This is a genomic window from Ensifer meliloti, assembly GCF_030064585.1.
Taxonomy (GTDB): Bacteria; Pseudomonadota; Alphaproteobacteria; order Rhizobiales; family Rhizobiaceae; genus Sinorhizobium; species Sinorhizobium meliloti.
The window spans coordinates 1,249,822-1,306,780 of the sequence record NZ_CP120364.1 but is presented as its reverse complement, the minus strand read 5'-3'; the positions used below and the strand labels follow the sequence as shown (position 1 = coordinate 1,306,780).

The following is a 56,959-nucleotide window of genomic DNA, read 5'->3' as shown; positions in this document are numbered from 1 at the left end:
GCACACGGCTGCGGTCGCGCGACCACAGCGGCTGGAAGAAACTCACGATGAGCTTGCCGGTTATCGCGTCGGTATAGGGCGCCGTCTGAGTGATGTCGCCATTCACCGGACGTGACTTCGGATCACGCGCCCATTGCTCCCAAGATTCGTAGAGTCCGGGAAAAAAGAAAGACCAGAATTCCGCCGAATTGTGTCCCGGGTAGAGCTTATCGAAGGTCTGCGCCTGGTCCGTATAGGGCGCCGTCCTGAATATCGGCCGCTCTTTCGGGCCGATATAATACATCTGCAGTTTCGACTGACCGTTTGCGAGCAGGCTCGGCGCGACAAGATCCAGAACCGCGCTGTTCTCGATGTCCGTTTGCACGTCGGGAAGCGGAAGGTGGTTCTGGTCAAGAAGATAGCCCCAGACGCTGACGACCGATGGAGGGCCCGGCAGGTTCTGAGCCCATCCCCCTTTCTGATCGTAGGCGACCGTCACGGTTCCCGGCGCGCCGCGCGCCATCGCCTCCCCAATTTGCGATTTTCTCACGGGCCGATCGATCTGCTCCTGGAGAACGCCCGCCAATGTGCCCACATCGGAGTGGACCTGGTTGAGCAGCAGGTTGACCCGGGCAGCCGTGGTTGCCGCATAGGAGCGGATATAGTCCTGGTTGGCCTCCTCCAGGCCGCGGCCGACTTCCGCCGCCGCGTCGCGGGAAAGTCTCTGCACGTTCCAGAGCGCAAGACCGCCGGTAACGAGCAGATCAAAGAGCACCGCGCTTCCGACGACCAGCACGAACTTGGCGCGGAAGGAGCGCAGGCCCAAACGACCGGTGTTTTCCCCGGGCAGGCTCATAGCGGCTTGCGCCCTGAGGCCGCCCAGATCGGCCAGCCGGCATAACCCTTGGGATGGAGGGCGGCAAAAATGTGGTCCCGGAAACCCTGCCGGAAACGTTCGATGAACTCGGGCGGGTCGCCGCGCTTTACGGCCATTTCACCGGCATAGACGTTCTCCCATGCCGCGATGATATCGGCGAAGTCCTGAGGGTCTCCGTCGAGATTGGTGACCATGAACGATTCGACGTTGATATCGTCAAAGCCGGCGTCGACAAGATAGCGCTTGCTCTTCGGTCCGAACTCCACATCCATTTCGAAATGGCTGAACAGCCTCGCGACCTCGTTGTAGGTCCATTGAATGCTCTGTGCGCGCGGTTCGCCGAGACAGTGCGAATTTTTCTCGTTGGTTATATAGACCCGCCCGCCGGGCTTGCAGATCCGGAAGAGTTCCTTCAGAAGCACATCCGGCTGGTTGAAGATCTGCAGCGAATGGCGGCAGGTGACGAAATCGAACTGATTGTCCTCGAGCAGCATCTCTGAGGCATCGCCATAGGTATATTCGATATCCGTTACGCCGAAGCCCGACGCCACGTCGCGCGCATAGGCGAGGCTCGCCTTGGAGTGGTCGAGCGCGACGATGCGTGCCGGCTGGAACTCCTTCCGCACCAGCATGGCGAAGTCGCCGATGCCACAACATATGTCTGCCATCGTCATACCCGGGCGCAGGCCGTGACGCGGGAGGATTGTGCGCTCGTGGCGCCAGGTCATTTTCGTTTGCGTGCGCAGGATCGGGATGAAGCTCGTGTTTTCCACGAAGCTCTGCCCGGGATAAAACTTCGAGTCGTAGACCTCGACGGACACTTGCGGCTCGATTTTGTTCAAATGGGCGAACATGCGCTCGGTCCAGCCCACGACGCTCGAGGTCACGACGACGAAGCGAATGTCCGACCGCGTGCGACAGGCATCGAGAAGAACGCGCGCGAAGGCGTGGTAGGCCGTGTTGTTCATCTGCACCAGGCGCTTGACGTTGATGTAGAGAACGCCCCGCACCTCTTCGATTGCGCCTTTGAGTATCGATATGCTTGCGGCGATCTCGTCGGCCGAGCGCGGCCGCACCACCCCGGAAAGAGCGAACTCCTGGCTGTTCGGGTCGAATTCCGCCTTGAAGGGAACTGCAAACGCTGTCGTACTCACCTCACCACTCCTTCAAGAGGCAGATCCACGACAAGCCTGATCGATGGCGGATCGCTTTCGTCGAGCCGCACGTCGGCATCGAAATTGATCGACAAGTCCAGAAGAACAGCCTCGCGACTCGGTGCGAGATCGGTGGAGATGGAATCAAGGTAGCGCGCATGGGCGTCGGCGTCGCGGGTCTTCGACACCGCCTCTCTATAAAACTGCCTCTGACCGGGCGGACACGGGAAAGTAAGCTCCACCCGTTCGGTCGGCCCCCATCGATAAACTGCGCAGCCGATCCGGCCGTCGGGCGAGCCGCTGCGGAACGAGACCTCGAGGAGCTCGTTCAATGCGGACGAGAAGAAATTCGAGTGGCGAACAGGATCAGTGCGATTGTGACTTATCATTCGCGCCATGAAGGTTGACAGCTGATCGCAATGATTCCAATCGGAAAGAAAGGCGCCCATCTCCATCTCGAAGTGGAGCAAGGGCTCGAAAGCGGCTTCCGTGGGCTGGTTCTCGGCTCCGTGCATGCGGCTTCCTCCCTTACGCAAAAACGCCACGAGATTCAAAGGCTATACGAAATGATTTCCCGGCATTGACCCACTTCATGTTCGCTGAAGACCTGCCGCAGGGATGGCCGGCGTTTTGCGGAGAAAGTCGGCTATCGCTTCTGCACGCATCGGCACCCCTAAAAAATATCCCTGCAGGCGGTCGCAGCCTTCTTTCTGAAGCCAGATCGCCTGCTCCGCGGTCTCCACTCCTTCGGCGGTAACATTCATGCCTAGGCCGTGAGCGAGCGCGATGATGGAGCGCACGATCGTCTGGCTTTTCTCGTCCCTTTCTAGATCCCTGATGAAATATTGGTCGATCTTGATCGTGTCGAAAGGGAAATTCTTCAGGTAACTCAGCGACGAATAGAAAGTACCGAAATCATCCAGCGAAATCTGCACACCCAACACATTCAAGGTATTGAGTGTATCGAGATTGTTGATCGTACGCTCCAGAAGCACCGACTCGGTGATTTCGAGCTCGAGGCGGTCTGCGCGCATGCCGACCAGGTCGAGCGTCTGGGCCACGCGGTCCGTAAGCCCCTCGTGGAGGAATTCGGCGGGAGACAAATTGACGGCGATCGTGAAATGGGACGGCCAGTCCATGGCTGCCCGGCACGCCCGCTCCAGCAGCCATCGCCCGATGTCGCTCATCAGACCGTCAGCTTCCGCCATCGGAATGAAGACATTCGGAGGGATGATGCCGACCAGCGGGTGACGCCATCGCAAAAGCGCTTCGAAGCCGACGACCGACGAGGAGGGCTTCACCAATGGCTGATATTCTAGGAAGAACTGCCCCTCCTGAAGGGCTGTGCGCAGGCTTCGGCGCAACATTTCCCTTTGTTCCAGCACGATGAGCATCGAGCGGGTGAACGTACTCGACCGGCCGCGACCGTCCTTCTTGGCAGCATACAGCGCGATATCGGCAGCTTTCATCAGTTGCTCGACCTCGTTGCCGTCCGCCGGCGCGACGGCAATTCCGACGCTTGCTCCGACGAAGACGTTGATGCCCTCGACCGTGAACGGTTCTTTGAAGGCGTTGATCAGTGCGTCGGCCAGACGTTCTGCCTCGCTCGGCTGATCGGCTCTCCACTGAATGACCGCGAACTCGTCCCCGGCTAGACGGTACGCGAATTCCCGATCCCTCAGCACGCTCCTGATCCGGTCCGCCGCCATCTTGAGCACGGCGTCGCCTGCCCCGTGCCCCAATGTGTCGTTGATCGGCTTGAAGTCGTCCAAATCGATCTGCATGAGCGCCAATCGGGCGCCGTTGGGCACAGGCAATGCGCCCCGTAACTGATCGCTGAACTGCCGGCGGTTGGGCAATCCGGTGAGGACGTCATGGGTCGCCTGATGCAGGAGAAGAGCACGATCGCTCTCGCCCTGACTGAACGTTTCGCGGTAGGTGGAACTGCTTTCAGCTTCGACGACACCGATGCCGGCCGGACTACGGAAAATGACCAGCGTGCGTCGGCTCCCGGTCGATGGGTGGGCGATCTCGACGGTTCGCGGCAATCCGCTTGCGACCACGAACTCGATGGCTGACTTCGGCCCCGGCGCCAGCAGTTCCGGATAGATGTGCCAAAGGGACGTCTCGACGAGAGAATCGACGGCATAGGTTTGTCTGTGCCGCGGCGTGCATTCGACGAGCTGAAAACTCTCGTCATAAAGCGAGACAAGTTCGTCGGAATGGGCGAAAAAGTCAGCCTCGATGGAAGATGAAGCAGGCAGTGTCGTATCGCCGTCCGGCATCCTCGCCTTTCCCTTCCGTTCCGTGTCGCCCGAGCAAGCCCCTGAGGCTACAATTCGTTATCTTCGATGCATGTCAATTGCCGTTTCCCAACCCTGCCATTGCCAGAAAAATTATCGCGGAACGTGTCGCGGTCAATGGCGCACGACTGCAGAGAGTTAATTTGCGTGATTCCGGCGGAAAGATGGCTACAGCACTTCCAGGAAAAGTGTGTAACGGTTTTCCGTCCGGAAGTGCGTTGATCAAATGGTTAGAGCATTTCAGTTCTCCATGAAACATTGCAATGCTCTAACGATTGAAGTCGGCTGAAGGCACGCGGCGGCGGCCGATCCATCTTGTCACGATGGATCGATTTCCGGTCCCTACGGGCGTCAGGATCAACGAGTCGCGGCAGACAGTCCATAGGTCGCGTGCGAGAGGGCCCGCTCAATGCCGCGCAATTCCGCAAGCCCCTTCAGGCGACCAATCGCCGGATAGCCGGGCTGAGCCCCACGGGAAAGGTCGTCGAGAATCTCCTGCCCGTGATCCGGCCGCATCGGAATCTGGTGGTCCACCCGTCCGGCTGCGCGCCGCCGCTGCTCTTCTTTGAGCAGTTCGGCAATGACGGCCACCATGTCCGTGTCGCCCTCCAGGTGCTCGTCCTCGTAGAAGGAACAGGGTGTCCGTACCTCCTCGCGAAGGACGTTGCGCAGGTGGACGAAATGAATGCGGGACGCGAACTGGCGGGCCATGGCCGGCAGGTCGTTGGCGGCAAGGGCGCCGAGAGAGCCCGTGCAGAGGGTGACGCCATTGGCCGGGCTGTCGACCTCCCGCAGCATGAAGGCGTAATCTTCTGCGTTCGAGAGAATGCGCGGCAGGCCGAGCAGCGCCCATGGCGGATCGTCGGGATGGGCACAGATGTTGATGCCCGCCCGTTCCGCTACCGGCGTTACCTCCGCGAGGAACTCCACCAGGTGACGCTGCAATTTTTCGCGACTGACGCCGTCATAGGTGCGCAGATGTTCTCGAAGCTGCGGCAGACTGTAGCCGTCGGCGGAGCCGGGGAGCCCCGCGCCGATATTGCGGGAGAGCGCGAGCCGCCGCTCCTCCGTCATTTCACGAAACCGCCGCTCGGCTGCCTCGCGCGTCGCCGGGTCGTAGTCCTCGTAGGCGCCCGGCCGCTCAAGGAGATGGATGTCGAAGGCTGCAAAGTCGATCCGGTCGAAGCGCATCGCCTTGGCGCCGTGACGTGCGGTCCAGCGCAGGTCAGTGCGGGTCCAGTCAAGGACCGGCATGAAATTGTAGCAAACAGTCCGAATGCCGACGGCTGAAAGACGGCGCAGCGTCTCCTGCCAATTTGCGACGTGTTCGCGCCAGGGACCGGTCTGCGTCTTGATGGACTCGGAAACGGGGACGCTTTCCACCACCTCCCACTCCAGGCCGCCTGCGCGGACCTCCTCCTGCCGCTTGCCGATCTCGTCCACGGGCCAGACGTCGCCGGTCGGAATGTGATGCAGCGCACTGACGATCCCGTTCGCACCGGCCTGCGCTGCGTCTTGAACGCTCACCCGGTCCACCGGCCCGAACCAACGCCATGTATGTCGCATGTGAACTCCTCAGGAAAGAAATGTCAGCTGCACTTTGCATGCAGCGGATCGATCGCCGGCCTGCTCGAAGGCCCGAACCGCCTCGTCGACCGGAAACTGATGGGAAATGATTGGCCGCACGTCGATCCGGCGATCCGAGATGAGCGCGACCGCAATGGCGAATTCCCCGTCGAACCGCTGCGATCCGACGAGCCGCAACTCCTTGCCGACCAGTGCATGGAGCGGCAGGCTGATTTCGCCTGTCACGCCGACCTGCACGATCGTGCCGCGCGGCCGAACCGCCGCGACCGCGCTGCGCAGTGCCGGCTCGGCGGCCGAGCATTCGAACGCCACGTGGAACTGGCCCTTGTCGGCCTCGTATGCGGCAAGCCGGGCCGGATCGCGCCGGACATTGACGGTGCGGGTCGCGCCCATGGCCTTCGCCCTGTCGAGTGCCGCATCGGCCAGATCCGTTACGACGACCTCATCGGCTCCCGCATGGCCCGCCGCCGCCACCACGAGCGCGCCGATCGGGCCCGCTCCGGTGACGAGTACCTTCTTTCCCCTGATTTCGCCGGCCTGGGCGACCGCGTGAAGACAGACCGCTAGCGGCTCGGCGCAGGCCGCCTCGCCGGGGCTGACCAACGAGCCCGCGGGATGACATTGGACGGCCGGAACCACCAGCCAGTCGCGGAACATGCCCTGCGTGTGGGGGAGACGCATTGCACTGCCCAGAAAGCGCATGTCGAGGCAGTGGACAGGGAGTCCTTCCCCGCAAAAGCGGCAGGTTCCGCAAGGCTGGCTCGGATTGACCGCCACCAGATCATCGATAGCAAGGCCGGAGACGCCGGCCCCGAGCACCGCGACGCGTCCCGAGGCCTCGTGGCCGGGTATGATCGGCTCACGAACCCGGACCGGGCCGAAACCCCCGTCCTGGTAATAGTGAAGATCCGAGCCGCAGATGCCGCCTGCGGCCATCTTCAACAGCACCTCGCCGTCCCCCGGTGCGGGAACGTCGGCGACCTCCAGCCGAAGATCGCGTGGGCCGTAAAGCCGGGCAAGGCGTGTGCGCATGGGTGCTCCCGACATCAGCGGATCAGTCCAACGGACTGCGGCAGCCACAATACGACAGCCGGAACGAAGGTGATCAGAATGAGAGCGATGAACAGCGGCACGAGCCACGGCAGGATCGCCATCGTCGTCCGTTCGACCGAGAGCTTCGCCACCCGCGACAGCACGAAGAGCACCATGCCGAGCGGAGGGTGAAGCAGGCCGATCATCAGGTTGAGCGTCATGATCAGGCCGAAATGCACGGGATCGATTCCGAACTGGGCGGTCAATGGCAGAAGGATGGGCACCAATATGGTGATCGCCGCGATCGTATCGAGAAAACAGCCGACGAAGAGCATCAGAAGGTTCACCAGGATGAGGAAAACCCATTTGTTGTCGGTGATCGTCAGGATCGCGCCGGAGAGCATCTGCGCGGCCTGACTGACTGTCAGGAGCCATGCGAAGATCGAGGCCGCCGTGACGATGAAGAGCACCGATGCCGTCGTCTCGATCGTGTCGAAAGTCGCCCGGGCGAGCGTCGACATCGTCATCGTCCGGTAGCGCACCAGGCCCAGGAACAGCGACCAGATCACGGCGGCGACGGCCGCTTCCGTCGGCGTAAACCACCCCATGGTCATGCCGCCGATCAGAATGATGGGGGTCATCAGCGCCATGACGGCGGAGAAGTCAAAATACCAGTCGAGGGCAAGCAGCACCACGAGCGCGATGCCGACCGCAAGGTTCATCGACAGTCCGGCCGACATCAGAAGATAGATGAAAAGCGGAACGGCAAGCACGACGACGACCTCGAGCGAGGCCGCAAGCAGCCGCTTCATTTCGAAAGGCGTATCCGAGCCCCAGCCGCGCTTGTAGGCGAAGATCGCCACCGTCAGCATCATCAGCACCGTCATCACCACGCCCGGCACGACACCGGCCATGAACAGCGCGCCGATGGAGACGTTCGCCATCATGCCGTAGATGACGAAGGGCAGCGACGGCGGGAAGATGGGTCCAAGCGTCGCCGAGGCGGCGGTAACGCCGACCGCCGCATCGACCGGATAGCCGTGGTCCTTCATCGCCTTGATCTCGATCGTGCCGATGCCGGCGGCGTCCGCAAGCGCGGTGCCCGACATGCCGGAGAAGATCACCGAGCCGACGATGTTGACCTGTGCCAGCCCGCCCTTCATCCAGCCGACGAGGGCGACCGCGAAGGAATAGATGCGGCCAGTGACGCCGGCGGAGTTCATGAGGTTGCCAGCGAGGATGAAAAAAGGCACCGCAAGCAGCGGAAAGCTTTCGACGCCGGCAATCATCCGCTGCGCCGCGATGATGTCGGGGGCGACATTGTAGGAGACCAGATAGAGCACCGACGCTGCGGCCATGGAGATGGCGACGGGGACGCCGACCAGCATGAGTACGAGAAAGGAACCGACGAGCAGGAGCATGGGGATCAGTCCTCGACCTTGTGGAATTCCTCGGGCTTTTCGAGAACCGAATAGCCGCGGCGCTGATTGGCCACGAAGACCTGGATGGAGCGGATCAGCATCAGCACGAAACCGGCCATCACGCTATAGAAGACGATGTTGCGCGGCAGGTCTACTGTGACCATGCGTTCGTGGGCGACGATAGCCACGTAGCGCCACATCAGCCAGCAGGCATAGGCGAAGAAGACGATGCGAACGAGATCCACGAAGATCGCCAGGGCTCGGGCGACGGGTAGCGGCAGATAATGATAGAGCACGTCGACCTGGATGTGGCGCGATAGGCGCACGCACATGACGGAGCCCAGAAACACGACGCCGATCAGGCAGTTCGTGGCGATTTCCTCCGTCCAGGCATAGGAATCGTTGAGCACGTAACGGGTGAAGAACTGCAGAAACACGCATCCGGCCATCAGCCAGAAGACGGCGAGCGTCACCCAATCCTCGAAGGCATAGTTGGAGAGATCCGCGGCCGGCGGGGCCTCGTCGAAGGCATGGGCGATTTCTTCTGGCGTCGTTTGCAAATGGACTTCCTGGGACATGGCATCATCCGGCGTCTGGAAAAACGAAACGCCGGCCCGCCATGGAAGGCGAGCCGGCGAGAGTGGTTCACTTGATCGCGCGGATAGCCTCCCAATCTTCCTTGTTGTAGCCGAAGTCTTCGAGCTTCACCTTTTCATTGACGGTCTTCTCGAAGTCGGCCCTGTCGACCTCGGTCACTTCGATGCCGCGCTCCTTGAAGGTGGCGACGAGCTCCTTCTCGCGCTCTTCGATGATCTTGGTGGCACGCACGGCCGCCTCCTGCATCACCTCGGTGAAGATCTGCTTGTCGGCATCGGAGAGCTGCGACCAGAGGTTCTTCGAAACGACCGTGTTCAGATGATCGACGATGTGGCCCGTCAGCACGATATGCTTCTGCACTTCGAAGAACTTTTTCGCCTCGATCGTCGTCAGCGGATTTTCCTGAGCTTCGACGGTGCCGTTCTGGAGCGCGAGATAGACCTCGGCAAAGGCGATCGGCGTGGTGTTGGCACCGCAGGCCCGCGGCATGGCGAGGTAGGCCGGAACATCCGGTACACGCATTTTCAGGCCCTGCATGTCGGCGCATTTGGCGATCGGCCTGTTCGATGTGGTGTGGCGCGTACCGTAATAGGTGACGGCCGTGATGTGGTTGCCCGAAGCCTCCTCATATCCCGCGGCCAGGCGCTTGAATACGTCGCTCTTGGTATAGGCGATCATATGGGCGGGGTCGCGGAAGATATAGGGAAAATAGGTGACGCCGATCGGCGCATGATCGCGGGCGGCGAAGCTCGAGCCCGAAATGATGATATCGACGGTGCCGAGCTTCAGGCCCTGATTGATATCCGCTTCCTTGCCGAGCTGCGACGCCGGGAACACGTCGATCTTGTAACGCCCTTCGGTGCGCTTGGCGATCTCTTCCGCCGCCCAGACGGACTCGGTATGGAACGGCTCCGACGTTTCGTAGACATGGGCCCATTTGAGCGCCGTCTGGGCATGAGCCGATAGGGCCGATGCCAGGATCGTCGCGGTGGCACCGAGTAGCGTCAACAGTCTGATCGTCATCTTTTCCTCCTCCCAAAGTGAAGTCGTCGCTGTGTGGATTACCGCCCGACGCGCCTCCACGCGGCGGGTATCGTGCTGTCAGATGGCTCCTCTCCGAAGCTCGCGGACAGGCGAAGCTGAGATTGATCGAGATGCGCGCGCATGGCTGCGCGCGCGGCAGCGGGATCCCCGAGTGCGATCGCGTCGCGAATGACGCGATGCTCCTCCATCGCGGCCCTCCAGGTCTCGGTGTTTTCGAAATAGCTCGCGAGCTTTTCGAAATAGGGCGTCATGCGCATGTCGTGGATGCTGCCGACGAAACGGTTCAGCGTCTGATTGGCGATGATGCTCGAAACGATAACGTGAAACTCGCGATCGATCGCAAGCGCCAGGCGGCGATCCTCGAGTGCGGCGGCCATCCGGGCCAGATTGTCGTCGAGAACGGAAATATGCTCCGGGCGTGCCAGCCGGGCCGCTTCCTCGGCGATGGCGCATTCGACCACTGCCCTGGCCCGCAACAATTCGAAGGGACCTTCGAAATCCTCGGGCGGCGCATCGGCCGCAGGCGCCGGACGCGCCGTCACATAGATGCCCGAACCCATGCGGATGTCGATGAAGCCTTCCACCTCGAGGACTATCAATGCTTCTCGGATGGTGGGTCGCGACACGCCGAACATCTGCGCCAGCTCGCGCTCCGCCGGAAGCCGCGAACCGTGCGCCAATTCGCCCCTTTCGATCAGGGCTCGCATCTGATCCGCCACCTGGCGATAGAGGCGACGCGATTCCACGGCAGAGAACATCATGATCCCCGTTGAGGCGACCTGCGGCCAGGTGGCCAAGTGGTCATACCAATTCCCCATACTTTACTCGTGCTTGCGGTCGAGTCAACGGTGACTGCTGCAGCGCCTCACGACAAGTTCCGCCCTCCAACAAAAAATGCCCGGCACTGAATGGCCGGGCAGTCGGCAGGGAATTGGCTATCCCTGCAGGGAAGTGGGTATCGCGACGCATCGATCTGCCGGCCAAGACGGCCGGCGGAGCGTCGATTCGAGCGGCTATCGCGCAAGCGCCCCGGCCGGGACACCTCGGTCGGCCTCGCGCTTGATCTGCCGGATCGAGACATTCATCCAGACCATGGAGACGGCTACGATGACAAAGAGCAGCATGAAGCAGCTGGACCAAAGGCCGGTCACATCCTTGAGGAAGCCGAAGGCGATCGGCAGGACGAAGCCGCCGAGCCCGCCCATCATGCCGACGATGCCGCCGACGGCGCCCACATGGGAGGGATAATAGACGGGTATGTGCTTGTAGACCGCTGCCTTGCCGAGGCTCATGACGAAGCCGAGCACGAAGGTCACGACGACGAAGACGATCGGGGTAACCAGGATCGGCATCGCACCGCCGGCAGCACCTGCAGGTATCGACAGAATGGCCGTTGCGACGGCAGACACGGCGAACATGGCATACATGATCCTGCGGGCGCCGAGCTTGTCCGACAAAGCGCCGCCATAGGCGCGGAAGATACTGCCGGGAATGGAATAGGCGGCGGCGATCATGCCGGCGGTCTCGATGTCGAAACCGTAGACGCCGACGAGATAGCGCGGCAGCCAGAGCGCGAGCGCCACGAAGCCGCCGAAGGCAAAGAAGTAGTAGAGCGAGAAGCGCCAGACCTGAATGTTCTTGAGTGGCTCGAATTCACTCAGGAAGCTCTTCCTTGGTGCACCGACATCGCGGCGGGCGCGGAATTGCGGATCGTCTTCCGTCGAGAACCAGAAGACGACCGCCGTGACGAGAAGCGCGGCCGCCCAGACCTCCGCGACGGCCTGCCAGCCGAAGGCGACGAGAACGAATGGCGCCAGAAATTTCGTGACCGCGGCGCCGACGTTGCCGGCACCGAAAATCCCGAGAGCGGTGCCCTGTTTTTCCGGCGGAAAGAAAGGCGAAACATAGGCGACCCCCACGGCAAAAGAGCCTCCCGCCAGACCGACACCCAGCCCTGCGAGGAGCATCTGCGGATAGGTCGTAGCATAAGCGAGCAGGAAGGTGGCGAGTGCTGCCGCCAGCATGGTGAGCGTGTAGACGAGGCGGCCGCCATAGCGGCTGGTCCAGATGCCCAGGACGATGCGGACGAGCGAGCCCGTCAGGATCGGCATGCCGATCAGGAGCCCGAACTCGGCTTCACTCAGGCCGAGTTCATCCTTTATGCGCACGCCGATGATCGAAAAAATGGTCCATATGGCGAAACAAACCGTAAATGCACCCGTTGAGACCCACAAAGCGCGTCCTGGTGCGCCCTTGTAGGTCGACTGCGTCTGGTGAAGAGCGGACATGATATCTCCCTGCGCGATATCCTCGCGCGATACGCGTCGTTGATCATGGGGAACAGCCGCGAGCAGGCATCGCGCTCACCCAAACGGGCGCATCGATCCTCTCCAGCAACCTTGCTCATGGCGCGCGACATTGGACGCCACCGGTGGTTTGCTCGGGCTCAAAAGAATGTATGCAAGCAGCGTGCCAAACCGAAAGCCCCGGAAAGCGGGAGAGAATTCAAAAGTTTATTCGGCGCGGCTTTCATGCACCTTGATGGCATGGTCAAAAATTGGGCCGCCCGCCACGCCATGCCCAATTATCGTGCAGGCCGCATTTGCGCTTCGCAGATAGGCAAAGACCCGCCGTACGGAGCAAGTCCGGCGGCGGGTCCCTTGCAAGAAGTCCGACGACTGCGGGTTAAATCTGCACCTCAACACCCAGGACCGCGCAGCAGTCGCCCGACTTGATCAGCCCGGGGTTATGTCGGGCCACCAGAACGCCATCCATCTTGGCTCGAACCTCGATCGGTTCCACGCCCGTGCGTCCGATCGGATAGATTAGCGCGATCGCTGCGCCGCGGTCGACCGCTCCGCCAAGGTCGATGAGGAACTCGACGAGACCGCCATCCTCCGCGAAAGCGAAACAATCGTCGCTCGGCATATCCAGCCATTTGGTGGGTTCCGCCTCGATCTCGCCCTTGAGTATCCCGGCATGCCTCAGCACGTTCGCGACACCGCGCTTTGCGACTGAAGCGGTCCTGGCAGTCGCCGAACCGCCACCGCCGAGCTCCGTCGTGATGAAGATCTTGCCCATCTCCTCGGCCGCGGTGTCGTACATTCCGACCGCGTCGATCTCCAGCATCGTCATGGAATAGGGCGCTCCGAACGCCCGGACGAAGTCGAAAGCTTTCGCTTCCTGGGCCTTGTCGGGCAGGATGTGCGCCGCGCAGAACGGCAGGAAGTCGAGCGTCTTTCCGCCCGAATGAAAATCGAGCACGATGTCGGCGAGCGGCAGCAGGACACGCTGGAAGTAATCCGCGATTTTCTCGGTGACTGTTCCATCCGGCCTCCCCGGGAAACTGCGGTTCATGTTGCCCTTGTCGATCGGTGATGTCCGTGTCTGCGCCTGGAAGGCAGGATAATTCATCGCCGGAACGATGATCACTCTTCCCTCGACGTCGGAAGCATCCAGCTTTCGCGCGAGATCGAAGAGAGCGATCGGCCCCTCGTATTCATCGCCGTGATTGCCGCCCGTGAGGAGGGCGGTCGGGCCCTCCCCGTTCTTGACCACGGTAATCGGAATCATCACCGAACCCCAGGCGGAATCATCGCGGCTATAGGGAAGGCGCAGGAAGCCATGCTGGACGCCATTGGCCTCGAAATCGACCGTCGCGCTGATCGGCGACGGCCGCAAGTGGTGCTCCCTCATCCTCTCAGTCCTTGACCATCAGCTTGCGCGGCACGGAGGCGAGGCACTCGACACCGCTCTCGGTGATGAGAATGCTCTCGGTGGTTTCGAAGCCCATGTCCTCGAGCCAGAGCCCCGTCATGAAGTGGAATGTCATCCCCGGCTTCAGTTCCGTCTTGTCGCCCGGACGCAGGCTCATCGTGCGCTCGCCCCAATCCGGCGGATAGGAAAGACCGATCGGGTAGCCCGTGCGGTTGTCCTTGACGATCCCGTATTTCTTCAGCACGGTGAAGAAGGCGTTCGCGATGTCCTCGCAGGTGTTGCCGGGTTTGGCGACGGCGAGGCCCGCCTCCATACCCTCGATTGTCGCCTTCTCGGCGTCGAGGAAGGCCTGGGTCGGCTTACCCAGGAACACCGTGCGCGACAGCGGCACGTGATAGCGGTTGTAGCAGCCGGCGATCTCGAAAAAGGTGCCCTCGCCCCGTTTCAACGGCCGGTCGTCCCAGGTGAGATGCGGCGCGGATGCCTCGACGCCGGAAGGAAGAAGCGGCACGATCGCCGGATAGTCGCCGCCGATGCCGTCGACGCCGCGCGTACCTGCATCGTAGATTTCCGCCACGAGGTCGCACTTGCGCATGCCCACTTCGATCTTGTCGAAGATGCGCTGATGCATCGCTTCGACGATCCGCGCCGCGTTGCGCATGTACTTGATCTCGGTCTCGCTCTTGACCGCGCGCTGCCAGTTCACCAGCGCCGTCGCGTCGCTGAAACGCGCATTGGGCAGGTGTTTCTGCAGCGAGGCGAAGGCGGCTGCCGAGAACCAGTAGTTGTCCATTTCGACACCGATGCTGAGCGAACCAAGGCCGCGATCGGCGAGAATGCCCGAGAGATAGTCCATCGGGTGGCGTTCGGTTGACTGCACGTAGTGGTCGGGATAGCCGACGATATTCTTGTGATCGAGATAGGCAGTCAGCTTCGCGCCATTCGCATCCTGGCCGCGGCCGAACCAGATCGGTTCGCCCGAAGGCGGCACGATGACCGCCTGATGCACGTAGAAGGACCAGCCGTCATAGCCGGTGAGCCAGGCCATGTTGGACGGATCGCTCACGATCAGGAGGTCGACGCCTTTCGCCTCCATCGCCTTTCGGGTCTTCGCAAGCCGCGCTTCATATTCCCCAAGGGAGAATTTGAGGTTGGGTTGGGTCATGTCTCTTCCCTCGTTCTTCTGGCCCCGTTCCGGGGAAGCCGGTCTCAACTTTCGAATGTCGTACCTGCGTCCGCCGCGTTGGCCCGCGCGAAGGCGAGCGTGGCGATGGCGGTGTCCTGGATGCCGGTGCCGGTCAGGTCGGCAATGGTGATTTCGTCGGCGCGCGTGCGTCCGGGTTTCAGCCCGGCGATCACCTGGCCGAGTTCGGGGAACTCGGCCTCCGCCGACATGAGATGAGCGGCAATCGCGTGATGCAGCTCTCCGAGCCGGCGCGTCTGTCTGAGGCTGTCGGCGACGTAAGTCGCACGGGCGATCGCGTGCGGATCGATCTCGTTCTTGTGTTCAGCGTCCGAACCCATGGCGGTGACGTGCTGCCCCGGCTCGAGCCATTCGGCTTTGAGGACCGGCGTCCCGGACGGCGTCGTGGTAACGATGATATCGGCGCCAGTGATGGCCGCTCTCGGATCGGTTTCGGCCTTGACCGCAAAGCCGAGCTTCCCGCCAAGCGCAATGGCTGCCGCTTCAGCCTTGGCCGCATCGCGGGCCCAGATCCGCGCTTCCCGGATCGGGCGCACGAGCGCGAGCGCTTCGAGCTGAAGCCTTGCCTGCATGCCGGCGCCGAAGACCGCGGCCACCGAGGAATCTTCCCGCGACAGACGTCTCGCCGCGACCGCCCCTGCCGCCGCCGTCCGCACGTCGGTCAGATAGCCGTTGTCGAGCAGCAGTGCCTGCACCAGCCCGGTTTTGCTGGACAGGAGCACCATCATGCCGTTGGTGCTCGGCAGGCCGATTTTCGGATTGTCGAAGAAGCCCGGGCTGATCTTGATCGCAAAGCCGTCCAGCCCCGGCACATAGGCCGTCTTGACGTCCACCTCGCCGCGATGCTCCGGAATATCGAGCCTCAGGATCGGCGGCATCGCCACCGCCTTGGTGGCGAGAGCGCGAAAGGCATCCTCGACGCAGGCAACCGCTTCGCGATCGAGCGGCACGATGCCGCGCAATTCCGCCTCGGTCAGAATCTTCATCCGTGTCATGCCGCCTCCTCGCGGAATGGGTCCGTTTCGCCGTTCATCACGCGCAGGTGCAGGTCCATGTCGACGTTGCGCCCCGAGATAATAACCGCGATGGGGCCGTCGATGTCCTTGATCTTGCCGGCGAGAAGCGCCGAAATGCCGACGGCGCCCGCCCCTTCGACGATCTCGCGCTCCTCGGCATAGGCGTGGCGCATGCCGGCGGCGATTTCGGCTTCCGTCAGGAGGATTATGTCGTCGAGGAGCTCCCGGCACATGCGGAATGTGACGCGATTGTCGAGGCCGATGCCGCCGCCGAGCGAGTCCGCAAGGCTCGGTTGTTCATCGACGAGCGCGGGTCCGCCGGCGGCGAAGCTCGCCTTCATCGCCGCACCGCGCTCCATCGTCAGGCCTATGACACGCGTCGCCGGTCTGCGCGCCTTGACCGCTGCCGCCACTCCGGCTGCCAGTCCACCACCCGACACCGGTACAAGCACCATGGCAACGTCTGGCATCTGCGCCACGACCTCGAGTCCGAGCGTCCCCTGCCCGGCGACGATCGCCGGATGGTCGAAGGGCGGCACCATCACGAGACCATTTTCCGCAACGAGTCTTTCGACTTCTTCCTGCGCCTCGTCCTGGGAATTGCCGACAATCCGCACATTGGCGCCGAGGCGTCTGATTTCGGAGACCTTGTTCACGGGCACCAGGTGCGACATGCAGATCGTAGCGACCGAGCCTTCCGCCTTTGCCGCATGGGCAAGTGCCCGGCCATGATTGCCGGTCGAGGCCGCGATTACGCCGAGCGCCCGGTCGCCGGCAGAAAGCGAAAGCACTGCATTGGTCGCGCCGCGCAGCTTGAAGCTACCGGTCGTCTGGTGGTGCTCGAGCTTTAAGCCGACCGGCACGCCGCAGAGCTCGCTCAACGAGCCCGACATTGCCAGCGGCGTCGTAAGTACACGGCCGGAAATGCGCCGTGCCGCCACCTCGATGTCGTCGATCGTCACGGGGAGAGAAACGCTCACGGCCTTTCCTCCTCGAGTGGCAGCTCCATCAGCCGTCCGAGTTGGGGGCGTGCTTCCCGATCGCCGCAAAGGCGCAGGCAAGCCCAGGCGGTGGCGTAATTGCTGCTGACGACCGGCTTGCCGATTGCCTGCTCGATTTCGGCGATGACGCCTGCCGCACGAACAGCAGTGCAGGAAATGAAAAGCGCGTCCGATGCCGGCGCTGCGGCTTCCTTCGCGAAGGCCACGATCTCCTTTGGGCTGATCCGCGCCATCTCGCGGTCGTCGGTGAGACCCAGGCAGGTAAACCCGTCGATTGCGAAGCCGCGCTCGGCGAAATAGTCGGCCATGGGCCGGCTGGTCTCGATCGTGTAAGGGGTGAGCACCGAAATCCTGTTTGCGCTAAGTGCACGCAAGCCTTGGACCGAGGCAGCAGTCGGCGTCACCACGGCCGCCTCCGGCTTTGCGGCCTTGATCGCCGCAGCCACTTCGCTGTCGCCGATAACCACGGAGGCCGAGGTGCAGGAATACATGACGACATCCAGGGTCTCGTCCGGCAGGATCAAGGCTGCCGCTTCGGTGAGCGACGGCTGCATCGCCCGCAGATTCTCCGGCGTCACCGGATTGGCATAGGGGATGCGCGTGACATAGACCCCGATCCGGTCCGACGCGACCATGCGCTGGAAATCGACTTCCGTCGTATGGTCCGTGGCGAGGATGACGAGGCCAATCCGCTTATCGAGCGGCCGATCGTCGAGACGCGGCCTGCGCGCCGCAAGCGAGAGGGCGACAGCGGTTCTCATCAGCGCTCCTCCACCCGGGAATAGCGCGCTTCAAGCCAGCGCAGGAAGAAGACCGAGATCAGGCTCATAATCAGGAAGAACACGCCGACCAGCGTCATCGGCTCGATATAGCGATAATTACTGTTGGCGATACTCTTCGCCTGGTTCATCAGTTCGAGCACCGTGATTGCCGAAAGCAGGGGTGTTTCCTTGAACATGGCGATCAGGTAATTGGCGAGTGCCGGTATCATCGGCGGAATCGCCTGAGGCAGGATCACGTGTATCCAGGTCTGGCGGGCCGTGAGGTTCGTCGCCTTGGCCGCTTCCCATTGGCCGCGCGGCACGTTCTCGATGCCGGCACGATAGACCTCGGCGGCATAGGTGCCGTACTGGATGCCGAGGCCGATGACGCCGGCGACAAGCGCGGGCAGGCGGATTCCGATGTCCGGAAGCACATAGAAGATGAAGTAGAGCTGCACGAGCAGCGGCGTGCCGCGGATGAACTCGACGGCAAAGCTCGTGACACGCGCGATCGGAGTCGGTGCGGTCATCCGCAGGATGGCGAAGACAAGGCCGATCACCGCTGCGACGACCGAGCCGAGCGCCGTCGCGAGGATCGTGATCTTCAGCCCCTCGATGAGGGTCGGCATGATCTGGCGGACGAATTCCCAATCCCATTCCATGGTCAGACCCTCACACCGTCGAGGCCACGCGAAACGCGCCTCTCGAGCCACCGCATGCCGAGCGAGATCAGCCAGGCCATGACGAAGTAAAGCAGCAGGATGGTCGCGAAGGGGATCAGCGTGCTGCCGGTCTGGGCGCGGACCACCTGGGCCTGAAACGTCATGTCGCTGAGCGAGATCAGCGAAACGACCGCCGTTCCCTTCAGGAGCTCGATGGCGTTGTTGCCGAAGGTGGGCAGCATCAGGGGCAGCGCCTGAGGCAGGACGATGTGGCGCATCGCCTGGAAGCGCGTGAGGTTGAGCGCGATGCAGGCCTCGCGCTGCTCGCGGCCGATCGCCTTTACCGCGCCCCGCACGACCTCCGCTCCATAGGCGCCGACATTGAGGCCGAGCGCGAGGACGCCCGCCTGAAGCGGCGTCAACGTTATGCCGGCGAACGGCAATACGAAATAGACCCAGAAGAGCTGCACAAAGATAGAGGTGCCGCGGAAGAACTCGATATAGGTCGTGGCGAGCGCGCGAACGGCCATGAACCGGCTGAGGCGCCCGAGGCCGGCAGCGAAGGCAACCACGACTGCGAGCGCCGAACCCATGAGGGTCAGCTGCACGGTCACCCAGGCGCCCTGCAGGATCAATCCGATATAGCCGGACCAGTCGATCATCGTTTCGTTGTTCCAGTCAGAGTTTCGACTTGGTTGCCGCCCCCCATACCGCCTTCCTCCGCGCGGTGCGAATGGAAGGCGGCGGGAAGCCCCATCCAGGGCTTATTTCGCGGCGCAGAGCTTTTCGCGGGTGGTCGACATCGCAGCCTTGGCCGAGAAACCATAGGGCTCGATGATCTTCGCGAATTCGCCCGACTCCTTCAGCTTGGCGAGCTCGACATCGAAGGCGTCGCGGAGCGCCTCGTCGCCCTTCCTGAAGGCGGCGCCGTCGCAATAGACCGGCGCACCCTCGACGGGGGCCAGCACCTCGACGTTCGGGTCGTTCGCCTTGGAGACGAGATCGTTGATGGAAAGGACCGGCAGCGAGTAGACGTCGATGCGGCCGTCCTGCAGCATCTTCAGGCCGCTCTGGCCATCCGGCACCACAATGACGCGGTCGCGCGGCACGCCGGCTTCGAGCGCCAGCTTCTCCTCGGTACCGCCGCCCGGTGCGCCGATCTTGGCGTCCGGATTATCGGCGATGTCCTTGTAGCTCTTGAGTCCGAGCGGGTTGCCTTTCTTCAGCGCGAAGGCCTCGGCGTCGCAGAGGATCGGCTGCGAATAGGCGACGGCGGCACATCGTTCCGGCTTCATGAAGAGACCGGCGGTGATCGCGTCGTGGCGCCCGGCCTGCAGGCCCGGGATCATCGCGCCGTATTCGGAAATGGAGGCGACGACGTCGGCAACGCCGAGCCGCTTGAAGATCTCGCGGGCGACATCTGGTGCAGCACCGGAGACCTTGCCATCGGCTCCGACGGCGGTAAAGGGCGGCTCGTTGGCGATGGCGATGCGCGCGAAGCCCTGCTCTTTCAGCTCCTCGAGCTTGTTCTCGTCCGCGGCGGCTGGCGTGGCCGCAGCAACTGCCATCAATGCGGTGGCGCCTGCCGCCATTGCCATAAAATCTCTCAGTTTCATCGTTCCCAACTCCTCTGTTCTCTCGATGTTTTCCTTGAGGCAATGTCGGCCGTGAGGCTTAGACGCGGTGCCCTGCCGCTATGATCTTGCGCAGGAAAGTTTGTGTGCGCTCCTGCTTGGGATGCCGGAAAATGTCCTCGGGTTTTCCTTCCTCCACGATCTTGCCGCGGTCGAAGAAAAGCACCCGGTCCGCGAAATCATGGGCAAAGCCCATCTCGTGGGTGACGAGCAGCATGGTCATGTCCGTCTCGGACGCGAGCTTGCGCATGACGTTCAGGACCTCCTCGACAAGCTCGGGATCGAGCGCGGAGGTGACCTCGTCGAAAAGCATGATCTTGGGTGAGAGCGCCAGCGCCCGGGCGATCGCAACGCGCTGCTTCTGCCCGCCGGAAAGCTGTGCCGGCATGCTCTTGGCCTTGTCGGCCAGGCCCACCATATCGAGCAGCTCCATCGCGCGCTTTTCCGCCTGAGCGCGCGCCATGCCCTTGGTCAGCATCGGCGCCAGCGTGACGTTGTCGAGAACGCATTTATGAGGAAACAGGTTGAAATGCTGGAAGACCATGCCGATCTTCTCGCGCATCTTGTGGAGATGCCGCTCGTCGGCAGGGACGAGGCTACCCGCCTTCTTCATGTGATAGAGCTGCTCGCCGTCGACCTGGATGAAGCCGTCGCTGATGGTCTCGAGCGTCATCAGAATGCGAAGGATGGTCGTCTTACCCGAGCCGGACGGCCCGATGAGAGCCAGCTTCTCGCCCGGCATCACCTCCATCGACAGGCCGTCGAGCACGGTCAGGGGACCGTATCGCTTGACGATGTTGTCGATGCGAATGATCGGCTGGGACATTCACGCCTCTCCCTTTGAGACTAAAGCGCATGGCCTCGCTCCAAACCGCTGCACACTTCTGGGCGCCATGCGTTAATGTCCTAACGATGATCCGGTTCCCAAATCATGTCAATGTGAATAATAATATCATGACAATTATTCGAAAGATGCTCAAAAGCTGAGCATTCGCCTCAAATGACGAGCAGCAGCGCCTCAGGCTCACCGAGCGCAAGAGAGGCTACGATGCCGAGCCCGGACTTTAGCTCCTGCTCGGTCGTCGAGCCGAGCGATATCCTGACCGCCGGACGCCACCCGCTGTCCGCCGTCCGGAAGGACGCACCCGGCGCAATCGCCACCCCGCGCAAGCGCGCCTGGGAAACGAAGGCATCTTCCTGGTGTCCCTCGGGCAGCGGCAGCCAGACATGCAAGCTCTGAGGATAGGTGTGGTGGGCAAGGCTTGCCAGAACCTCCTTGGCGATCGCGTGGCGAGCGGCGAGCGCCCGGCGCTGCCAGTTCACGAGCTCGATCGCCGTGCCGTCGCTCACCCATTGCGTTGCAATCTCTGCAATTGCGGGGGTCGCCATCCAGTTCGAAACCAGATGCCGGTTGGCGACGGCGGCCACGTAGCGGTCAGGCGCCACCAGATAGCCGATCCGGAGGCCCGGCACGGTGATCTTGGTGAAGCTCGTCACATAAAGCGTGCGCTCCGGCGCCAGTGCGGCGACCGGGGGCAAACGTTCCTCCACCAGGGGACCGAGAATGTCGTTTTCGATGATGGCGATGTCATGCCGGCGCGCCACCTCCGCCAGCGCTGCCCGCCGCCCGGCGCTCATCAGGGTCGCGGTCGGGTTGATTACCGAGGGCTGCAGGAAGACCGCTCGGATCACGCCCTTGCGGCAGGCTTCGTCCAGCGCATCCGGGATCATGCCGTCGCCGTCTATCGCGAGACCCTGAAGGTGGATGCCGAGATAGGTCGAAAGCGGCACGAGCGTATGATGGCTGATGGCCTCCGTCGCGACCGTCGAACCGGGCGGTGCGACACTCATCAGCGCCACGGTCATGGCCGAGGTGGCGCCGTTCGTCAGGTTGATGTTGAGCGGCGAAACATCGACCCCGCAGCGCAAGAGCCATTCGGCCGCGACATTGCGGTGACGCGGGAACACCATGTTCGGGCGGAAGGAAAGCGCCGAGCTCGGCGGCAGGTTCTCGGCAAGCCAAGCAAAACCCTGCCGCATCTTTTCCAGATGGTACTGCTCGCATACGGGTTTCAGGATCGAAAGATCGATCAATTCGCCAAGGCGCTCCGGCAGATAGGGCGGCTCCGGCTCGCGCGGCCGCGTCTGCACGAAGCTGCCGCGTCCGACCTCGCCGGAGATTAAGCCGCGCCGGATGAGCTCGTCATAGGCGCGGCTGACCGTCTGCACCGAAAGTTTCAGATCGTCGGCGAGCTTGCGATGCGTCGGCAGCCGCATGCCGTTCTGGAGTCTCCCCTCCTGTATGGCGCGGGCGAACTGGTCCGCCAGAGAGAGATAGGCGGGGCGGCGCAGAAGTGTCGTGTCGGGCGTCCAATTTGTCATGATTTGAACAGTGATCAAAATCAGCTCAATTGACAATGTAAAAGTGAGCACCCAATGTCATTTCCCGGCTTTGACGTGACCACTACCGACGGAAGGACCTCTTAATGAAGCTCGATGCGATCGATCTGCGGATCCTCGAAGCGATCCAGGCCGACGGGCGTATCACCAAGCTCGCGCTCGCCGAGAAGGCCGGCCTGTCGCCGACGCCCTGCTGGATGCGGCTCAGAAAGTTGGAGAAAGCCGGCATCGTCACGGGCTATCACGCCCGCGTTGCGCTGCGCCGCGTGGCGCCGGTCGCCAGCGTGATGATGGAGGTGACGCTCGGCAATCACCGCCAGGCTGATTTCGATCGGTTCGAGCGCGCCATCGCCGCAATTCCCGAGATCGTCGCCTGCTGGTCGGTCGGCGGCGGGGTCGACTATATCCTCAAGATCATGACGGCGGACATCGACGCCTACCAGCGGCTGGTGGACGGGCTGCTCGAAAGGGAACTCGGTATCGACCGCTATTTCACCTACATCGTCACGAAGACGGTAAAGGAAGAAACGGTGCTGCCGTTCGGCTCGCTGTTGCCGCAGGCGCCGGCAGGGCAGGAATAATCGGCAGAGGGTGTAGCCACCCACTGCGCATCGGCACGCCACATAGACAATCTCTCTCCCCGGTGCCCCCACTTTGGTCAAACTCTCTCCGCCGTCACCGCCGATTGGACAATCTCTCTCGACAACCATGGCACTCTTCCCGCAACAGTCGAGGAGAACCGATATGACCGCCGTCTTTGCGCGCACAGCCTTTCACGACGCGTTGAAAAACCTGAACGACCGGCAATTGCTGCGGGAGTTAGCCTATGTCGGCGGCCGCTGGGTTGCCGGCCGGGACGGTACATGCCTTGAGGTGAGCGACCCGGCCAGCGGCGCTGCCCTCGCCTTCGTCGCCTCGCTCGACGCTGCCCAGACCTCCGAGGCGATCGACGCGGCGGAAAAGGCATTCAGGTCCTGGCGCAACATGCTGCCGCAGGCGCGCGCCGCCATCCTGCGCAAATGGCACGACCTGATGCTCGAAGCCCGCGAGGATCTCGCCCTGCTGATGACCCTTGAACAGGGCAAGCCGCTTGCCGAGTCCCGCGGCGAGATCGACTACGCGGCATCCTTCATTGAGTGGTATGCCGAGGAAGGCAAACGCCTCAATGCCGAAAGCGTGACGAGCCATCTTGCCGGGGCCGAAATGATCGTGCGCCGCGAAGCGCTCGGCGTCGTCGGCATCGTCACGCCCTGGAATTTCCCTTCCGCGATGATCACCCGGAAGGCGGCCGCCGCCCTTGCCGCAGGCTGCACCGTGGTGGCGCACCCATCCTCCGAAACCCCTCTTTCGGCTCTCGCGCTCGCCGAACTCGGCGAGCGAGCCGGCCTTCCCGCAGGCGTCTTCAATGTCGTCACCGGCAAAGCCGCAACGATCGTCGGACGAATGTGCGAGGACGCGCGGGTGCGCGCCATGAGCTTCACCGGCTCTACCGAGATCGGCCGCCTGATCGCCTCCCAATGTGCCCCGACGATGAAGCGGCTGGTGATGGAGCTCGGCGGACACGCCCCCCTGATCGTCTTTGCGGATGCGAATATCGAAAAAGCCGCCGACATCGCGATCGCCGCGAAGTTCGCCACCTCCGGACAGGACTGCCTCGCTGCCAATCGGATCTACGTCGAGCGGCCCGTTCTTAAGACATTCCAGGAAGCTTTTGCCGCACGAATTGCCGGCTTGAAAGTCGGTTCCGGGATGGAGCTGGACACGGACATCGGTCCGTTGATGCACGAACGCGCCGTCGCCAAGGTCGAGGAACAGGTTGCGGATGCTCTGAAGTTAGGCGCCAGGCTTGCCGCGGGCGGCAAGCGCCACGCCGCCGGGCCGCTCTTCTTCCAGCCGACCCTTCTAACGGATGTGCCCGACGACGCGCTGATCATGCGTGAGGAGACCTTCGGCCCCGTTGCGGCCGTAACCGCCTTCGACAGCGAAGAGGAAGTAGTCGCGCGGGCGAACGACACGGAATACGGGCTTGTCGCCTATGTCGTGACCGAAAACGGGGCCCGCCAGATGCGGCTCGCCCGCGCCCTCCAATACGGTATGGTGGCGATCAATCGGGTGAAGATCACCGGCGGCCCGATCCCCTTCGGCGGCTGGAAACAATCGGGCGTCGGCCGGGAAGGCTCCCGCCATGGCATGGAGGCCTTCACCGAGCTCAAATATCTCTGCATCGACACCGCTGCCTGACCTGAGCAATTCCGGCAATACTGCGTAGCGGTTTGCGTCTGGAATTGCGTGAGAACGACCGAAAGAGCGTTTTCGCGGTTCAGCCGAAATGATCCGGATTTCATGAAAGGAAAGACCATGCTCGAAAGAAGCAACGAACTCACCGCCTGGGACCGCGACCACTTCTTCCATCCCTCGACCCATATGGGGATGCATGCGCGCGGCGAGACCCCGACCCGGGTGATCGGCGGCGGCGAAGGCGTTTACATCACCGATATTTCCGGCAAGCGCAGCCTCGATGCCTTTGCCGGCCTCTATTGCGTCAATGTCGGCTACGGCCGCCAGAAGATCGCCGACGCGATTGCCGAACAGGCTAAGAACCTCGCCTACTACCACGCCTATGTGGGCCACGGCACTGAAGCGTCGATCCGGCTTTCCAAAATGATCATCGACCGGGCGCCGGAAGGCATGAGCCGCGTCTATTTCGGGCTTTCGGGCTCCGACGCCAACGAAACCAACATCAAGCTGATCTGGTATTACAACAACATTCTCGGCCGCCCGGAGAAGAAAAAGATCATCTCGCGTTGGCGCGGCTATCACGGCTCGGGCGTGATGACCGGTTCTCTGACCGGCCTTCATCTCTTCCACAACGCCTTCGACCTGCCGCGGGCGCCGATCCTGCACACGGAAGCGCCGTACTACTTCCGCCGTCCCGATCGCTCGATGAGCGAAGAGCAATTCTCGCAGTATTGTGCCGACAAGCTGGAAGAGATGATCCTTGCCGAAGGTCCGGACACCGTTGCCGCCTTCATCGGCGAGCCGATCCTCGGCACCGGCGGCATCGTGCCGCCGCCGAAGGGCTATTGGGAGAAGATCCAGGCCGTCCTCCAGAAATACGATATCCTGCTGGTCGCCGACGAGGTGGTCACCGGCTTCGGCCGGCTCGGCACCATGTTCGGTTCCGACCATTACGGCATCAAGCCGGACCTGATCACCATCGCCAAGGGCCTGACCTCGGCCTATGCGCCGCTTTCCGGCACCATCGTCTCCGACAAGCTCTGGCAGGTGCTGGTGAAGGGCTCGGACGAGCTCGGCGCCATCGGCCATGGCTGGACCTATTCGGCCCATCCGATCTGCGCCGCCGCCGGCATCGCGAACCTGGAACTGATCGACGAACTCGGCATCGTCGAGAATGCCGGCTCAACGGGTGCCTATTTCCGGGCCGAACTGCAAAAGGCCGTGGGCGATCATCGCCATGTCGGCGAAGTGCGCGGCGACGGCCTGATGGCGGCGATCGAGTTCGTCGAGGACCGCGATGATCGCGCCTTCTTCGATCCGGGCCGCAAGGTCGGACCGCAGGTCGCAGCAGCGCTCCTCGAACGCGGCGTCATCGGCCGCGCCATGCCACAGGGTGACATTCTCGGCTTCGCGCCGCCGCTCTGCCTGACGCGGGACGAAGCCGACATCGTCGTCAAGGCGGCAGCCGACGCCATCCAGTCCGTACTCGGCCGCTGAGGAAATGGGCATGATGCATTCGGTTCCGAAGACCATGACCGCGGTGCTTTTGACGGGGCACGGCGGATTGGAGAAGCTCGTCTACAGCCGGGACGTTCCCGTCCCGGCTCCGGCTGCGGGCGAGGTGCTGATCAAGGTCACTGCCTGCGGCATGAACAACACGGACGTCTGGGTGCGCGAAGGCGCCTACGGGACGGAGGACGATCCGTCCGCCGTCTCGACCTGGCGACGCCACGGCAACACGCTGACCTTCCCGCGCATTCAGGGTACGGACACGGTCGGCCATATCGTCGCCGTCGGCGAGGGCATCGACCGGGCGCGCATCGGTGAGCGCGTCATGGTCGACTTCTCGATCTACAACCGCGACGACGACAGTCTTGCCGACATCGATTACATGGGTCATGGCCGCGATGGCGGCTATGCCGAATATATGGCGCTTCCGGCCGAAAACGCCCATGTGGTCGCAACCGACCTGACCGATGTCGAGCTTGCCACCTTCTGCTGCGCCTATCTCACCGGCGAGCGGATGCTGGAACGGGCGCGGCTAGCCGCCGGCGAGACCGTGCTCGTGACCGGCGCCTCGGGTGGTGTCGGCTCCGCGATCGTCCAGCTCGCCCGCGCTCGCGGCGCCGTTCCGATCGCCGTTGCCGGACCGGGCAAGGAAGCGGCGATGCTCGAAATCGGCGCCGAAGCAGTCGTGACCCGCGGTCAAGGCGACCTCACCGAGGGGGTGGAGGCAGCAAGCGGCGGCCGGCCGATCGATGTGGTCGCCGACCTCGTCGGTGGTCCCCTCTTCAACGACCTCCTGAAGATCCTGCGCCCGGAAGGCCGCTACACCACCGCCGGCGCGATCGCCGGGCCGGTCGTGCAGCTCGATCTCAGGACGATGTATCTGAAGCAGTTGGAACTGCACGGATCGAGCCAGGGCAGCCGCGCCGATTTCCGCCGCCTCGTCCGCTATATCGAGGAGAAGAAGATCCGGCCGCTCGTCGGCGGGATCTATCCGCTATCGGAGTTCCACCGGGCACAGACGGACTTCATGGCGAAGAACTTCGTCGGCAAGCTCGTGGTCGTGCCTGATTAAGGGTACGACGGCGCGGGCGGCAGAGCGGGACGGAACAGGTTGCAGACGATATACCCCCTCTGCCCTGCCGGGCATCTCCCCACAAGGGGGGGAGAATAGAAGTGTTTCACTCTTTGCTCCCACAGCAGGTCCCTGCATACAGGAATCCTTCTCAAGACGCTGAGCGCGCCTCACATGGTCTCCCCCGTTGTGGGGGAGATGGCCGGCAGGCCAGAGGGGGTAGCCTGCTCTGGATCATTCCTCATCCAGTTTTAACTCTGAAGGCTCGCAAATGCCTCCGCGATCCGTTGCGGCGCCTTGGGGCGCGCATACATCCGCTCGAGATAGGCCTTGAGTTTTGGAAAGTCATCGAGCAGGCCGTTTTCGTTGCCCCAATCCAGAACATAGGCGGTTACGCAATCGGCGATACTTATCCTGTCGCCGACGATGAATTCCCGCCCTTTCATGTGCTGTTCGAGCACCGCTGCCATGGCCAGGAATTCTTCCTTGGCGAGCGCAATGTCTTCCGGCAACCGCTTTTCCTCGGGATAAAGAAACGTGTGCTTAGCCATCCGCCACAGTGGCTGTTCGAGTTCGGTGACCGCGAACAGAGACCAGCGATACGCCTGCGCCCGCTCCTTCAGGTCCGCTGGCATAAGCCCTTTGCCGCCATATTTTTCCGCCAGATACATGACGATCGCGGCAGACTCCGTGAGGACGAAGTCGCCATCGACCAGCACCGGAAGCTTGCCCGCCGGATTGAGCCGCAGGAAGTCGGGGTGATGGGCCTCGCCCGCCACTATGTTGACGGGCACGAACTCGAACTCCGCATCCAGCTCCTGAAGCGCCCAACGGGCGCGAAGCGAGCGCGTCGGACCTAATCCATATAGTTTCATCATTTCGGTTCTCCTGACCTTCCTCATTGTCCAAATGGCCACCTGCAAGGACGTTGGAGGAAAGGCCGTGCCGACAGAGCGTCGAAAAAACTTGGTGAGCGCGTGTCCTTGCCGCCCTGCGCTACAAACGCAGGCCGGCGGCGTCGAACCAATGCAGGCTTTTCGGCACCGCTGCGACCTCGACCTCCTCGTCGATCATCATGCGGGAGCGGCCGGCAACCCTGAAGACGAGCGGCTCGCCGTTCGCTAGGGTGCCGTGCACATAGCTTTCCGCGCCGACGAGTTCCACGGCGCCGACGCGCACGCGGGCTGTGAAACGCTCGCCGCCGTCCGTGTCACCGGCGAGGGTAATGTCCTCAGGTCGGATTCCGATTGTCGCAAGCCCCGGCTTCCCGACGAGCGCCGCCGGAGCCGACCACGCAGCATTGCCGGTATTGAGATCGAGAAGGTTCATCGAAGGTGAGCCGATGAAGGTTGCGACGAATGCCGTCGCCGGGTTCTCGTACAGCTCGATCGGCGTACCGACCTGCTCGATCCTCCCCCCGTTTAGAACCACCAGGCGGTCGGCGAGCGTCATCGCTTCCAGCTGGTCGTGGGTGACGTAGACGCTCGTCGTGCCGAGCGCCCGCTGAAGGCGCTTGATCTCGACGCGCATCTGGACCCTGAGCTTGGCGTCGAGGTTCGAGAGAGGCTCGTCGAACAGAAAGGCGGCAGGCTCCCGGACGATGGCGCGCCCCATGGCCACACGCTGGCGCTGCCCGCCTGAAAGCTGCCGAGGCTTTCGATCGAGGAAGGGTTCAATCTCCAGGGACTTCGCCGCCTTGGCTATCCGCCGCTCGATTTCTTCCTTCGGCGTGTTACGGTTCTTCAGGCCATAGCTGAGATTCTGACGGACCGTCATATGCGGGTAGAGCGCGTAGTTCTGGAAGACCATAGCAATGTCGCGCTCGGAAGGCTCCAGCCCGTTGACGACGCGGTCGCCGATGGAGATCTCGCCTGACGTGATGCTCTCGAGCCCCGCGATCATCCTCAGCAGCGTCGATTTTCCGCAGCCGGAAGGGCCGACGAGCACGATGAACTCGCCGTCGGCAATCGCAAGCGAAACGCCGCGGATCGCGGCGATGTCGCCGTGATAGGTCTTGTGGACATCCTTGAGAGTGATCGTTGCCATTACTTCTCCGTTTCGACGAGGCCCTTGACGAACCAGCGCTGCATCAGGACGACCACTGCGACAGGCGGGATGATCGCGAGGATGGCGGTCACCATGACGTAGTTCCACGGGGTCGATGCGTCAGTGAAATCGACCATCTTCCTGAGGCCGATGATAATCGTGTTCATCCGGCTGTCATTCGTGACCAGCAGCGGCCAGAGATACTGGGTCCAGCCGTAGATGAAGAGGATCACGAAAAGCGCCGCGATATTGGTCTTTGAAAGCGGCAGCAGAATATCCCGCATGAAGCGGAACGGCCCGGCATTGTCGATGCGGGCCGCTTCCACGAGTTCGCCCGGGATGGTGAGAAAGAACTGGCGGAACAGGAATGTCGCCGTCGCCGACGCCATCAGGGGAAGCGTCAGTCCCGCATAGGTGTCGATCAGCCCGAGATCGACGATCACCTTATACGTCGGCAGGATCCGCACCTCCACCGGGAGCATCAGCGTGATGAAGATCATCCAGAAGAAGGCCATGCGCAGGGGGAAACGGAAGAACACGATGGCGAAGGCCGAGAGGAAGGAAATGACGATCTTGCCGACGGCGATCGCGATCGCCACCACGAATGTGTTGAACAGCAACCGTTCGAGACTGACGCCGACCACACGCTCGACTCCACCGGAAAGCGCTTCGCCATAATTCTCGGCAAGCCGCGTGCCGGGAACGAGCGGCATAGGCGGCCGGATGATCTCGACCGAGCTCATGCTTGAGGCGACGAAGGTATAATAGATCGGGAAAACCACGATGATGATGCCGATGATCAGCATCAGGTGCCCGATTAGGTTGGAGATGGGGCGCTTTTCAATCATTGGCGATCTCATCCATAGTGGACACGCCTTTCGACGAACCGGAACTGAAAGGCGGTAAGCCCAATGACGATCGCCATGAGGATCACGGACTGGGCCGCGGACGAGCCGAGGTTCAGGTTGACGAAGCCGTCGTTATAGACCTTGTAGACCAAGGTTTCCGTCGCCCTCGCCGGCCCTCCGCCCGTGACCGAGTGGATGATGCCGAACGTATCGAAGAAGGCGTAGACGGTGTTGACCACGAGCAGGAAAAAGGTCGTCGGCGCCAGCAGCGGGAAGATAATCGTCCAGAAACGCCGGGTGCCGCGCGCTCCGTCGATCGCCGCCGCTTCGATGAGCGACTTGGGTATGGCTTGGAGCCCGGCGACGAAGAAGAGAAAATTGTAGCTGATCTGTTTCCAGGCCGCTGCAACGACGATCAGGATCATGGCGTGATTGCCGTTCAGCAACGGATCCCAATGAAAGCCGTTCCGCCTCAGCATATAGGCGAAGGTGCCCATAGCCGGATTGAACATGAAGAGCCACAGCATGCCGGCGACTGCCGGTGCGACGGCATATGGCCAGATCAGCAGGGTGCGATAGAAGGTCTTCCCGCGCACGACGCGGTCGGCGGCCGTGGCGAGAAGCAGGGCGACGCCCATCGCGAGCAGCGCGGTGAGGACGCTGAAGATCACCGTGACCTTCAGCGAGTTGAGATAATTCGCCTCCGAAAGCACGGCGCTGAAATTGGCAAAACCGACGAAGCCGCTTTTCAGGCCGAACGGGTCTTCACGGATCACCGATTGGTAGAGCGCCTGGCTTGCCGGCCAGAAGAAGAAAACGATCGTCAACACGATCTGCGGAGCGACGAGCAAGTAAGGGAGGATTTTGTTCGGAAAGACGACACGCTGCACGAGCAATCTCCTGGATCACGATGATCTCGGGGCCGGATCGGCCCGAGATCACGTCAGGGCGGCATGACCGCAAAAGCCCGACGCCGTCGAACGACGGCGCCGGACACCTGCCTCGATCAATTGCTGATTGCTGCTGCGATTGCGGCGTCGCCGCGTTCGACCGCCTTGTCGAGCGCCGTCTTGGCATCCTGTTGCCCCGACAGCATCGCTTCGAACTCCTCGTTGAGGATGTCCCTAACCTGGGGCAGGTTGACCAGCCGGACGCCCTTCGAGTTTTCGGTCGGCGCCTTGCCCATCATTTGCAGGAGCGGCGTTTCGCGTCCGGGGTTCTTCTCGTAGAAGCCCGACTTCTTCGTTTCCTCGTAGGCGGCCATCGTGACCGGCATATAGCCCGAGACCTGGTGCAGCTTGGCTTGAATCTCGGTCTGGGAAAGGAAGTTGAAGAACTCCGCTACGCCCTTGTATTCCTCGTCCGACTTGCCGGCGAATACCCAGAGGCTCGCTCCGCCGGGGATCGTGTTCTGCGGGCCGTGGCCCTCGTAATAGGGCAACTGGCCGATGCCGTAGTTCACGCCGCTCTTGGCGATGTCGCCGAGACCGCCAGAAGACTCGGTCAGGATGGCACATTCGCCAGAGGTGAAGAGCTGCTTTGCCTCCGAGGTGCGCCCGCCATAGCGGAAGGCGCCGTCCTTGGCGAGATCCGCAATCGCCTGGAAATGTTCCACGTACAGCGGCGCGTTGATCTGCAGCTTCACGTCGGTACCGCCGAGGCCGTTTTCATTGGTCCCGTAGGGCACGTTGTTCCAGGCGGCGAAGTTCTCCGTCTGGATCCACGTCAGCCAGGTCGACGTCATTCCGCAAGGCGCCGCACCGCTCGTCTTGATCTTCTTCGCCGCTTCGAAGACTTCCGGCCAGGTCTTCGGCGGGTTGTCGACGTTCAAGCCCGCCTTCTGAAAAGCGTCCTTGTTGTAATAAAGGATGGGCGAGGAGGAGTTGTACGGAAAGGACAGCATCGTTCCGTCCGGCTTTGAATAATAGGCGACGATCCCGGGCAGATACTGCGATTTGTCGAAGGTGAAGCCGCCCTTCTGGAGGATCTCCGCTGCCGGCACGATCGCGCCCTCGGCGGCCATCATCGTGCCGCTGCCGGCATCGAACACCTGAATGATCGCCGGCGGCTGCTTCGACCGGAAAGCCGCGATCCCGGCATTCAGCGTCTCGGGATAGGTGCCCTTGAACACAGGCACCACCTTGTAGGTGCTCTGGCTCTCGTTGAACTCCTTGGTGAGTTCCTCGATCATTTCGTTATTGGCACCCGTCATTGCGTGCCACCACTGCAGTTCAGTGGCGGCCTGCGCCTGAAAAGCGAAGCCGAATGCAATCGTCGTGGAAATGGAAATCAACCGCATAATATTCTCCTCCCTTGTACTCAACCACACCCGAGACGTTCGCCGACACTCCCGCTGTCAGGCGAACGACTCGTCTTTCTCTCCACTGCGTCTTTCCTTGAATCCCGATTGATTCGAAGACAGAAACATGCAGCAAATCAAAGTGCTATAGCCACCTTTCGCATCCAGCACCGCCTCGATCCAAATAGAGTAGAGCTGCCGATTGTCGAGAGCGCTCGCGGAGAGGGTCTTAAGACTCTTCCAGCGGGAGAGTGCCGCATAAAAATCGGAGGTCAAGTCAAAAGGAACATCTTCCTTGCCGCAGTTGTTTTGGCGTCGGACGTAGGGCGAGTGCGAATGGCGGCCCGCCCGGAAAGATTGTGAGGACGAATGACGAGAGTACTTGTGGTCGGCGCCTCCGGCCTGATCGGCTCGGCCGTGTGCGCAGGGCTCCATGGCCGTGGTAGCGAGATCGTCCGCGTGGTCCGGCCCGGCTCGGCACCAAGCTCCCAGACGGCCGGCAAGGCCCTGGAGATCGACCTTCGGTCCGTCGGCCCTGAAGACTGGCTGACGCATCTCTCAGGCATCGACGCCGTGGTAAACTGCGCGGGAACGCTCCAGGACGGTCCGGGGGAGGATACGACGGCAGTCCATGCCCGCGGTCCCGCCTCGCTCTTCAAGGCCTGCGAGCAGGCGGGCGTGCGCCGCGTCATCCACTTCTCGGCAATGGGGATCGACAGGGCCCAGCCCTCGCCCTTTTCGCGCACCAAGCTTCAGGGCGACGAAGCGCTGATGGCATGCGATCTCGACTGGGTCATCCTGCGCCCCTCCGTCGTGCTCGGCCCTGGAGCCTACGGCGCAAGCGCACTTTTTAGGGGCCTCGCCGCACTGCCCTGGCTGCCGGTCATGCCGAATACCGGATTGCTTCAGGTCGTGCGCCTCGAGGACGTAGTGCGCACGGTCGAGATGTTCGTCGACCCGAATGCTCCTTCTCGGCTCACTCTCGAGGTTGCGGGACCTGAGGCCCTGTCTTTCAAGGACGTGGTGGGCACCTACAGGCGCTGGTTCGGATGGCCCGCTGCTCGCGTCGTGAACATGCCCACCCCGCTCGCGAATCTCACCTACAAGCTCAGCGACATCGCCGGGGCTCTGGGCTGGCGACCACCGACCCGCAGCACCGCGCAGAAAGAGATCGTGCGCGGCGCCGTCGGCGACAACAGCGCATGGGTCGAGAAAACCGGGATAGAACCGATGGCGCTCGCAGACGCACTGGCGAGAACGCCGGTTTCTGTCCAGGAGCGCTGGTTCGCCAAGCTCTATCTGCTCAAGCCCGTCATCTTCGTCGTCCTCCCGCTCTTCTGGATCACGACGGGCGTCATCTCGCTCACATCGGGGTATGAAATCGGCGTTGATCTGATGGAACGGGGAGGCGCCGGCGTTCTTGCGGGGCCGAGCGTCATCGCCGGAGCCCTCGCCGACATCCTGATCGGTATGGCAATTGCGTTTCGCCGCACAAGCCGCATCGGCCTTTATGGCGCGGTCGGCCTCTCGCTTTTCTATGCGATCGCCGGCACGGCCCTGCTCCCGGAATTGTGGAACGAGCCGCTTGGACCGCTTCTGAAGATCTGGCCCATCCTGGTGCTGCACCTCGCTGCCCTTGCTATCCTGGAGGAGCGTTGATGCTGTACTTCGTTCTGAAGTTCCTGCACATCATCGGCGCCTCCGTCCTCCTCGGCACGGGCGCCGGGATCGCATTCTTCATGCTCCTGGCGCATCGGACCGGCCGCACGGAAACGGTCGCGGCCGTGGCCCGCATCGTCGTAATCGCCGATTTTCTTTTCACCGCCACCGCCGTGGTGTTGCAGCCCGTCACGGGGATCGCCCTTGCATGGAACGTCGGCTATTCACTCGCGGAAGGATGGATCCTGCTTTCGCTTCTCCTCTACGTGGTCACAGGCGCATTCTGGCTGCCGGTCGTGTGGATGCAGATGGAAATGCGCCGGCTCGCCGAAACGGCAAGCAAGGTGGGCGAGCCGCTGCCGAAGCGCTATCATCAACTCTTCCGCCTGTGGTTCGCCTTCGGCTTCCCGGCCTTCGGCGCCGTCCTAGCGATCTTCTGGCTCATGATCACGCGGCCGATACTCGAATGGTAAACTCGAAGGCGGGTTGACCCGATTTGAATCGGAGCCCCGCGGTTCTCCCACCGATTGGAGAATGTGATTTCGACCGGCAAAGAGATTGGGTCAAATGACTGCGTCATCCTTCACATTCCAACTTGAGAAAGCCGACCTCTTGCATATATGATGCGTGATGATTGATGCGCTATGAGGCGGACATGAGAACGACCTTGGCTATTGACGACGATGTCCTGATCGCCGCAAAGGCAATGGCGACCCAACAGCAGCGGAGCGTCGGCGAGGTAATTTCCGAACTGGCGAGGCGTTCTCTGCGCCGGCCGCGCAGCGGCGGCGAGCGTAATGGAATTCCTCTCCTGTCGCCTCGTCCGGACGCACCGCCCGTGACGCTCGAGATCGTCAACGCGCTGCGTGACGAACTGGCGTGACTTTCCTGCTCGACGTCAATGTGCTGATTGCCTTGATCGATCCGAGCCATATAGGCCATGATGATGCGCACGAATGGTTCGCGTCGATTGGTCAGACCGCGTGGGCCACCTGCCCAATTACCGAAAATGGTGTCATCCGGATCGTCGGCAATCCCAAATATCCCAATTCTCCCGGCTCACCGTTACCCGTGATGGAGATCGTCGCCAAATTGCGGTCGCTCCCCGGTCACGTTTTTTGGCCGGACGATGTGAGCCTTGTCGGGTCAAGTGATATCATCCCATCGAAAATCCTGACTTCGGGGCAGGTGACTGACACCTATCTGCTTGCGCTCGCCAAGGTGCGTGGGGGCAAGCTGGCGACATTCGATCGCAAGCTGTCGGCAGCGGCGGTCACGAAGGGCAATTCCGCCTTGCACCTGATCGCGACGAATAGGTCGTGAATTCCTCACGGCAGCCTAGCTTTTCAACGCGCTCTCAACCGCTTCCTTTGCCGATGCGCCGTCAAACGTCGTCACTCCTTCAAGCCACGGAGCGACTGCCTCCGGATGAGCCTTCAGCCAATCGGCTGCGGCGTCCTTCGGATCGTTGCCGTCGTTCAATATCCCGTTCATGATCTCGTTTTCCATCTCCAGGGTGAACCGCAGGTTCGTCACGAACCTCGCGACATTCGGGCATTCCTGCGCATAGCCCGCCCGGATGTTGGTATAGATATCAGCACCGCCGTAATTCGGTCCGAAATAGGCGTCGGCGCCCGAGAGATAATCGATCTGGTAGCGCGTGTTCATCGGATGCGGAGCCCACCCGAGAAAGACGATCCACTGGTCGTCCTTTGTCGCTCTTTCGACCTCGGCGAGCATGCCCTGCTCGGATGACTCGACGAGCTCCCAGCCGGTCAGCCCGAAGTCGCCCTTGTTTATCATGTCGAGGATCATGCGGTTGCCGTTGTTCCCGGGCTCGATTCCGTAGATCTTCCGGCCGAATTTGTCGGGGAACTTCTGGAGGTCGGAAATGTCTTTGACGCCTGCGTCGGCGACGTATTTCGGCACGGCGAACGTATATTTCGCGCCGGTGAGGTTCGGACCGATCACCTCGATCGACTTGTCCTCCAGGAATGGCTTGCGGTCGGCTTCCATGCTCGGCTGCCAATCCCCGAGATAGACGTCGATGTCCTTGTTCTTCATGCTCGCATAGGTGACGGGGATAGATAGGAGCTTGCTCTGCGGCGCGTAGCCTAGCGCTTCGAGAATGGTCGAGGCGACAGCGGTCGTCGACGTGATGTCGGTCCAGCCGACATCGGAGAAGCGGACGGTCTTGCAACTCTCCGGCTCAGCGGCAGCGGCGACGCCGATCGTCATGAGCAGTCCGGCGGTCATTGCAGTGATCTGTTTCAGCATTGTCATGTTCCCTCTTCTTAGGTTCTGTATGCACTGCGAAACTCACGTCAAAAGACCAGAAAGGCGGCTCACCAAAGTGCGCCGCCCGTGACCTGTATGTTCTCCATGGTGATGCCCCTTGCGCCCTCGCCGCAGAGGAAGGCGGCAAGGGCCGCTATCTCGTCGGGCTGGATGATGCGGTTCTGCGGGTTCTGGGCGGCGATATCCGACATCGCCTCCTCCATCGTCCGCCCCATGCCCTCCCTTTCGACGACCTGCTGAACGTTGCGGCGCATCAGTTCCGTTTCAACCCAGGTCGGGCTGATCATCACGCAGGTGACGCCATGCGGCGCCCCTTCGAGCGCTACGCAGCGGGTGAGGCCGAGCAGCCCCGACTTCGAGGCGCAATAGGCCGGATTGTCCTTCCAGCCGACGGTGGCAGCCGTCGAGCCTATATTGATGATGCGGCCCCATTTGCTCCCGATCATCCCGGGCAGCAGCCGGCGCGTCATTCGGAAAGCGCCGTTCAGATTGGTGTCGATGATCTTCAGCCATAGCTCGTCGGAATGGCCCGCCACCGGCTGCTCGGCGGTCGTTCCTGCGGCATTGACGAGAATGTCGGCGGGGCCGCATGCGGCTTCCGCCGCCGACACGAATTGCTCGATCGCCTCGCTGTCGCGAACGTCCAGATGACCTGCGTAAACAGCCGTGCCGGCAGCGGCAAGCCGCTCCCGGACTTCGACAATCTCCTGCGGATCGGGATAGGCCGCGGCATCGCCCAGCCGGCCGGCCGCCTCGCGGACGAACGATCCCACGGCGACATTTGCGCCCTCGGCGGCAAGCGCCTCCGCGATCGCCAGCCCCTGCCCCGTCAGCCCGCCGGTGATGACCGCACTGCGGCCCTTGAGCCTGCCCGTCATGACAGATCCTTCAAAGGCTTACCGAGCCAGTCGCGATAGAAGCCTTCGAGGTCCGGCTCGAAATCATGCACGATTGGATAACCGGGTGCTGCCGCTTCGACTTCGTGCAGATGCGCACATTCGGGGCAGAAGAACTCGCGGATTTCCATCCATTTCGGATCCGGGATATCGCTGTTCGGGTAAATTTCCCGCAAGCTCTCCCCGGTGTCGCGCACGTTGATCACCGCGTTCAGCTTCCAATTCCTGCGATAGTCGCCGAAGGAGTAGCCGCATTCGCAGCGGGTGACCCGGCCCTCGGCGCTGTCGCAGATGAAGAGGCGGTCGCCGACCGGCAGCAGGATCGGATCGCTCCAGGCAACGCGATCCTGCAGCACAGCCAGATATTTGAAGAAGCGGTCGTGGTCCTTATAGGCGCTCATGATCCGCCGCGTCTGCGGCCAGGGGAGCGTGCCGTTGACGAGGTCGTTGATGACTTCCTTCGAATATTCGGTCATGGCTCAATTCTCCCCGGCGATGGCGAAATCGGAGGCAAGGCCCCAGAATTCCTTGAAGTCTCTGGAAAAGCGCGCCGAGAGCTTCATCGCGCTCCGGTACATTTTGGCGACCTCAGGCGCGAAGTCCGAAGCCTCCACGCGCCGTTGCTCCCTGGCGATCCACTCCGATACCGGAATGGCTTGCTTCAGCCGCTTCTTGCGCAGTTCCGCGCGGCGGGCGACGGTCGCATCGATGTCGGCCTGCGGATAACCCTCGGCATCCTCCTTCAGGATGATGCCGAACACCTTCTCGGCGGCTTCGCGCGTCAGGAAGCCGTTTTCCACGTCCCATGCCGTCTTGATCGGGTCGCGTTCCAGCACGTCGCCGAAGCCGCCACCCCCGTTATAAGCGTGGCTGAAAATGTCGCCGGCCTTGTGGGGCCGGGTGATGTAGGGACCCTCCTCCCAAACCTGCTCGCCTTTGTATGTGCGCTCGAAATCCGAGACCAGCGGGTCGGTGCCCGGCGTATGTGCGAGCGGCTCCCGGCGTTCGGCGCGCTCGTGAATATCGGAGTTCCTCACCGCGTGATGTTTCTCGCAGGTCGGTGCCGGATAGCCGCCGCACAGGCCGCCATTGTCGAACACGCGCGAGGAATGCTCAGATGTTACCAGGCGCAGGTGATCGGTCTTGTTGATGAGCCAGGTTGAGATGAAGGCGCAGCCGCCGCGGTACTTTCCGGCGCCGCCGGAATTCGGCACGATCGAGCGGCCGATATAGACCATTGGCATGTTCTGTTCCCAAATCTCGATATTGCCCATGTCCGATTCCGGGTTCCAGCCGACATAGGCAGTGTCGAGCCCGTCCTTTATCGCCAGCGCTCCGGAGCCCGCGGCCGCGCATTCGAAATGCGCCATGCCGAAGCCGGTGCCGTACTGGCTGGTGCCCCCCATCTCGATCATCGGAGAGTTCACCTGACCGACAAAGGCTTCCTCGACAAAGCCCCGCGCGATGAAACCGCGTGAGAGCAGCCGCTGAAAAACGCCGTACGCTGGCAGCAGCAAGGCCCACGAGGTGGCTGTGGCCGCCATCTCGTTGTCCGGGTTGGTCCAGGTGCCATGCGGAATATTGATCTCGGTCGCCATCCAGGCGCCGTCATTGACCAGCCCCTCGAAGTTCATGTGCTGAGTGAGCGTCACGAACATGCCGCCGTCCATGCCGGCCGGGGTGCAGTTCATCGAATGATAGCCCCAGGGCTGCGTGCCGTCGAAGTCGAGCCTGATCTTGCCCTCGCTGGTGATCTCCATCTCGATGGGGATATTGTACAGCCAGTTCGGGTCGGCGAGCGGCTGGAACCCCGGCTTGCCTTCGGTCACGTGACCGTAGAAGGTGTGGCCTCGATAAATGCCGGGCACGGTCAACTGCCGCGTGCGGGCAAGCTGTGCTCTTCTTCCCTCCTCGATGAATTCCTTGGAAAGCCGCTGCCAATATTCGAGGCCGACCTCGTCGATGAGTTGCTTTACGCTCTCGCGCATGTCGATGCAGGCGGCGACCTTGGCTTTTTCGTCCAGCACCCAGTAGATTGGCATGCGCAGATTGCGCTCGCACCGGATTACGTAATCCCGGCGGATCTCGTCATTCTCGCCGATCTTTTCGGCACAGACGAAAAGCCCCTCGGTGAAGCGCTCCTGCGCAAGACACACATCGCCGCCGGGCGTGATTCCACCCGCCTCGAGCTCATGGCAGACGGCGCCCGCCCAGCCGACAAGCGTGCCCTCGTGGAAGATCGGCACCACGTCCATGACGTCGGGCACCTGAACTGTGCCTATGAAGGCGTCATTGTTGGCGAAGATGTCGCCGTCGCGGATGCATGGATTCTGCTCGTAGCCGTTTCTGATCATCCACTTGATGAAGCGGCTCATCGTGTGCACATGCACCATGATGCCGTTCGAAAGCGCGATCGCGTCGCCTTCCGGCGTGTAGATCGCCACCACCATTTCGCCGACTTCCCGCACCCCCGGCGAGGCGGAGATGCGCCGGGCCATTTCGCGTGCCGAGACGCAATAGGCGCGCAGCTTCGTGTGGAGGGTCTCGAATTTCAGCGGATCCTGCCTGCGCAGCCGAAGTTCGGTGATGCCGTCATAGCAGCCGGTCTCTTCCATCAGCCGTTCGGATTCGAGCAGCCGCCGCTGCAGGGAATTTGCCGTTTTGTCCAGCATGTTTGTCATCCTTCAGCTCAGGCGTGGTTGTAGTGAAGCAACGTCCACTCATCGATAAAGACGCGATCGTTCGGGTGCACCACCAGCGTCGTGGCCGGGTGTTCGATGATTGCGGGGCCGATCACCTCGTGGCCGGGCTCAAGCAGATCCATCTCGTAGAGATTGGCGCTGTGCCAGCGGCCCCCGATATAGGCTTCGCGCACGCCCTTGTGGGCGGATTGCGGATCGGCTGTCCCGAGAGGCCGCCTGACAAGCACCGGCTTGATCTTTTCGGCGGTGGCGATGACGCCGAGTTCCATCAAGGAGAAGCCCGCCTCGCCGTATTTCGAGACGCGGTGATTGGCCTTGGCATAGACCTCCTCGAACTGCGCCAGCACCGCGCGCATGTCATCGGGACCGTTGATGGACGACAGCGGCGCAATGACTTCGACGTCCTCCAGTTGGCCGGTGTAACGGGCCATGAAGAAGGGGACGGTCCTGATCTTCTCCCGCGCATGGCCGTCGGTCAGCATCTCGTCGACGGCAGCCTTCTCGAGGTCTTGCCACACCCGGGTGACCTGCGCGCCGGCTGCAGCGAGCCTGTCGTCGGAGGCGCGGGCGCCGATATCGATCTGGGTCGACACCGAATGCCGGCGCATATAGTCGGCCGTCGTACAGCCGAAGGCGGAGAAGGCGGCGGCGAACTGGAACGTGATGATGTCCTTGAAGCCGATGCCCCTTGAGCAGCCCGCAAGATGCAGCGGGCCCGAGCCGCCGTAGGAAAGAAGGGTGAACTCGGAAGGATGGATGCCCTGGCCCGAGATAACGCGTCGCAGCGCGTTATTGGCGTCCTGCTCCAGCATGTCGATCATGCCTTCAGCCGCTTCCTCTACACCGACGCCGAGCACGTCGGCGCATTTTTCCTTAAAGGCCGCGCGTGCTTTCTCGACCTCGAGCACCACCTTGCCCCCGAGGAAGTAATACGGGTTCAACCGGCCGAGGATCGCATCACAATCTGCGATGGTCGGCTCCGTGCCGCCCTTCGCAAAGCAGATCGGACCGGGGTCTGCGCCTGCGCTTTCGGGCCCGAGCGATACCTTCCTGGTCAATGGGTCGACCTTGAGGATCATGCCGGCGCCCGCTCCGATCGTGTCGAGATGAAGTGTCGGCACATTGAGCTTGAAACGGTCCATCAACGGCTCGTTCTCGATGCGTGTCTGGCCGCGCGAGATGACGCCCATATCGAAGGAGGTTCCCCCCATGTCCGAGCAGATCAGCGAATCATTGCCGATGAGCTTGCCGACATACGCCGCCCCAAGAATGCCGCCGATCGGCCCGGAAATCATCGTCTCGTGGAGGCGCGGATGGTTGATCGACGTCAACCCTCCGAAAGAGAGCAGCGTCTGCACGCCGTACTTGAAGCCGTATTTATGCGTGGCCTCCTCGATACTCCTGAGCTGCATGCGCCCGCGCGACGTCGCATAGGCTTCGATCAGCACCGAGTTCAGCCGCGACTGTTCCCGGATCACCGGGCGCACCTCGTGGCTGGTATAGACGTTGATCTCGACTCCGGCGGCGGCAACCTCCTCGCGGCAGATCTCGGCGATGCGCTTCTCATGTACCGGATTGACGTGGCTGAAAATCGTCATGATGCAGATCGCGTCGACCTTGTCGCGGATCAGCGCATGGGCGGCGGCGGTTACCTCGTGCTCGTAGAGCGGGAGCACGATATCGCCGAAATGGTCGACGCGTTCGGTGACGCCATGGGTGCGGCGGCGCGGCACCAGGGGATCGGGGTGGGCGTGAGTGACCGCATGGAGCCGGTCGGCATAGGAATAGTCCGCCCAGGCCTGCAGACCGCGGCCCATCAGCACCATGTCCTCCATGCCTCTGGTGGTGATCAGACCAAGCTTGCGACCGGTACGCGAGAGCAAGGTGTTGAGCATGCCGGTACCGGAATAGAGCACCACGTCGAGACCGGAGAAAAGACTGTCGAGGGAGATACCCCAAGCGTCCGCGGCATCGGCAGCGGACGAAATGAAGCCATCGGCCTCGTTTTTCGGCGTGGTCGCGGCTTTGCCGATCTTGAAGTGCCCGTTTTGATCGACAAGGATGGTGTCGGTCATCGTGCCGCCCGCGTCGATGCCGATCACGATTGGGTTTTCCAAGGTCTTACCTCCATGGCTTTGCTGATGGAGGAAGCGTAGGTGGGAATTTTCGGCCGGGAAATGTGCCAAAAGGCACAATGACCGGCGGGGGAAACAGTGCTAGACGAACTTATGAGCGGCGATGGGTTCTGGAAGATCTTGGCGCAAGCGATCAGCGCCACCGGTACCGACAGGCATGTCGACCGGCTGATCGATATGATCGGAGCCGTGGTGCCGCAGAACCTGATCACGGTCACCCGTTATTCCGCCACCCGCAAGCCCGAATTCGTCAAGCACCGCGGTTACTCCGACGAGATGGTGGCTCGTTATCTCGATACCTATTATGTATTCGATCCGTTCTATGCGTATTGGCGCCTGAACAGGCGCGCAGGAATCGTGCCTCTCAAGAGCCTGGCGGACGACGCTCCCAAGCGCGGGCGCTACATAGCGGAGTTCCTGGCGCAATCCGAAATCTGTGACGAGGTCGGCATCCTGCTGGAAGACGGGGACGACTGGTGCCTCGGCATTTTTCTCGATCGTTCCACATCGATGTTCAGCGATGGCGAAGTCGCGGCTCTGTGCAGTCGCTTTCCGGTTTTCGAAGCACTGCACGCAACCGATACCCGCACGCGCGACCCCAATCTGAGGCGGACCAGCACGCCCGAAGCCATGGGGGAAGCGCCGGTGAGCGCCGTCCAGGCCTCGCTGATCCTTTGGCCGGACCTGACGGTACGGGAGCGGGAACTCGTCGCCCTCATTCTGCAGGGACATCCGAACGCGACCATCGCGTCCCGGCTCGGGATCGCCCCGGGCACGGTCAAGAACCACCGGGCGCGCATCTATGAAAAGCTCGACATCACGACGGAGCGCGAACTCTTCCTGCAGGTCTTCCAGCAACACCGGCTCTCGTGAGGACCTGCAGCTTCACGCCCGCCCGACGGCGCTTCGAATTCGATCCCTGGTAAAAGGCAGATCGTAAAGGCGCTTGCCGGTAGCATCCCTGATCGCATTGGCGACCGCTGCGGCGGCCGGGCCCTGGGCCGCTTCCCCGGTGCCGAGGAAAGGTTCCCCGGGACGCTCGACGATATGGACCTCTACGCTTTCCGGGACACTTGCAAAGCGCAGGATTGGATAGCTCGACCAATCGGTGCTTGTGATCCTGGTCCGGTCGAAGGCCACGGCCTCATAGAGCGTCCAGCTGATCGACTGCAAAATTCCGCCTTCGGTCTGATTGCGGATGCCGTCCGGGTTGACGATCTCGCCGCTGTCGATGGCGGAAACGGCGCGGATCACATGAACACGGCCCGTTTCGGGCTCGACATCCACCTCCATCGCCACCGCCAGATAGGCGGCAAGGTTCTTGTAGCGGGCGAAGCCGAAGCCGCGTCCGCGGTTACGAGGCATTTGCGCCTTGTCCCAGCCGAACCGCTGCGCGGCCAACTCGATCACGGCACGGGCCCGCGGATCCTCCATGTGGCGTAGGCGGAATTCCACCGGGTCTGCGTCGGCCATCAGCGCCAGCTCATCGATCGTGCTTTCGATCGCGAAGACATTGGCATATGCCCCAAGCGCGCGAAGCGCCGATACGCGAAGCGGCATGTCGGCCAGGAAATGCCAGAGCACGCGCTTGTTCGGGATTACATAGAGCGGATCGGCATTTCGGTCGCCGTTGCCCGACGGGCTGATATTGAGCTTGGCAGGCTTAGGCTGGATGGCTTCGGCCTTGTGGCGCGCCGCGAGGAGCGCACCGGCGCCGCCCGGGCGGGTGGAGTGGGTATTGCTCCAGAGGTCATAGGCCCAGCTGGCGATCCTGCCTTGATCGTCGAGTGCGGCGCTGATCTTCATGAGCATTGCAGGACCATAGGGCTCCCAGCTGTGCTCCTGCTCCCGCATCCACTGGACCCGGATCGGCTTGCCTGGCAGCTTGCTCGCGATGAGGGCCGCATCCGCAGCCGCGTCATCGGCTCCATTGTGGCCGTAACAGCCCGACCCTTCCATATGGATGACGTGGACCTTGTCTTCCGGCATGGCCAGCATCTCGGCGATCGCCGCCCGGTCGGGAAAGACACCCTGCGTGTGCGACCACACGTCTAGTGTCCCGTCCGCCTTCATCTGCGCGACGGCGCAGGACGGGCCGATCGAGCCGTGGATCTGATAGGGCCGGCTAAACGTCGCCTCGAAGATCTTGCCATCAGACGAAAGCATGCCGGTCTCGGCGACCGTCCCCGCCTCCCTCTCGAGCCTCTGCAGTTCCGCCGGCAGGTCGGTCTGATCGGGGAGCGTCTCGCTTTCCTGCCACCGCGCGGCCGCCGCTAGAGCGCGCATGGCATTCACCGCCTGGAACTCTTTCGAGGCCACTACCGCCAGGAAATTGCCGTCGCGCACGACCGAGGCGACGCCCGGCAGCGCCTCGGCGGCGCTCGCATCCACCTCCGTCAGCCTGGCAGCGGGGCTCGGCGGGCGCACGACGCGTGCATGCAGCATGCCTTCCAGGCGAAGATCATGAACATAGGCCGGCTGGCCCGTCACCTTACCGGGGATGTCGACGCGCGGCAGTGTTTTGCCGATCACGCGGAAAGTACCGGGCGGCTTCAATGCCGATTGCGGTTGAGCTTCTACGTGCAGCATCCGCCCGGAAACGAGCTCGCCGTAGGTCGCCCGCCGTCCGTCCTTTGCCAGCACCGCCTTGTTTTCCGCCCTGAGTTCCGTCGCCGCCATGCCTAAGCGCCGGGCAGCTTCGGCCAGAAGCAGGGCCCGCACCTGGGCTGCAGCGTTCCTGATGGCGGTACCGCTGTTTTGCATCGATTGGCTGCCAGCCGTGAACCCTTCATTCGGGGTTCGGCCGGTGTCGGCCGTTATCAGCCGGATCTCCGAGGGGTCGACTTCGAGCTCCTCGGCGGCAACCTGCAACAGGGCCGTTCGAATGCCCTGCCCGAGTTCCGCCTTGCCGGTGAAGACCGTGACCGAATTGTCGGGATCGATGCGGATCCATGAATCGAGGAAACGCTCGTCGTCAAGGCTGCCCGGCAGGGAAACGGGCGGAGCCGGCGGCATTGCCGGCAGAAGCTCCTGGGCGAATGCGCGGCCGAGCGAGAAACCGACGACAAGCCCACCGGCACCTGCGATGACGTTGCGGCGGGTGATTTCTTCCTGAAGTATGCCCATCAGCCGACCCTCCCCTGATCAGTGGCAGGCAGCGAGGCGGCCTGCATCAGTTCGCCGGCGCGCCGGATCGCCGCGAGAATGCGCATATGGGTGCCGCAACGACAAAGATTGGTCGCCAGCGCCTCGCGGATTTGCTCTTCGCTCGGCTGCGCGTTACGGCGCAAAAGCGCATGCGCGCTCATCATCATGCCCGGAATGCAATAGCCGCATTGCGCCGCCTGCAGCTCGATGAACGCTTCCTGCAGCGGCCCCGGCTCGTCGATCGTTCCCAGGCCCTCGATGGTGGTGATCTCCCGCCCTTCCAGCAGCATGATCGGTACCATGCAAGAAAGCACCGCCTCGCCATCGACGACGACGGTGCAGGAGCCGCACTGCCCAAGTCCGCAGCCGTATTTGGCCCCGTTGAGCGCCAGCTCGTCGCGCAGCACGTAAAGCAGCGGCGTGGCCGGGTCTGTGTCGATCTGATGCGGGCTGCCGTTAACCGTCAGCGATACCATCTTCAATCCTCCTCGGCGCCGACATGGTGCGGCGCCCTTTCAATGCCGTCAGAGGGCCGGACCGATACCTTGTAGGTCCCGGAACGGGTTCTGGCCGTCTGCTCGACGAGCCCCGCCCAGGGTGGCTCCTCCGAGAACCGCTCGCGCATGTAGGCAAGGAGATCGGCCACCTGCTGATCGTTGAGCAGATGGCGGAAAGCCGGCATCACTGCGCTCGCTTCTCCATCGGCCGGCGGAAGGCCGAACAACACCACGTTGACGATGTTTTGCGGGTTGGGCGCATTGACGGCGGTGCTGAGTTCGAAATTCAGCCCCCCGAAGGGCTGACGCCGCCCGCCCTCGTGACAGCTTGCGCAGGCGGCAAGATAGATCGCCTCGCCAGGCTGGCTGCCTGACGCACTGACCGGTGAACGCTGGCTATCCGCCGCCTGCTCCGGGCGCTGCCCTTCAAAAGCCTCGCGCAACTGCGCCGCCCTTTGCTCGCGTTCCGGCGTCGGGGCGCCCATGATCGACCTGACATAGGTGGCGATCGCCGCAATATCGCTGTCCGGCAGGAAGGCGAGATTGCCGGTCACCTCGGCCATGGGTCCGCGCGAAACGCCGTGGAATTCGTGCCAGCCATTGCGAAGAAAGAAGGCGAGGCTTCGCTCGTCCCAGGGGATCGGCGCCTTAGACTCCGTGTTGATCGCATAGGCCTGCCAGCCTTCCGCTTCGCCGCCGCCGAAATGCCGGTCGCGTTCCTCGGCGCCGAATGGATTGCGGGGCGTATGGCACGCGCCACAGTGGCCGAGGCCCTCGGCAAGATAGCGCCCGCGGTTCCAGGCATCGCTCTGGCCGGGATCCGGCTCCCGCTCACCGCTGTCGAGGAAAAGCAGCTTCCAGCCGGCAAGCAGCGGCCGGAACTTCAGGGGAAACGGAAGGTCGTTTTCCGGCGCCTCGGCTTCCACCGCAACACGCGTCATGAGGAAAGCGTAGAGGGCGCGATTGTCGTCTGCCGAAACACGCGTGAAGTGCTCATAGGGGAACGCCGGATAGAGGTGACTTCCCTCCCGGTCGACACCTTCCCTCATGGCACGCTCGAATGCCGCCGCGCTCCAGCCGCCGATGCCCGTTTCGCGATCAGGGGTGATGTTGGTGGAGTAGATCGTGCCGAAGGGGGTGGGCAATGCAAGGCCGCCGGCAAATGCCGGTCTCCCGGGTACGGTGTGGCACGCGATACAATTGCCGAGCGCCGCCAGTTGGGCCCCCTTGGCGGAGCAAAGCGCGCCTCTGCGGCCGCGGTGTCTTCGGGGATCTCCGAACGCCACGCAAATAAAAGGAAAGCAGCGGCAGCCACAAAGATGACCGCCACGATGCCGATCGCCACCCTCAAAGCTCGCATCGGGACTCTCCGCCGATAGCGGGAAACGCTGCAATTGCCGATGTGTTCCGAGCGGCCTTGATGTGTGCTCGACGTAAAAGCTGCCTCGGAACAGAAGTGCGCGCCTGTGGTTACACAGCCAGCCATATCAGAGGAGTTCCGAAAATGAGCAAGACCAATGTCGAGCAAGCCCAGAAGGACGCGCAAAAACAGGCGGAGAACACGAGCGGCGGCGGCCATTTGGGGGGCACCTATTACGGCCAGGAGCCGGATGCCAAGACAGCGACGACGGTGAAAAAGAAGGGCGACAAGGCACGGCCGAACGATGGCCGGAATTAGCTTTGCCGCGGCCGAGGGAGGTCTCGATGTCCGTCTATCAGCGGCTTCCGGAAAGGCCCGTGCCGGGCGCCATGGTCGTGAAACTCTACCACTCCGGCGATGCGGTGCGGGGATATGTGCGAAAGGTCACCGACCCCTCCGAGGATGACGTCATCTTTCCCGGAGAAGAAATGGAGGCTGAGTCGGCCTTCAGACTGGCGGCGAGCCACAGCGAAGGCTCGATCCCGATCTATGTCGAGCTCGTCGAGGACGTCGAATGGGATCCGTCCTGGGGCACGTTGACCGGCTGATCGACAGATTCACGCACGGCCGCCGGCGCCAATCCCTGAGCGCAGCTCCCGGAAGGTGACCGAATAGCGCAGGCGCTCTACGGGCGGGATGGAATGCTCCCATTCGGATCTCGCGGCGCCGGAGAGGAGATATGCCGAGCCCGGCTCGAGAATGACCGAGGTCCGCTCCCATCTGCCGGCCCGCTTTCGGCGCAGCCTGAATGTGCAGGAAGTGAGCAGCGATATCCCGACGACATCGCCGAACACAGCCTTGTCCCTGTGCCAACCGATCGGGGCCCCGACATCGTATTCGGTGACAAGTGCCTGCTGGAGTCCCTCCGCCGGCAGTCCGGCAAAGTCGGCCGCCAGTTGCCGGAGCGGCAGAAGCAGCGGGGGGATGGCATCGATCCTCCAGACCGTTTCGGCGTCGAAGTCGTACTTCCAGCCGAATGAAACCACCCGTCTCTTGCCCTCGTAGCCGTGAAAGTCGAAAGGCTTGAAGGGAAGTTCCGGCAGTGCCTCCAGAAGTGCCTCCTGGAGCTTCCGCGGAACGATACCCGCTTGGTAGCGGAAGCCCTCAGGCAGATTGGCGGGCGGGTTTCCGAATAGGTCTCCTTGCATTGAAGCACCTCGTATTCGACGCAGACCCTCACATCGAACAGCAATCGAGCCCGCACGTTCCCGCAGCGTAAAGCAGAAATGTTCTACCGCGCGGATGGGGGGAGAATATCAACCAGGCTGACCGGACGCAGGCCTCTCGCATCCACCCCCACATCGAACTGCCGTGGCATCGGCTTCAACCTGCCGTGGGAATGGCCGTGCAGGTTGATCGACTTCTTCCCCATCTGGTTCCAGGTCCGGAACGGATAATGGCAAAGGACGAGCAGCCGCCCATCCACCATCAGCTCCGCATAATGCTGCACGCTGTGCCAGCCGCCCGCCCCGGTCGTCTCGTTCGGATCGTTGTTGCCCACGATCAGATGCTTGCGGCCGATCAGCCGGGACAGAATATCTTCGGCAAGCCCGTTTCTCTTTGCCGCGAAGTCGCCAAGGTGCCAGACCTCGTCCTGCGGCGAGACCGTTTCGTTCCAATTGGCGATCAGGGCGGCATCATGCTCGGCCATGTTGGAAAATGGGCGGCGGTCGATGCGAAGCACACGCGGGTCGCCGAAATGCGTGTCGCCCGTGAAATAGATCATCTCGCCAATCGCTGTCCCTGCCCGGCCGCGGTCGTGCCGCATGCGAATAATCTTCGGAACATTCATCCGATTGCCGGGTTCTGGCAACCCCTGCCGCCGCGCTCGACTGACCTCCGCCGCTCCGGGCGCAAGATGCGGCGGCCGATGCAAATCGAGAGGGTGCGCCATGCCATCTCCCGACCGAATGCCGAAGGCGGCACCCATCCCGCCTGCCGGCTCAGCGCTGATCCTGCTGAAGATCAACGGCGTCGACCATTCGCTTTCGATCGACCCGCGCACGTCTCTGCTGGACGTTCTGCGTGAACATTTGAGCCTTGCCGGGCCCAAGAAGGGATGCAACCAGGGCGCCTGCGGGGCCTGCACGGTTCTGGTGGACGGCCAGCGCGTTCTGTCCTGCCTGTCACTGGCGGTTCAGCTCGAAGGCCGGGAGATCACCACGATCGAAGGCATTGCCAACGGCGAGCTTCACCGGCTTCAGGTCGCATTCATAGAGCATGACGGTTTCCAATGCGGATATTGCACGCCCGGGCAGATCTGTTCGGCGATCGGAATGTTCCAAGAGTTTCAGAACGGCTTGCCGAGCGCCGTGACCGGGGACATGGCCGCGGCTAGGTTCGAGTTCTCGGACGCTGAGATCAAGGAACGCATGAGCGGCAATCTCTGCCGTTGCGGGGCTTATGTCGGCATCTGCGAGGCGATCCACAGCGCATTTGACCGCGAGGTGGCGAAATGAAGAGCTTCGCCTATGCGAGAGCAGCAGATCTGGAAGCCGCGGTGAAGCTCCTCTCCAAGACGCCGAATGCGAAGCTCCTCGGCGGCGGCACCAACCTTGTCGATCTGATGCGCGAGAACATCGAACAGCCGGACGCGCTGGTCGATGTGACCGGGCTGCCCCTGGAACGGATCGAGGAGCGGCCGGACGGCGGCCTTGTTATCGGTGCTACGGTGAGGAACACGGCGGTCGCCGGCCATCCGGTGGTGCGGGACCGCTATCCGCTTCTGGCCCAGGCGATCGTGTTCGGGGCATCGGCCCAGATCCGCAACATGGCGACCGTTGCGGGCAACCTCATGCAACGGACGCGTTGCCTCTATTTCTACGACCACGCCGCGCGCTGCAACAAGCGTGCACCGGGAGCGGGATGCGATGCGATCGGGGGCTTCAATCGCATGCACGCGATCCTCGGAGCCTCGGACAGCTGCATCGCCACGCATCCGTCCGATATGTGCGTCGCCCTGGCGGTTCTCGATGCGAAGGTGAACGTCATCGGGCCCAGCGGCGCGCGTACGATTGCCTTCGAGGAGTTCCACCGTTTGCCTGAGGATACACCCGATATCGAGACCGACCTGCAGCCCGGCGAACTCATAACCGGCATCGAGATCCCGCCGCTCGGCTTTGCCAGGCGCTCGCTCTACAAGAAGGTCCGGGACCGCGCGAGCTATGCTTTTGCCCTGGTCAGCGTGGCTGCCGCTCTGGAGGTCGACAGCGGCAAGGTCAGGAACGTCCGCCTGGCACTCGGCGGCGTAGCGCACAAGCCGTGGCGGGCTACCGAAGCCGAGCGCGTTCTGGCGGGAGCGAACGCTGGCGCGGAGAGCTTCAGACAGGCGGCGGAAGCCGAACTCGCGCCGGCAAGAGGCCTCGCCCATAACGAGTTCAAGATCGAGTTGGCGAAGCGCACGATCGTCGGCGTGTTGGTTGAGTTGGCCGGAGGGTAAGATGAGCGTCCTGCAGAAGCTTATGGAAACCGTCGTCCAGTTCATGCCCGACAAGGCGCCGGACCCGCTCATCCGCAAACATGGTTACCTCGGCACGCCGGTCAGCCGCGTCGACGGGCAATGGAAGGTGAAAGGTGAAGCGCGTTTCGCCGCGGAATTCGAGATCGAAAATCTGGCTTATGCCGTTCCCGTCTGCAGCACGATCGCCAAGGGGCGGATTATCGCAATCGACGCCTCCGATGCCGAGAAGAGTCCAGGCGCCATAGCGATCGTGACTGCCGAAAACGCCCCGAAGATGAAACGGCCGCCGCTCATGGACGTAAGGCACATGGACAAGGGGTTCGCGGCCAGTGACCTAGCTGTTCTGCAGGACGACGAGATCAGTTGGGATGGGCAGCCCGTCGCGGTTGTCGTTGCCGAAACGCTCGAACAGGCGGAGCATGCGGCTTCGCTCGTGCGCGTCGAATATGATGAGAAAGCAGCGCGCGTCTCATTCGAGGATCTCAAGGCGGAAGCGACCGTGCCGTCCGCCGTGATGGGCGAAGATCCGGAACTCGAGATCGGCAACCCTGAGAAGGCTTTCGCGGCGGCGGCATTCAAGGTCGACAACGTCTACCGGACACCGCACTACAACCACAACGCCATAGAGCCGCATGCTGCGATCGCCGCCTGGGACGAAGACGGCAGATTGACGGTTTTCGACTCGACCCAGTTCGTAAACGGCTGCAAGCATGCACTCGCCGGCATGTTCGGCCTCAACGGGGACGACGTGCGCGTCATCGCGCCTTTCGTCGGCGGCGGCTTCGGCGGCAAGGCCGCCTTGTGGAACCACACCGCGCTCTGTGCGGCGGCGGCCAAAGTGGCCAATCGCCCCGTCAAGATGGCGCTCTCGCGCGAAGAGGTTTTCCGCCTCATCGGCGGCCGCACGCCTTCGGAACAGCGCGTCGCGCTCGGCGCCGACGAGGATGGAAAATTCGCGGCGATCATTCACACCGGCGTGACCGCGACGACGACCCACGCCAAGTTTCCCGAACAATTTTCATTGACCCCGCGGCATCTCTACGCCTCGCGGACAATGTCCGTCGGTCAGAAGGTCGTGAATCTCGATACCGTCGCCAACACATGGATGCGCGCGCCGGGCGAATCGATCGGCACTTTCGCTTTGGAATCGGCCATCGACGAACTCGCCTATGCCATGAGAATCGATCCGGTCGAACTTCGCCGCTTGAACGAGCCCGAAAAGGACCCGACGAAAGGCACGGAATTTTCGAGCCGTCATCTCGTCGAGGCCTACCGGCGCGGCGCGGAAAAGTTCGGCTGGAGCGGGCGGCCCGCCGAACCGTGTTCGCAACGCGATGGAAAATGGCTGATCGGACAAGGCGTGGCGACGGCCTATTACCCGGTCTTCCGCTTTCCCGCCGCAGTTCGCCTTCGCATTTCCACCGACGGCAGCGCACTCGTGCAAGCGGCGGCGAACGAAATGGGCATGGGAACGGCGACGGTGCAGATACAGCACGCAGCCGATCGTCTCGGCCTGCCGCTCGAGATGGTTTCATTCCGCTATGGAGACTCCGCCCTGCCGGATTCGCCGATCATCGCCGGCGGCTCTAGCCAGACCGGCAGCATCGCCGCGGCGGTGCAGGTGGCCGTCGAAAGGGCTCACCGCGAACTCGTCAAACTTGCGGGTAACGGCTCGCCGTTGGCGGGCGCGAACGTAGAGATCGAGGCGCGTGACGGCGGGCTCTTCGTGTCCGGCGAGGAAAGCAGGGGCGAAACCTACGCGTCGATCCTGAAGCGCGCCGGCCGTGACTTCATTGAAGTGGAAGAGACTTCGGGAATGCCATTCGAGGTGATGAAGTACTCCATGGCCTCGTACGGCGCGCAATTCTGCGAAGCTCGCGTCAATCATGAATCGGGCGAAGTGCGGATCTCGCGCTGGCTCGGCTCCTTCGATTGCGGCCGGATCCTCAATCCGAAAACGGCCGTCAGCCAGCTTCGCGGCGGGATCGTCATGGGGATCGGCATGGCTCTCGCCGAGGAAACCCTGCTCGACACGCGCCGCGGGCGGATCATGAATCCGTCACTCGCCGAATATCATGTCCCGGTGCATCTCGACGTGCCGCATATCGAGATCATCTACAACGACATTCCCGACGAGCATACGCCTCTCGGCGCACACGGGGTCGGTGAAATCGGCATAACGGGCGCGGCGGCGGCAATTGCGAATGCCATCTTTCACGCGACTGGAAAGCGCATTCGCGATCTGCCGATAACGCTCGACAAGCTGCTATGAGAGCGCTTTCAGAGCTACGCACTTTTCCTCGGAAGAGCCTTAGGCCCGTCCATCCCGGATCATCGAAAAATAATCGTCGAGGCCGACCTGACCGCCCTTGAGAGCGACCTCCATGCCGTCCACTCGCGAATCGACGCTATGCGCGGTGCAGAGGGGGGAGCCCGGCGACTGCGGAAGCGGCAGCCGCAATGTAAGCGCGTCGACAGAGAGCTGGCCAAGGGCGTGGCTCGACGTATCTCCCCCGGCGACGACAGCGCGGCGGAGCCCGGCGCGCGTCACCAGCTCTCTCAGGAGCGATCCGAGCCGTTCACCGATCCGGTGGCGCGAGCCATCCTCCAGAGGAATGGCATCGCCCCGATCGGCAGAGGGGCCGAGCGCGGTGTAGAGAAGAACGCTCCGGCCCTTCTCCAGAGAGGCCAGCCCGCGCGCGACGGCATCCGCGAGTGCCGAGCCGGCATCCGTCGCCGCGAGTGCGACTGCATCGAGCGCGATCTCGTCGAAACCGTTCTGGATCGCATGACGGATTTGCCGCTCCGTCGTCAGAGAGACGCTGCCGGAAACCACCGCGATCCGGTCGACCGGTCCAGGCGGCGCGAATGCCGGCGCTTCGCCGATCAGGCCAAGGCGACGCCATTCGCGAACGAGTGCATATTCGATGCCGGACGAGCCGCAGACGAATTGCCCTCCGGCCGTTCGCGTCCGCCAGAGCTGCCGCCCGACGACGGCCTGGCTCCCCTCATCCGCGACATCGAAAAGGACGAGTTGGTGATCCGCGAGAGCCCTGTCGGCGAACGCGTCCACGTCCGGGGACGCGAGTTGCACGAGGTCTACAAGAGCCGCGCTGAGCGATGTCTGACGCGAAAGGTGAAGGCGGATATCCGCCTCGTTCATCGGGGTTACCGGATGTCTGCTCATCACCGGATGGCGGTCGATGCGGTAGGTTTCGCCGCGAAAGGCCGCGAAGAGATTGCCGAAGGCGGTGTAGCGGCGTATCTGCGGTGCGCCGATGACGAGCGGTATCGGTGCGGCGCCGAAAACATCGCGCCCGATCTCGATCGCCTTGCCTATGTTGCCAACATCGGGGCTCGAATCGAAGGTCGAGCAGACCTTGTAATGGGCGATCTCCGCCTTCAGCGCCTTCAGCCATAGAAAGGCCGGCGGAAGGTTTTCCGCCATCCAGCCCGGCGTCTGGCTGCGGCCGGTGCCCGCGAGCCCGAAGGCGCGGCAACGGGCGAAGCGCTCCAAGAGCGAAGGCTCGGGCACCTTGAGAAACAACGCGGTTTCGACGCCCTGGGAGGAGAGTGCCTCCATCACGTCGGTCGAGCCGGTCAGATCGTCGCCGTAGTAGCTGAGCAGGGGAATGTGCATCGGGATCTCCGGTCGCGCTGAACTCAGGCGCCCTTGCCATCGGCGAACTTTTCAAGCGATTGCGCCAGTTCGGGGTGATCCCTGGCATAATCCGGCAGCGGGATCCCGGCGACTGCCGCCTCCCAGGCCTGACGTACGGCCCTGACGCCGGCGCCGGGTCCGCCCGGATGGCTGACGATGCCGCCGCCGCAGAGGTAGAGCAGATCGGTCGTATGCCCGGTCCGCGCATAGGTCTCGGGCGCCTGTCCGCCCCATTGGCCCGACCCCACGACCGGCAGCGGACAATCGTCCTTGGTAAAGAGCGGCGTGCTCACCGCCTCGAAGGACTTCACGAAGCTCTCGTCAGGCTCCCAGTATTTGACGCGGATGCCGTTGATCTGGAACTGATCCACCCCCAGGAGGCGCCAGAACTGCTGCCAGACCGAAAACTCCATTCCCAGGCCGCCATGACGCGTGAGAATGTCCCAGCCGTTGCGATGGGCGTGGAGCACGAGTCCGGAGCGCTTGCGCAGGAAGGCGACGCCGCCCATTCCGACGGAATTGATGTTGACCACCGCCGCATTGCCGCCGGCCGCGACCACCAGATCGTGGTTTCGCATCATCTCGTCCGGATCGGCATGGGATATGCCGAAGGCATACATGACCTTCTTGCCGGTCTTCTGCTCGTGGTCGAGGATTCTCGGCATGATGGCTGCAATCCGCTCATTCAGCGGCGAATAGGCCGGGCTCATCAGCTTCTCGTCATCCTTGATGAAATCCACCCCGGAGGAAAGCAGCTCGCCGACGAGTACGGCGGTTTCCTCGGGCCGCAAACCCAGCGCCGGTTTGACGATAGTGCCCATGATCGGACGGCTTTCGACACCGGTCAGACGCCGGCTGCCGGCAACGCCGAACTGCGGACCCGGATGCGCCGCCGCGAACTCCGGCGGCAGCTTCATATCGACGATGCGGATTCCGGTCATTCCCTTGATGGAATAGACGCCGCCGATCGCAATGGTCATCAAGGCGGAAAGATCCGTTCCCACCGCATCGAGGGGGAAGGCAATCTCCGCATCGGCCCGGTTGAAGCGCGTGGCGCTTCCCGCCTCGTCCGGCCAAGAGGCCCGATCGGCGGGTTCGAGGTGGCGGATAGCCACTACGCGCGCGGCCACCCTCGCCTTCAGCTCTTCGGTTTCGCCCGGAACCGGCACGAACGTTCCGGTCGACTGGTCGCTTGCGATCTTCTTCGCCAGGACTTCGACATCTCCCGGGGTCTCGATGCGGTAGGTGATGCGTATCACGGGCAGCGCTCTTTGCATTGGTTTCAGTAGCGTCTCTCGCGCAACTGGTATAATGAGCATCTGAGTTAGGCAAGAGAAATCTCGCCTGCCGGAAGAATCCTGCCTATAGAGAATGAGCCGCAAGCTGCTGGAGTTCACATGGTCATGCAATCCGAGCCAATTATCCGCAGGAAACTCTCCGACGAGGTATTTGCGCGGCTGAAGGCGTTGATCGAAACCGGCGAGCTGCAACCGGGAGACGAGATGCCTTCCGAGCGGATGCTGATGGAGCGCTTCCAGGTGGGACGCCCGGCCATTCGCGAGGCGATGCAGGCGCTTGCCAATATGGGTCTGATCGAGATTTCGCATGGCGAGCGCGCCAAGGTGCTGCAGCCGACGGCGCGGTCGCTGCTTCGGCAGGTGGATGCCGCCGCCAAGATCATGCTTGCGGCCTCCTCGGATTCGCTGGAACACCTGAAGAGCGCGCGCATCTTCTTCGAACGCGGCATGGTACGGGAGGCGGCAAGCCGAGCCGATGCCGGCGATATCGCGGCGCTGGAGGAAACCTTGAAGCGGCAGCAGGCGGCACTCGAGGATTCCGATGCCTTCATCGCCGCCGACATGGCGTTCCACACCCGCATTGCCCAGATTTCCGGCAATCCGATATATACCGCCGTCAGCGAGGCGATGCTCAGCTGGCTTAAAGAGTATCATACGGAGATGCTGATCTGGACCGGTCGGGAGAACGTGACGCTAACGGAACACGAGGAAATCATCGACTGTATCCGCCGCGGCAATCCGGACGAGGCCGAGCAGGCGATGATCAGACACCTCGAGCGCTCCCGCACGCTCTATGCCCCGAAGGGCAGGTAGAACGGCGGCACTCCGCCTGGAGACCGCTGGTCAGGCGGTTCGCGTGCGACCGAAAGCGCGCAACAGCAAATTCACCGAAACGGCGATCTTGTCGATATCGGGAACGTCCCGGGAATAGCGCCCGGTGTATAGCTTGATGATCATCTTGTCCCGCTCGAATCCGCGCAGGTCGTAGTGAAGATGAAGGTAGTAACGCTGCTTGTCGCCAGTGCGCGTGATGTCCCCGCGTCGCTGTGTCACCTGCCTCAGATCCGCCTCGAGCGGCGCGAAGCCCTCGATTTTCACCCTGACTTTGGTCGATTTGAACCGCGTTTCCGTCGAAACCGCCACCACCGCCTTATCCAGCGAGAGGCTCACGAGACGACCTTCGACACCGTCCACATCCACCGGCTCGTCGAGCTTGAAGGCCTGCAGCAGGCGCCGCGGTTTCTCGAAGCAAATTAGCGAGGCGATGATCAGCACCACGATGTTGAGGCCTGACCAAAGCGCCGCGATCGCCGAGAACGAACCCTCTACCCGCGCCGTCTCCGGAACGATGTTGATCAGGAGGCCCAGCGCGGTAACCACGATGA

The 56,959-nt window shown here is 62.5% G+C and carries 53 protein-coding genes and 1 pseudogene (2 of these 54 running past the window's edge); 15 read left to right on the top strand and 39 right to left on the bottom strand.

Annotated elements, in window-relative coordinates; genetic code table 11:
* The 21 genes from PZL22_RS06020 to ehuR all read right to left on the bottom strand — a co-directional run.
* Positions 1-835, bottom strand: partial view of a SpoIIE family protein phosphatase gene (locus PZL22_RS06020; protein WP_127515816.1) — the 5' end (the start) only. 1,526 nt of this gene lie to the left of the window's left edge; 835 of the gene's 2,361 nt are visible here — the first part of the coding sequence; its start codon is at positions 833-835; the stop codon falls past the left edge of the window.
* Positions 832-2,010, bottom strand: a complete 1,179-nt coding sequence (locus PZL22_RS06015; RefSeq protein ID WP_003525910.1) for a class I SAM-dependent methyltransferase — start codon at positions 2,008-2,010, stop codon at positions 832-834. Before PZL22_RS06015 ends, PZL22_RS06020 begins: the two co-directional genes overlap by 4 nt.
* Positions 2,007-2,525 (bottom strand): hypothetical protein, encoded by a 519-nt coding sequence (locus tag PZL22_RS06010; RefSeq protein WP_003525909.1) that lies wholly within the window; start codon positions 2,523-2,525, stop codon positions 2,007-2,009. Before PZL22_RS06010 ends, PZL22_RS06015 begins: the two co-directional genes overlap by 4 nt.
* Before the next feature lie 75 nt (positions 2,526-2,600).
* The gene (locus tag PZL22_RS06005; RefSeq protein WP_284718267.1) at positions 2,601-4,295 is read right to left on the bottom strand and encodes a putative bifunctional diguanylate cyclase/phosphodiesterase; all 1,695 of its coding nucleotides are present in this window, start codon (positions 4,293-4,295) and stop codon (positions 2,601-2,603) included.
* 375 nt (positions 4,296-4,670) lie between these two features.
* Complete coding sequence (gene uxuA / locus PZL22_RS06000) at positions 4,671-5,879, bottom strand: mannonate dehydratase (protein WP_127614187.1); 1,209 nt, start codon at positions 5,877-5,879, stop codon at positions 4,671-4,673.
* Positions 5,880-5,888: 9 nt separating this feature from the next.
* Complete coding sequence (locus PZL22_RS05995) at positions 5,889-6,932, bottom strand: L-idonate 5-dehydrogenase (RefSeq protein WP_003525904.1); 1,044 nt, start codon at positions 6,930-6,932, stop codon at positions 5,889-5,891.
* A gap of 14 nt (positions 6,933-6,946) precedes the next feature.
* On the bottom strand, positions 6,947-8,353 hold the full coding sequence (locus PZL22_RS05990) for a TRAP transporter large permease (protein ID WP_127614189.1): 1,407 nt from the start codon (positions 8,351-8,353) through the stop codon (positions 6,947-6,949).
* A gap of 5 nt (positions 8,354-8,358) precedes the next feature.
* Positions 8,359-8,931: a TRAP transporter small permease gene (locus PZL22_RS05985; RefSeq protein WP_003525902.1), complete on the bottom strand. Its 573-nt coding sequence runs from the start codon at positions 8,929-8,931 to the stop codon at positions 8,359-8,361.
* Positions 8,932-8,998: 67 nt separating this feature from the next.
* Positions 8,999-9,973 (bottom strand): sialic acid TRAP transporter substrate-binding protein SiaP, encoded by a 975-nt coding sequence (locus PZL22_RS05980; protein WP_003525901.1) that lies wholly within the window; start codon positions 9,971-9,973, stop codon positions 8,999-9,001.
* Between the two features lie 38 nt (positions 9,974-10,011).
* The gene (locus PZL22_RS05975; protein WP_013849962.1) at positions 10,012-10,812 is read right to left on the bottom strand and encodes a FadR/GntR family transcriptional regulator; all 801 of its coding nucleotides are present in this window, start codon (positions 10,810-10,812) and stop codon (positions 10,012-10,014) included.
* 195 nt (positions 10,813-11,007) lie between these two features.
* Positions 11,008-12,282, bottom strand: coding sequence for an MFS transporter (locus tag PZL22_RS05970; protein ID WP_003525898.1), 1,275 nt, complete (start codon positions 12,280-12,282; stop codon positions 11,008-11,010).
* A gap of 397 nt (positions 12,283-12,679) precedes the next feature.
* A complete protein-coding gene (doeB, locus tag PZL22_RS05965) occupies positions 12,680-13,690 on the bottom strand; it encodes a N(2)-acetyl-L-2,4-diaminobutanoate deacetylase DoeB (RefSeq protein WP_003525897.1) in 1,011 nt (336 codons plus the stop codon).
* Between the two features lie 4 nt (positions 13,691-13,694).
* Positions 13,695-14,876 carry an ectoine hydrolase DoeA gene (gene doeA, locus PZL22_RS05960; protein ID WP_003525896.1) on the bottom strand — a complete coding sequence of 394 codons (1,182 nt, stop codon included), beginning with the start codon at positions 14,874-14,876 and terminating at the stop codon, positions 13,695-13,697.
* Between the two features lie 44 nt (positions 14,877-14,920).
* Positions 14,921-15,910 carry an ectoine utilization protein EutC gene (eutC, locus tag PZL22_RS05955; RefSeq protein ID WP_003525895.1) on the bottom strand — a complete coding sequence of 330 codons (990 nt, stop codon included), beginning with the start codon at positions 15,908-15,910 and terminating at the stop codon, positions 14,921-14,923.
* On the bottom strand, positions 15,907-16,911 hold the full coding sequence (gene eutB, locus PZL22_RS05950; protein WP_003525894.1) for a hydroxyectoine utilization dehydratase EutB: 1,005 nt from the start codon (positions 16,909-16,911) through the stop codon (positions 15,907-15,909). Before eutB ends, eutC begins: the two co-directional genes overlap by 4 nt.
* Positions 16,908-17,693: an ectoine utilization protein EutA gene (gene eutA, locus PZL22_RS05945; protein WP_003525892.1), complete on the bottom strand. Its 786-nt coding sequence runs from the start codon at positions 17,691-17,693 to the stop codon at positions 16,908-16,910. Before eutA ends, eutB begins: the two co-directional genes overlap by 4 nt.
* Complete coding sequence (ehuD, locus tag PZL22_RS05940) at positions 17,693-18,355, bottom strand: ectoine/hydroxyectoine ABC transporter permease subunit EhuD (protein WP_284718266.1); 663 nt, start codon at positions 18,353-18,355, stop codon at positions 17,693-17,695. Before ehuD ends, eutA begins: the two co-directional genes overlap by 1 nt.
* 2 nt (positions 18,356-18,357) lie before the next feature.
* Positions 18,358-19,017 (bottom strand): ectoine/hydroxyectoine ABC transporter permease subunit EhuC, encoded by a 660-nt coding sequence (gene ehuC / locus PZL22_RS05935; protein WP_003525889.1) that lies wholly within the window; start codon positions 19,015-19,017, stop codon positions 18,358-18,360.
* Between the two features lie 102 nt (positions 19,018-19,119).
* Positions 19,120-19,971, bottom strand: coding sequence for an ectoine/hydroxyectoine ABC transporter substrate-binding protein EhuB (gene ehuB, locus PZL22_RS05930; protein WP_003525887.1), 852 nt, complete (start codon positions 19,969-19,971; stop codon positions 19,120-19,122).
* Between the two features lie 58 nt (positions 19,972-20,029).
* Positions 20,030-20,815, bottom strand: a complete 786-nt coding sequence (gene ehuA / locus PZL22_RS05925; protein WP_003525885.1) for an ectoine/hydroxyectoine ABC transporter ATP-binding protein EhuA — start codon at positions 20,813-20,815, stop codon at positions 20,030-20,032.
* Positions 20,816-20,985: 170 nt separating this feature from the next.
* Positions 20,986-22,371, bottom strand: a complete 1,386-nt coding sequence (ehuR, locus tag PZL22_RS05920) for a MocR-like ectoine utilization transcription factor EhuR (RefSeq protein WP_284718265.1) — start codon at positions 22,369-22,371, stop codon at positions 20,986-20,988.
* A gap of 104 nt (positions 22,372-22,475) precedes the next feature.
* Here ehuR and PZL22_RS05915 point away from each other — a divergent pair, with 104 nt between their 5' ends.
* The 4 genes from PZL22_RS05915 (at position 22,476) to PZL22_RS05900 (ending at position 27,208) form a co-directional block, all read left to right on the top strand.
* Positions 22,476-22,970: an Lrp/AsnC family transcriptional regulator gene (locus PZL22_RS05915; protein ID WP_003525883.1), complete on the top strand. Its 495-nt coding sequence runs from the start codon at positions 22,476-22,478 to the stop codon at positions 22,968-22,970.
* A gap of 163 nt (positions 22,971-23,133) precedes the next feature.
* Positions 23,134-24,630, top strand: coding sequence for an NAD-dependent succinate-semialdehyde dehydrogenase (locus tag PZL22_RS05910; protein ID WP_003525880.1), 1,497 nt, complete (start codon positions 23,134-23,136; stop codon positions 24,628-24,630).
* 117 nt (positions 24,631-24,747) lie between these two features.
* On the top strand, positions 24,748-26,124 hold the full coding sequence (locus PZL22_RS05905; RefSeq protein WP_003525879.1) for an aspartate aminotransferase family protein: 1,377 nt from the start codon (positions 24,748-24,750) through the stop codon (positions 26,122-26,124).
* A 10-nt stretch (positions 26,125-26,134) separates the two neighbouring features.
* The gene (locus tag PZL22_RS05900) at positions 26,135-27,208 is read left to right on the top strand and encodes an alcohol dehydrogenase family protein (protein ID WP_033048193.1); all 1,074 of its coding nucleotides are present in this window, start codon (positions 26,135-26,137) and stop codon (positions 27,206-27,208) included.
* A 251-nt stretch (positions 27,209-27,459) separates the two neighbouring features.
* Here PZL22_RS05900 and PZL22_RS05895 read toward each other — a convergent pair whose 3' ends face one another.
* The 5 genes from PZL22_RS05895 to ugpB form a co-directional block, all read right to left on the bottom strand.
* The gene (locus tag PZL22_RS05895) at positions 27,460-28,086 is read right to left on the bottom strand and encodes a glutathione S-transferase family protein (protein ID WP_127614197.1); all 627 of its coding nucleotides are present in this window, start codon (positions 28,084-28,086) and stop codon (positions 27,460-27,462) included.
* Between the two features lie 118 nt (positions 28,087-28,204).
* Positions 28,205-29,254 carry a sn-glycerol-3-phosphate import ATP-binding protein UgpC gene (locus PZL22_RS05890; protein WP_003525872.1) on the bottom strand — a complete coding sequence of 350 codons (1,050 nt, stop codon included), beginning with the start codon at positions 29,252-29,254 and terminating at the stop codon, positions 28,205-28,207.
* Positions 29,254-30,102 carry a sn-glycerol-3-phosphate ABC transporter permease UgpE gene (gene ugpE / locus PZL22_RS05885; protein ID WP_003525871.1) on the bottom strand — a complete coding sequence of 283 codons (849 nt, stop codon included), beginning with the start codon at positions 30,100-30,102 and terminating at the stop codon, positions 29,254-29,256. Before ugpE ends, PZL22_RS05890 begins: the two co-directional genes overlap by 1 nt.
* 8 nt (positions 30,103-30,110) lie before the next feature.
* The gene (gene ugpA, locus PZL22_RS05880; RefSeq protein ID WP_003525869.1) at positions 30,111-30,992 is read right to left on the bottom strand and encodes a sn-glycerol-3-phosphate ABC transporter permease UgpA; all 882 of its coding nucleotides are present in this window, start codon (positions 30,990-30,992) and stop codon (positions 30,111-30,113) included.
* 116 nt (positions 30,993-31,108) lie between these two features.
* Positions 31,109-32,401, bottom strand: coding sequence for a sn-glycerol-3-phosphate ABC transporter substrate-binding protein UgpB (gene ugpB / locus PZL22_RS05875; RefSeq protein ID WP_014527485.1), 1,293 nt, complete (start codon positions 32,399-32,401; stop codon positions 31,109-31,111).
* 369 nt (positions 32,402-32,770) lie between these two features.
* Between ugpB and PZL22_RS05870 the strand changes: the two genes are divergently transcribed.
* From PZL22_RS05870 to PZL22_RS05855, 4 genes are all read left to right on the top strand, one after another.
* Positions 32,771-34,060, top strand: a complete 1,290-nt coding sequence (locus tag PZL22_RS05870; RefSeq protein ID WP_003525864.1) for an SDR family oxidoreductase — start codon at positions 32,771-32,773, stop codon at positions 34,058-34,060.
* Positions 34,060-34,533: a DUF2269 family protein gene (locus tag PZL22_RS05865; protein WP_003525863.1), complete on the top strand. Its 474-nt coding sequence runs from the start codon at positions 34,060-34,062 to the stop codon at positions 34,531-34,533. Before PZL22_RS05870 ends, PZL22_RS05865 begins: the two co-directional genes overlap by 1 nt.
* 182 nt (positions 34,534-34,715) lie before the next feature.
* Entirely contained in the window at positions 34,716-34,943 is a 228-nt protein-coding gene (locus PZL22_RS05860) for a hypothetical protein (protein WP_010975287.1), read from the top strand.
* Positions 34,940-35,383, top strand: coding sequence for a TA system VapC family ribonuclease toxin (locus PZL22_RS05855; RefSeq protein ID WP_003525860.1), 444 nt, complete (start codon positions 34,940-34,942; stop codon positions 35,381-35,383). The genes PZL22_RS05860 and PZL22_RS05855 overlap by 4 nt, the downstream gene beginning before the upstream one ends.
* A gap of 15 nt (positions 35,384-35,398) precedes the next feature.
* Here the strand turns inward: PZL22_RS05855 and PZL22_RS05850 are convergent, their stop codons facing one another.
* The 5 genes from PZL22_RS05850 to PZL22_RS05830 all read right to left on the bottom strand — a co-directional run bounded on the left by PZL22_RS05850 (position 35,399) and on the right by PZL22_RS05830 (position 42,073).
* Positions 35,399-36,337 (bottom strand): choline ABC transporter substrate-binding protein, encoded by a 939-nt coding sequence (locus PZL22_RS05850; RefSeq protein ID WP_284718493.1) that lies wholly within the window; start codon positions 36,335-36,337, stop codon positions 35,399-35,401.
* 68 nt (positions 36,338-36,405) lie between these two features.
* Positions 36,406-37,236, bottom strand: coding sequence for an SDR family NAD(P)-dependent oxidoreductase (locus PZL22_RS05845; protein ID WP_284718264.1), 831 nt, complete (start codon positions 37,234-37,236; stop codon positions 36,406-36,408).
* Positions 37,233-37,730 carry an acetone carboxylase subunit gamma gene (locus PZL22_RS05840; protein WP_003525855.1) on the bottom strand — a complete coding sequence of 166 codons (498 nt, stop codon included), beginning with the start codon at positions 37,728-37,730 and terminating at the stop codon, positions 37,233-37,235. The genes PZL22_RS05845 and PZL22_RS05840 overlap by 4 nt, the downstream gene beginning before the upstream one ends.
* A gap of 3 nt (positions 37,731-37,733) precedes the next feature.
* Positions 37,734-39,926: a hydantoinase B/oxoprolinase family protein gene (locus PZL22_RS05835; RefSeq protein ID WP_127515813.1), complete on the bottom strand. Its 2,193-nt coding sequence runs from the start codon at positions 39,924-39,926 to the stop codon at positions 37,734-37,736.
* Positions 39,927-39,943: 17 nt separating this feature from the next.
* A complete protein-coding gene (locus tag PZL22_RS05830) occupies positions 39,944-42,073 on the bottom strand; it encodes a hydantoinase/oxoprolinase family protein (protein ID WP_284718263.1) in 2,130 nt (709 codons plus the stop codon).
* 111 nt (positions 42,074-42,184) lie between these two features.
* Between PZL22_RS05830 and PZL22_RS05825 the strand changes: the two genes are divergently transcribed.
* Positions 42,185-42,964, top strand: a complete 780-nt coding sequence (locus tag PZL22_RS05825; protein ID WP_003525850.1) for a helix-turn-helix transcriptional regulator — start codon at positions 42,185-42,187, stop codon at positions 42,962-42,964.
* A gap of 12 nt (positions 42,965-42,976) precedes the next feature.
* Here the strand turns inward: PZL22_RS05825 and PZL22_RS05820 are convergent, their stop codons facing one another.
* The 3 genes and pseudogenes from PZL22_RS05820 to PZL22_RS05810 form a co-directional block, all read right to left on the bottom strand.
* On the bottom strand, positions 42,977-45,217 hold the full coding sequence (locus PZL22_RS05820) for a xanthine dehydrogenase family protein molybdopterin-binding subunit (protein ID WP_003525849.1): 2,241 nt from the start codon (positions 45,215-45,217) through the stop codon (positions 42,977-42,979).
* Complete coding sequence (locus PZL22_RS05815) at positions 45,217-45,714, bottom strand: (2Fe-2S)-binding protein (RefSeq protein ID WP_003525848.1); 498 nt, start codon at positions 45,712-45,714, stop codon at positions 45,217-45,219. The genes PZL22_RS05820 and PZL22_RS05815 overlap by 1 nt, the downstream gene beginning before the upstream one ends.
* A 2-nt stretch (positions 45,715-45,716) precedes the next feature.
* Positions 45,717-47,095 (bottom strand): annotated as a pseudogene (locus PZL22_RS05810) (c-type cytochrome).
* A 144-nt stretch (positions 47,096-47,239) separates the two neighbouring features.
* On the opposite strand from PZL22_RS05810, the gene PZL22_RS05805 reads away from it, so the two are divergent.
* Positions 47,240-47,413, top strand: a complete 174-nt coding sequence (locus PZL22_RS05805; RefSeq protein ID WP_003525846.1) for a hypothetical protein — start codon at positions 47,240-47,242, stop codon at positions 47,411-47,413.
* A gap of 26 nt (positions 47,414-47,439) precedes the next feature.
* Positions 47,440-47,703, top strand: coding sequence for a hypothetical protein (locus tag PZL22_RS05800; protein WP_003525844.1), 264 nt, complete (start codon positions 47,440-47,442; stop codon positions 47,701-47,703).
* A 9-nt stretch (positions 47,704-47,712) separates the two neighbouring features.
* Here the strand turns inward: PZL22_RS05800 and PZL22_RS05795 are convergent, their stop codons facing one another.
* Positions 47,713-48,303 carry an alpha-ketoglutarate-dependent dioxygenase AlkB gene (locus tag PZL22_RS05795; RefSeq protein ID WP_003525843.1) on the bottom strand — a complete coding sequence of 197 codons (591 nt, stop codon included), beginning with the start codon at positions 48,301-48,303 and terminating at the stop codon, positions 47,713-47,715.
* 83 nt (positions 48,304-48,386) lie between these two features.
* Entirely contained in the window at positions 48,387-49,049 is a 663-nt protein-coding gene (locus PZL22_RS05790) for a metallophosphoesterase family protein (protein WP_033048207.1), read from the bottom strand.
* Here PZL22_RS05790 and PZL22_RS05785 point away from each other — a divergent pair.
* Genes PZL22_RS05785 through PZL22_RS05775 form a run of 3 tightly spaced genes read left to right on the top strand, consistent with a single transcriptional unit; the run spans position 49,048 to position 52,887 of the window.
* Positions 49,048-49,614, top strand: a complete 567-nt coding sequence (locus PZL22_RS05785; protein ID WP_284718262.1) for a (2Fe-2S)-binding protein — start codon at positions 49,048-49,050, stop codon at positions 49,612-49,614. The two genes, PZL22_RS05790 and PZL22_RS05785, sit on opposite strands and share 2 nt — an antisense overlap.
* Complete coding sequence (locus PZL22_RS05780) at positions 49,611-50,594, top strand: FAD binding domain-containing protein (protein ID WP_284718261.1); 984 nt, start codon at positions 49,611-49,613, stop codon at positions 50,592-50,594. Before PZL22_RS05785 ends, PZL22_RS05780 begins: the two co-directional genes overlap by 4 nt.
* A gap of 1 nt (position 50,595) precedes the next feature.
* Positions 50,596-52,887: a xanthine dehydrogenase family protein molybdopterin-binding subunit gene (locus tag PZL22_RS05775; RefSeq protein WP_003525837.1), complete on the top strand. Its 2,292-nt coding sequence runs from the start codon at positions 50,596-50,598 to the stop codon at positions 52,885-52,887.
* 39 nt (positions 52,888-52,926) lie between these two features.
* Here the strand turns inward: PZL22_RS05775 and PZL22_RS05770 are convergent, their stop codons facing one another.
* Positions 52,927-54,255, bottom strand: a complete 1,329-nt coding sequence (locus PZL22_RS05770; RefSeq protein ID WP_003525836.1) for a four-carbon acid sugar kinase family protein — start codon at positions 54,253-54,255, stop codon at positions 52,927-52,929.
* A gap of 23 nt (positions 54,256-54,278) precedes the next feature.
* Positions 54,279-55,535, bottom strand: coding sequence for a 3-oxo-isoapionate-4-phosphate decarboxylase OiaX (oiaX, locus tag PZL22_RS05765; protein ID WP_003525834.1), 1,257 nt, complete (start codon positions 55,533-55,535; stop codon positions 54,279-54,281).
* 138 nt (positions 55,536-55,673) lie between these two features.
* Here oiaX and PZL22_RS05760 point away from each other — a divergent pair, with 138 nt between their 5' ends.
* Complete coding sequence (locus PZL22_RS05760) at positions 55,674-56,387, top strand: transcriptional regulator NanR (protein ID WP_003525832.1); 714 nt, start codon at positions 55,674-55,676, stop codon at positions 56,385-56,387.
* A 30-nt stretch (positions 56,388-56,417) separates the two neighbouring features.
* Here PZL22_RS05760 and PZL22_RS05755 read toward each other — a convergent pair whose 3' ends face one another.
* On the bottom strand, positions 56,418-56,959 hold the end of the coding sequence (locus PZL22_RS05755) for a glycosyltransferase (protein WP_003525831.1). It continues 1,453 nt past the right edge of the window; only the last 542 of its 1,995 coding nucleotides appear in the window; the start codon falls outside the window, past its right edge — the gene reads right to left on this strand; its stop codon occupies positions 56,418-56,420.

Coding starts and splice junctions, on each gene's coding strand:
- PZL22_RS06010 (WP_003525909.1), bottom strand. CDS start 2,525: ATGCACGGAGCCGAGAACCAGCCCACGGAAGCCGCTTTCGAGCCCTTG.
- PZL22_RS06005 (WP_284718267.1), bottom strand. CDS start 4,295: ATGCCGGACGGCGATACGACACTGCCTGCTTCATCTTCCATCGAGGCT.
- uxuA (WP_127614187.1), bottom strand. CDS start 5,879: ATGCGACATACATGGCGTTGGTTCGGGCCGGTGGACCGGGTGAGCGTT.
- PZL22_RS05995 (WP_003525904.1), bottom strand. CDS start 6,932: ATGCGCACACGCCTTGCCCGGCTTTACGGCCCACGCGATCTTCGGCTG.
- PZL22_RS05990 (WP_127614189.1), bottom strand. CDS start 8,353: ATGCTCCTGCTCGTCGGTTCCTTTCTCGTACTCATGCTGGTCGGCGTC.
- PZL22_RS05985 (WP_003525902.1), bottom strand. CDS start 8,931: ATGTCCCAGGAAGTCCATTTGCAAACGACGCCAGAAGAAATCGCCCAT.
- PZL22_RS05980 (WP_003525901.1), bottom strand. CDS start 9,973: ATGACGATCAGACTGTTGACGCTACTCGGTGCCACCGCGACGATCCTG.
- PZL22_RS05975 (WP_013849962.1), bottom strand. CDS start 10,812: ATGGGGAATTGGTATGACCACTTGGCCACCTGGCCGCAGGTCGCCTCA.
- PZL22_RS05970 (WP_003525898.1), bottom strand. CDS start 12,282: ATGTCCGCTCTTCACCAGACGCAGTCGACCTACAAGGGCGCACCAGGA.
- doeB (WP_003525897.1), bottom strand. CDS start 13,690: ATGAGGGAGCACCACTTGCGGCCGTCGCCGATCAGCGCGACGGTCGAT.
- doeA (WP_003525896.1), bottom strand. CDS start 14,876: ATGACCCAACCCAACCTCAAATTCTCCCTTGGGGAATATGAAGCGCGG.
- eutC (WP_003525895.1), bottom strand. CDS start 15,910: ATGACACGGATGAAGATTCTGACCGAGGCGGAATTGCGCGGCATCGTG.
- eutA (WP_003525892.1), bottom strand. CDS start 17,693: ATGAGAACCGCTGTCGCCCTCTCGCTTGCGGCGCGCAGGCCGCGTCTC.
- ehuD (WP_284718266.1), bottom strand. CDS start 18,355: ATGGAATGGGATTGGGAATTCGTCCGCCAGATCATGCCGACCCTCATC.
- ehuC (WP_003525889.1), bottom strand. CDS start 19,017: ATGATCGACTGGTCCGGCTATATCGGATTGATCCTGCAGGGCGCCTGG.
- ehuB (WP_003525887.1), bottom strand. CDS start 19,971: ATGAAACTGAGAGATTTTATGGCAATGGCGGCAGGCGCCACCGCATTG.
- ehuA (WP_003525885.1), bottom strand. CDS start 20,815: ATGTCCCAGCCGATCATTCGCATCGACAACATCGTCAAGCGATACGGT.
- ehuR (WP_284718265.1), bottom strand. CDS start 22,371: ATGACAAATTGGACGCCCGACACGACACTTCTGCGCCGCCCCGCCTAT.
- PZL22_RS05915 (WP_003525883.1), top strand. CDS start 22,476: ATGAAGCTCGATGCGATCGATCTGCGGATCCTCGAAGCGATCCAGGCC.
- PZL22_RS05910 (WP_003525880.1), top strand. CDS start 23,134: ATGACCGCCGTCTTTGCGCGCACAGCCTTTCACGACGCGTTGAAAAAC.
- PZL22_RS05905 (WP_003525879.1), top strand. CDS start 24,748: ATGCTCGAAAGAAGCAACGAACTCACCGCCTGGGACCGCGACCACTTC.
- PZL22_RS05900 (WP_033048193.1), top strand. CDS start 26,135: ATGATGCATTCGGTTCCGAAGACCATGACCGCGGTGCTTTTGACGGGG.
- PZL22_RS05895 (WP_127614197.1), bottom strand. CDS start 28,086: ATGATGAAACTATATGGATTAGGTCCGACGCGCTCGCTTCGCGCCCGT.
- PZL22_RS05890 (WP_003525872.1), bottom strand. CDS start 29,254: ATGGCAACGATCACTCTCAAGGATGTCCACAAGACCTATCACGGCGAC.
- ugpE (WP_003525871.1), bottom strand. CDS start 30,102: ATGATTGAAAAGCGCCCCATCTCCAACCTAATCGGGCACCTGATGCTG.
- ugpB (WP_014527485.1), bottom strand. CDS start 32,401: ATGCGGTTGATTTCCATTTCCACGACGATTGCATTCGGCTTCGCTTTT.
- PZL22_RS05870 (WP_003525864.1), top strand. CDS start 32,771: ATGACGAGAGTACTTGTGGTCGGCGCCTCCGGCCTGATCGGCTCGGCC.
- PZL22_RS05865 (WP_003525863.1), top strand. CDS start 34,060: ATGCTGTACTTCGTTCTGAAGTTCCTGCACATCATCGGCGCCTCCGTC.
- PZL22_RS05860 (WP_010975287.1), top strand. CDS start 34,716: ATGAGAACGACCTTGGCTATTGACGACGATGTCCTGATCGCCGCAAAG.
- PZL22_RS05850 (WP_284718493.1), bottom strand. CDS start 36,337: ATGCTGAAACAGATCACTGCAATGACCGCCGGACTGCTCATGACGATC.
- PZL22_RS05845 (WP_284718264.1), bottom strand. CDS start 37,236: ATGACGGGCAGGCTCAAGGGCCGCAGTGCGGTCATCACCGGCGGGCTG.
- PZL22_RS05840 (WP_003525855.1), bottom strand. CDS start 37,730: ATGACCGAATATTCGAAGGAAGTCATCAACGACCTCGTCAACGGCACG.
- PZL22_RS05835 (WP_127515813.1), bottom strand. CDS start 39,926: ATGCTGGACAAAACGGCAAATTCCCTGCAGCGGCGGCTGCTCGAATCC.
- PZL22_RS05825 (WP_003525850.1), top strand. CDS start 42,185: ATGAGCGGCGATGGGTTCTGGAAGATCTTGGCGCAAGCGATCAGCGCC.
- PZL22_RS05820 (WP_003525849.1), bottom strand. CDS start 45,217: ATGGGCATACTTCAGGAAGAAATCACCCGCCGCAACGTCATCGCAGGT.
- PZL22_RS05815 (WP_003525848.1), bottom strand. CDS start 45,714: ATGGTATCGCTGACGGTTAACGGCAGCCCGCATCAGATCGACACAGAC.
- PZL22_RS05805 (WP_003525846.1), top strand. CDS start 47,240: ATGAGCAAGACCAATGTCGAGCAAGCCCAGAAGGACGCGCAAAAACAG.
- PZL22_RS05800 (WP_003525844.1), top strand. CDS start 47,440: ATGTCCGTCTATCAGCGGCTTCCGGAAAGGCCCGTGCCGGGCGCCATG.
- PZL22_RS05795 (WP_003525843.1), bottom strand. CDS start 48,303: ATGCAAGGAGACCTATTCGGAAACCCGCCCGCCAATCTGCCTGAGGGC.
- PZL22_RS05785 (WP_284718262.1), top strand. CDS start 49,048: ATGCCATCTCCCGACCGAATGCCGAAGGCGGCACCCATCCCGCCTGCC.
- PZL22_RS05790 (WP_033048207.1), bottom strand. CDS start 49,049: ATGGCGCACCCTCTCGATTTGCATCGGCCGCCGCATCTTGCGCCCGGA.
- PZL22_RS05780 (WP_284718261.1), top strand. CDS start 49,611: ATGAAGAGCTTCGCCTATGCGAGAGCAGCAGATCTGGAAGCCGCGGTG.
- PZL22_RS05775 (WP_003525837.1), top strand. CDS start 50,596: ATGAGCGTCCTGCAGAAGCTTATGGAAACCGTCGTCCAGTTCATGCCC.
- PZL22_RS05770 (WP_003525836.1), bottom strand. CDS start 54,255: ATGCACATTCCCCTGCTCAGCTACTACGGCGACGATCTGACCGGCTCG.
- PZL22_RS05760 (WP_003525832.1), top strand. CDS start 55,674: ATGGTCATGCAATCCGAGCCAATTATCCGCAGGAAACTCTCCGACGAG.